General features: G+C 71.0%; 39 protein-coding genes and 2 pseudogenes. 22 read left to right on the top strand and 19 right to left on the bottom strand.

Annotated elements, in window-relative coordinates; translation table 11 throughout:
• Together NJ376_RS04610 and NJ376_RS04605 are read left to right on the top strand one after the other, a co-directional pair.
• The coding region (locus NJ376_RS04610; RefSeq protein ID WP_252952057.1) for a carbohydrate-binding domain-containing protein at window positions 1-921 on the top strand (921 nt) is incomplete at its 5' end.
• 242 nt (window positions 922-1,163) lie between these two features.
• Complete coding sequence (locus tag NJ376_RS04605) at window positions 1,164-2,102, top strand: Bug family tripartite tricarboxylate transporter substrate binding protein (RefSeq protein WP_252952056.1); 939 nt, start codon at window positions 1,164-1,166, stop codon at window positions 2,100-2,102.
• A gap of 36 nt (window positions 2,103-2,138) precedes the next feature.
• Here NJ376_RS04605 and NJ376_RS04600 read toward each other — a convergent pair whose 3' ends face one another.
• The 3 genes from NJ376_RS04600 to rutA form a co-directional block, all read right to left on the bottom strand.
• The gene (locus NJ376_RS04600) at window positions 2,139-2,720 is read right to left on the bottom strand and encodes a malonic semialdehyde reductase (protein WP_252952055.1); all 582 of its coding nucleotides are present in this window, start codon (window positions 2,718-2,720) and stop codon (window positions 2,139-2,141) included.
• 90 nt (window positions 2,721-2,810) lie between these two features.
• The gene (locus tag NJ376_RS04595) at window positions 2,811-3,482 is read right to left on the bottom strand and encodes an isochorismatase family protein (protein ID WP_252952054.1); all 672 of its coding nucleotides are present in this window, start codon (window positions 3,480-3,482) and stop codon (window positions 2,811-2,813) included.
• A 32-nt stretch (window positions 3,483-3,514) separates the two neighbouring features.
• Window positions 3,515-4,591: a pyrimidine utilization protein A gene (gene rutA, locus NJ376_RS04590; protein WP_252952053.1), complete on the bottom strand. Its 1,077-nt coding sequence runs from the start codon at window positions 4,589-4,591 to the stop codon at window positions 3,515-3,517.
• Between the two features lie 256 nt (window positions 4,592-4,847).
• On the opposite strand from rutA, the gene NJ376_RS04585 reads away from it, so the two are divergent.
• The 3 genes from NJ376_RS04585 to NJ376_RS04575 all read left to right on the top strand — a co-directional run bounded on the left by NJ376_RS04585 (window position 4,848) and on the right by NJ376_RS04575 (window position 9,376).
• A complete protein-coding gene (locus tag NJ376_RS04585; RefSeq protein WP_252952052.1) occupies window positions 4,848-6,461 on the top strand; it encodes an FMN-binding glutamate synthase family protein in 1,614 nt (537 codons plus the stop codon).
• Window positions 6,462-6,566: 105 nt separating this feature from the next.
• On the top strand, window positions 6,567-8,147 hold the full coding sequence (locus tag NJ376_RS04580) for an acyl-CoA synthetase (RefSeq protein ID WP_252952051.1): 1,581 nt from the start codon (window positions 6,567-6,569) through the stop codon (window positions 8,145-8,147).
• Window positions 8,148-8,203: 56 nt separating this feature from the next.
• Window positions 8,204-9,376, top strand: a complete 1,173-nt coding sequence (locus NJ376_RS04575) for a multidrug effflux MFS transporter (RefSeq protein ID WP_252952050.1) — start codon at window positions 8,204-8,206, stop codon at window positions 9,374-9,376.
• Window positions 9,377-9,454: 78 nt separating this feature from the next.
• Here the strand turns inward: NJ376_RS04575 and NJ376_RS04570 are convergent, their stop codons facing one another.
• Window positions 9,455-11,083, bottom strand: a complete 1,629-nt coding sequence (locus tag NJ376_RS04570) for an acyl-CoA synthetase (RefSeq protein WP_252952049.1) — start codon at window positions 11,081-11,083, stop codon at window positions 9,455-9,457.
• A gap of 10 nt (window positions 11,084-11,093) precedes the next feature.
• Window positions 11,094-11,894, bottom strand: coding sequence for an enoyl-CoA hydratase (locus NJ376_RS04565; protein WP_252952048.1), 801 nt, complete (start codon window positions 11,892-11,894; stop codon window positions 11,094-11,096).
• 108 nt (window positions 11,895-12,002) lie between these two features.
• On the opposite strand from NJ376_RS04565, the gene NJ376_RS04560 reads away from it, so the two are divergent.
• Window positions 12,003-12,215, top strand: coding sequence for a hypothetical protein (locus tag NJ376_RS04560; RefSeq protein WP_252952047.1), 213 nt, complete (start codon window positions 12,003-12,005; stop codon window positions 12,213-12,215).
• Window positions 12,216-12,670: 455 nt separating this feature from the next.
• On the opposite strand, the gene NJ376_RS04555 is transcribed toward NJ376_RS04560, so the two are convergent.
• A complete protein-coding gene (locus NJ376_RS04555; RefSeq protein ID WP_252952046.1) occupies window positions 12,671-12,916 on the bottom strand; it encodes a DUF3297 family protein in 246 nt (81 codons plus the stop codon).
• A 75-nt stretch (window positions 12,917-12,991) separates the two neighbouring features.
• Here NJ376_RS04555 and NJ376_RS04550 point away from each other — a divergent pair, with 75 nt between their 5' ends.
• Window positions 12,992-14,758, top strand: a complete 1,767-nt coding sequence (locus NJ376_RS04550; protein WP_252952045.1) for a tetratricopeptide repeat protein — start codon at window positions 12,992-12,994, stop codon at window positions 14,756-14,758.
• Between the two features lie 291 nt (window positions 14,759-15,049).
• On the opposite strand, the gene NJ376_RS04545 is transcribed toward NJ376_RS04550, so the two are convergent.
• The 3 genes from NJ376_RS04545 to NJ376_RS04535 all read right to left on the bottom strand — a co-directional run bounded on the left by NJ376_RS04545 (window position 15,050) and on the right by NJ376_RS04535 (window position 18,829).
• Window positions 15,050-16,057, bottom strand: a complete 1,008-nt coding sequence (locus NJ376_RS04545) for a Bug family tripartite tricarboxylate transporter substrate binding protein (RefSeq protein WP_252952044.1) — start codon at window positions 16,055-16,057, stop codon at window positions 15,050-15,052.
• Window positions 16,058-16,199: 142 nt separating this feature from the next.
• A complete protein-coding gene (locus NJ376_RS04540) occupies window positions 16,200-17,312 on the bottom strand; it encodes an S-(hydroxymethyl)glutathione dehydrogenase/class III alcohol dehydrogenase (protein WP_252952043.1) in 1,113 nt (370 codons plus the stop codon).
• Window positions 17,313-17,542: 230 nt separating this feature from the next.
• A complete protein-coding gene (locus NJ376_RS04535; RefSeq protein ID WP_252952042.1) occupies window positions 17,543-18,829 on the bottom strand; it encodes an LLM class flavin-dependent oxidoreductase in 1,287 nt (428 codons plus the stop codon).
• 136 nt (window positions 18,830-18,965) lie between these two features.
• Here NJ376_RS04535 and NJ376_RS04530 point away from each other — a divergent pair, with 136 nt between their 5' ends.
• The 10 genes from NJ376_RS04530 (at window position 18,966) to NJ376_RS04490 (ending at window position 27,828) form a co-directional block, all read left to right on the top strand.
• Window positions 18,966-19,997: a Gfo/Idh/MocA family protein gene (locus NJ376_RS04530; protein WP_252952041.1), complete on the top strand. Its 1,032-nt coding sequence runs from the start codon at window positions 18,966-18,968 to the stop codon at window positions 19,995-19,997.
• Between the two features lie 33 nt (window positions 19,998-20,030).
• Window positions 20,031-21,110 carry an amidohydrolase family protein gene (locus NJ376_RS04525; protein ID WP_252952040.1) on the top strand — a complete coding sequence of 360 codons (1,080 nt, stop codon included), beginning with the start codon at window positions 20,031-20,033 and terminating at the stop codon, window positions 21,108-21,110.
• Entirely contained in the window at window positions 21,107-22,219 is a 1,113-nt protein-coding gene (locus tag NJ376_RS04520; RefSeq protein WP_252952039.1) for an amidohydrolase family protein, read from the top strand. Before NJ376_RS04525 ends, NJ376_RS04520 begins: the two co-directional genes overlap by 4 nt.
• A gap of 5 nt (window positions 22,220-22,224) precedes the next feature.
• Window positions 22,225-22,638: a Rieske (2Fe-2S) protein gene (locus NJ376_RS04515; RefSeq protein WP_252952038.1), complete on the top strand. Its 414-nt coding sequence runs from the start codon at window positions 22,225-22,227 to the stop codon at window positions 22,636-22,638.
• 49 nt (window positions 22,639-22,687) lie between these two features.
• Window positions 22,688-23,008, top strand: a complete 321-nt coding sequence (secG, locus tag NJ376_RS04510; protein ID WP_252952037.1) for a preprotein translocase subunit SecG — start codon at window positions 22,688-22,690, stop codon at window positions 23,006-23,008.
• A gap of 290 nt (window positions 23,009-23,298) precedes the next feature.
• Window positions 23,299-23,709, top strand: a complete 411-nt coding sequence (locus NJ376_RS04505) for a hypothetical protein (protein WP_252952036.1) — start codon at window positions 23,299-23,301, stop codon at window positions 23,707-23,709.
• Between the two features lie 93 nt (window positions 23,710-23,802).
• Window positions 23,803-24,828 carry a hypothetical protein gene (locus tag NJ376_RS04500; RefSeq protein ID WP_252952035.1) on the top strand — a complete coding sequence of 342 codons (1,026 nt, stop codon included), beginning with the start codon at window positions 23,803-23,805 and terminating at the stop codon, window positions 24,826-24,828.
• Window positions 24,792-24,926, top strand: coding sequence for a hypothetical protein (locus tag NJ376_RS28650; protein ID WP_256476144.1), 135 nt, complete (start codon window positions 24,792-24,794; stop codon window positions 24,924-24,926). Before NJ376_RS04500 ends, NJ376_RS28650 begins: the two co-directional genes overlap by 37 nt.
• A gap of 137 nt (window positions 24,927-25,063) precedes the next feature.
• Complete coding sequence (locus NJ376_RS04495) at window positions 25,064-26,698, top strand: CTP synthase (protein ID WP_252952034.1); 1,635 nt, start codon at window positions 25,064-25,066, stop codon at window positions 26,696-26,698.
• Window positions 26,699-26,904: 206 nt separating this feature from the next.
• The gene (locus tag NJ376_RS04490) at window positions 26,905-27,828 is read left to right on the top strand and encodes a hypothetical protein (protein WP_252952033.1); all 924 of its coding nucleotides are present in this window, start codon (window positions 26,905-26,907) and stop codon (window positions 27,826-27,828) included.
• 79 nt (window positions 27,829-27,907) lie between these two features.
• On the opposite strand, the gene NJ376_RS04485 is transcribed toward NJ376_RS04490, so the two are convergent.
• The 4 genes and pseudogenes from NJ376_RS04485 to NJ376_RS04470 all read right to left on the bottom strand — a co-directional run bounded on the left by NJ376_RS04485 (window position 27,908) and on the right by NJ376_RS04470 (window position 33,399).
• Window positions 27,908-29,671, bottom strand: a complete 1,764-nt coding sequence (locus NJ376_RS04485) for an O-linked N-acetylglucosamine transferase, SPINDLY family protein (protein WP_252952032.1) — start codon at window positions 29,669-29,671, stop codon at window positions 27,908-27,910.
• Window positions 29,671-31,665, bottom strand: coding sequence for an O-linked N-acetylglucosamine transferase, SPINDLY family protein (locus tag NJ376_RS04480; protein WP_252952031.1), 1,995 nt, complete (start codon window positions 31,663-31,665; stop codon window positions 29,671-29,673). Before NJ376_RS04480 ends, NJ376_RS04485 begins: the two co-directional genes overlap by 1 nt.
• A 26-nt stretch (window positions 31,666-31,691) precedes the next feature.
• A pseudogene (locus tag NJ376_RS04475) lies at window positions 31,692-32,294 on the bottom strand (class I SAM-dependent methyltransferase); the annotation flags it as partial.
• Window positions 32,295-32,625: 331 nt separating this feature from the next.
• Window positions 32,626-33,399, bottom strand: coding sequence for a response regulator transcription factor (locus NJ376_RS04470; RefSeq protein ID WP_252952029.1), 774 nt, complete (start codon window positions 33,397-33,399; stop codon window positions 32,626-32,628).
• Window positions 33,400-33,588: 189 nt separating this feature from the next.
• Here NJ376_RS04470 and msrP point away from each other — a divergent pair, with 189 nt between their 5' ends.
• A complete protein-coding gene (gene msrP, locus NJ376_RS04465; RefSeq protein WP_252952028.1) occupies window positions 33,589-34,515 on the top strand; it encodes a protein-methionine-sulfoxide reductase catalytic subunit MsrP in 927 nt (308 codons plus the stop codon).
• A gap of 253 nt (window positions 34,516-34,768) precedes the next feature.
• Here msrP and NJ376_RS04460 read toward each other — a convergent pair whose 3' ends face one another.
• The 4 genes from NJ376_RS04460 to NJ376_RS04445 all read right to left on the bottom strand — a co-directional run bounded on the left by NJ376_RS04460 (window position 34,769) and on the right by NJ376_RS04445 (window position 38,872).
• Entirely contained in the window at window positions 34,769-35,836 is a 1,068-nt protein-coding gene (locus tag NJ376_RS04460; protein ID WP_252952027.1) for an NAD(P)H-dependent flavin oxidoreductase, read from the bottom strand.
• The gene (locus NJ376_RS04455) at window positions 35,833-37,017 is read right to left on the bottom strand and encodes an aminotransferase (RefSeq protein WP_252952026.1); all 1,185 of its coding nucleotides are present in this window, start codon (window positions 37,015-37,017) and stop codon (window positions 35,833-35,835) included. The genes NJ376_RS04460 and NJ376_RS04455 overlap by 4 nt, the downstream gene beginning before the upstream one ends.
• A 253-nt stretch (window positions 37,018-37,270) precedes the next feature.
• The gene (locus tag NJ376_RS04450; protein ID WP_252952025.1) at window positions 37,271-37,435 is read right to left on the bottom strand and encodes a hypothetical protein; all 165 of its coding nucleotides are present in this window, start codon (window positions 37,433-37,435) and stop codon (window positions 37,271-37,273) included.
• Between the two features lie 225 nt (window positions 37,436-37,660).
• Window positions 37,661-38,872, bottom strand: a complete 1,212-nt coding sequence (locus tag NJ376_RS04445) for a CaiB/BaiF CoA transferase family protein (protein ID WP_252952024.1) — start codon at window positions 38,870-38,872, stop codon at window positions 37,661-37,663.
• Window positions 38,873-39,033: 161 nt separating this feature from the next.
• Between NJ376_RS04445 and NJ376_RS04440 the strand changes: the two genes are divergently transcribed.
• Both NJ376_RS04440 and NJ376_RS04435 read left to right on the top strand, forming a co-directional pair.
• Window positions 39,034-40,200 carry a thiolase domain-containing protein gene (locus tag NJ376_RS04440; RefSeq protein WP_252952023.1) on the top strand — a complete coding sequence of 389 codons (1,167 nt, stop codon included), beginning with the start codon at window positions 39,034-39,036 and terminating at the stop codon, window positions 40,198-40,200.
• Window positions 40,201-40,204: 4 nt separating this feature from the next.
• Window positions 40,205-40,612 carry a Zn-ribbon domain-containing OB-fold protein gene (locus NJ376_RS04435; protein ID WP_252952022.1) on the top strand — a complete coding sequence of 136 codons (408 nt, stop codon included), beginning with the start codon at window positions 40,205-40,207 and terminating at the stop codon, window positions 40,610-40,612.
• Window positions 40,613-40,640: 28 nt separating this feature from the next.
• Here the strand turns inward: NJ376_RS04435 and NJ376_RS04430 are convergent, their stop codons facing one another.
• Entirely contained in the window at window positions 40,641-40,955 is a 315-nt protein-coding gene (locus NJ376_RS04430; RefSeq protein WP_252952021.1) for a hypothetical protein, read from the bottom strand.
• A gap of 214 nt (window positions 40,956-41,169) precedes the next feature.
• The gene (locus NJ376_RS04425) at window positions 41,170-41,427 is read right to left on the bottom strand and encodes a polysaccharide deacetylase family protein (protein WP_252952020.1); all 258 of its coding nucleotides are present in this window, start codon (window positions 41,425-41,427) and stop codon (window positions 41,170-41,172) included.
• A gap of 441 nt (window positions 41,428-41,868) precedes the next feature.
• Between NJ376_RS04425 and cydD the strand changes: the two genes are divergently transcribed.
• A complete protein-coding gene (gene cydD, locus NJ376_RS04420) occupies window positions 41,869-43,524 on the top strand; it encodes a thiol reductant ABC exporter subunit CydD (RefSeq protein ID WP_252952019.1) in 1,656 nt (551 codons plus the stop codon).
• 195 nt (window positions 43,525-43,719) lie between these two features.
• Window positions 43,720-44,247: pseudogene (locus NJ376_RS04415) on the top strand (thiol reductant ABC exporter subunit CydC); the annotation flags it as partial.

The following is a 44,247-nucleotide window of genomic DNA, read 5'->3' as shown; positions in this document are numbered from 1 at the left end:
ATCGACGGGGCGACCTACAACGGCACCGCCCTCTCCCTTGCTGGTGCCGACACCGAGCTGAGGTGGAATCGCGGCGAGACCGTCGCCTTCACCGATACCGGTGGCACGGGCGGCGGCGGCAATCCGGGCGGCGGCACCGGGACGACCACCACCATCGGCAGCGGCACTGACTCCCTGGTGCTGAAGATCAGCCAGGATGCCTGGAACGGCAGCGCGCAATATACGGTCAGCGTGGACGGCGTGCAGATCGGCGGGACGCTCACCGCCTCCGCGCTGCATGGCAGCGGCGCGAGTGACACCATCACCGTGCTCGGCAACTGGGCCGCGGGTGGCCACACCGTCGCGGTCAACTTCCTGAACGATGCCTATGGCGGCACCGCGACCACCGACCGCAACCTCTACATCGACAGCGCCACCTATAACGGCGCCGCGGTGGCGGGGGCGGCGAAGGACATCCTCTCCAACGGGCCGGGAAGCTTCAGCTTCGTCGACTCGGCTGGCGGGGGCACGGGTGGCGGCGGCACGGGCGGTGGCGGCGGCACCGGCAGCAGCATCACGCTGGGCAGCGGCAGCGACACCATGGTGCTGAAGATCAGCCAGGACGCCTGGAACGGCAACGCGCAGTACACCATCAGCGTGGACGGGGCGCAGATCGGCGGCGTCCAGAGCGTGAACCCGAACTCGCTCTTCGGCAGCGGCGTGACGGATACGGTGACGGTGAAGGGCAACTGGGCGCCCGGCACCCATGCGGTCTCCATCAACTTCCTGAACGACTTCTACGACGGCACCCCCGGCCACGACCGCAACCTGCATATCGAGGATACGAGCTATAACGGGGCGGACGTCGCGGCCGGGACCCTCTCCCTGCTCTGGTCCGGGCCGCAGGGCTTCAACATCTCCGACACCAGCCCGATCGCCTGAGCAACCCCCCGTGGCGGCGCCGGCGCGGCGCCACGGGCCCCCGGGCCATTATCCGGTCAGGCGAAATCGCCTGACCGGATGTCCGGCCCGGACGCGTGACGCCTCCGATCCGAGAAACTGCCCAGCCGGATCGGAGGCCCCTTCAGGCGCCGGCTGACGGCACCCTCCGCGGCCCGCCGCAGCGGCGCATTTCGTTTCGCCCCGGCTTGCCCTAAACTCCCGGCAAAATCGGGAGATCGTCCATGCTGCGTCGGCTTGCCCTGTTGCTGGCCCTGTTGCTGCCGGCCCTGCCAGCCTTCGGCCAGGCCTGGCCGGACCGGCCGGTGCGCCTCGTCGTCCCCTATGCGGCAGGCGGGGCGACGGATGTCGGCGCCCGGGTGTTGGCGGAGGCGCTGGGCCAGGTGCTGCCGCAGCCCGTGGTGGTGGAGAACCGGGTCGGCGGCGCCGGCATGATCGCCGCGGAATTCGTCGCGCGCGCCGCGCCGGACGGCCACACCATCCTGTTCAACAACACCGCCCATGCGGTGCTGCGCGTGGTGGTGCCGAATGCCGCCATCGACCCGATCCGCCAGCTTTTACCCACCGTCATCCTCTCCGAGATGCCGATGGTGATGCTGGTGGCGAACAGCTTCCCGGCCGCCGATGGCCGCGCCTTCATCGCCGCGGTGCGGGCGGCGCCGGGGCGCTACGATTTCGGCAGCACCGGCGGCGGCGGCACGCTCGGCATGGCGGCGCTGCTGTTCCGCCGCACGGCCGGCCTCGAGATGAACGAGATTCCCTATCGCGGCGGTGCCCCAGCGACGCTGGATCTGGCCGCCGGCCGCATTGCGCTGGTCTTCGACGTGGCGCTGACCGCCTTCCAGACCGCCAAGGGTGGCCAGGCCCGCGCCTTCGCCGTCACCAGCCCGGAACGCAGCCCTGCGGCGCCGGAGGTGCCGACCTGGCGGGAGATCGGCGTGGATGCGGAGATGCTGGTCTGGCAGGCGCTGTTCCTGCCGGCCGGCACGCCGGCGCCGGTCCGCGCCGCGCTGCACGCCGCCGTGGCGCGCGTGCAGCAGACCGAGGCGGTGAAGCGCAAATGGACCGAACTCGGCGTGGACCGCGTGCTCGCTTTGTCGCCCGAGGAGTCGGAGCGCTACGTGGCGCGCGAGGTGGAGCGGTGGGAAGCGCTGATGCGCTGAACCCCTCCCCCTATGGCGGGGGAGGGAGATTGCTCGTCAAGCGATGGTGCAGGCTTCTTCGAAGGGGAGCCGCGGCAGCTTCTCGAACAGCCCGGCCGGGTCGCCATGGCCGATATTGCAGAGGAAGTTGGACTTGATGCTGGTGCCGGCGAAGAAGGCCTCATCCACCTTTGCCTTGTCGAAGCCGGACATGGCGCCGACATCGAGCCCGACGGCCCGCGCCGCCAGCATCAGATAGGCGCCCTGCAGCGTGCCGTTGCGGAACGCCGTCTCCTCGGCCAGCGCCGGGGAGGAGGTGAACCAGGACCGCGCATCGGTATGCGGGAAGAGCTGCGGCAGCTTCTCGTAGAAGGCCATGTCGGTGCCGATGATGACGCAGACCGGCGCCGCCATCGTCTTGTCCAGATTGCCCGAGGAGAGGGCGGGCCTAAGCTTCTCCTTCCCCTCCGGCGTCATGACGAAGACGAAGCGCGCCGGCGAGGAATTGGCCGAAGTCGGGCCCTGGCAGAGGATGTCGTAAATCCGGCGGATCTGGGCCTCGCTCACCGGCTCCGGCTTCCACTTGTTCTGGGTGCGAGCCTTGAGGAAGAGGGCATCGAGGGCAGCGGCGTCGAGCATGAAACTCTCCAGGGGTCGGCCGGCGGGGTAGGCCGGGGTTGCGCAACTCTGTTCCGGGGCGGGGGCCGTGTCCACCCCGCCGGGGCAGGATCACCCTTCCGCCGGCATGGCGGCCAGGCCGGCCAGCACCGCCTCCATCGGCAGCACATCGGCGTATTTCAGCGCCATGTCGTAGAGGCTGGCGAAATGCGGGCTCTCATGCCGGTCCGCCACCGCCTCCTCCGGTACCACCATGCGGAAGCCGCAGGACAGGCCATCGACCACCGTCGCCCGCACGCAGCCAGAGGTGGAGCCGCTGGTCACCACCACCGTATCGACGTGGTGGAAGGTCAGCAGGCTGCGGAGATGAGTCTCGAAGAAGGCGGAGGCCATGCGCTTGTGGATGACCACATCGCCGGCGGTCCGTCCCGCCCGGGGGTCAAGCTGGGCGCGGGGCGAGCCCTCCTTGATGTTCTGCAGGCTGTCCGGCGTATCGGTCCGCGTGCCCCAGACGCCGCAATCCTCGCCCGAGGCCAGATAGGCGACATAGGTCCAGACGACAGGAAAGGCGCGGTGGCGGCACAGCGCGGCGAGGGCGTTGATGTGCGCGATCTGGCGCGGGTCGGTCTCGTAGGCCGTCACATAGGTGTCCGGCCGGGTGTAGGCGCATTGCACATCCACATTGACCAGCGCGGCCTTGCGGCCGAAGCCGAACCGGGCGCGCGGCGGCGTGGCCTGCAACGCCAGATACAGCTCGCGGGCGGTCTTGCCATCCTCGATCATGCCGGCCTCCCGCCGCGAAGGGCGCTCGCGCCTCAGGCCGCCTGCGCAAGGTGACGGCGGCAGCGCATCAGCGGCTGGATGCGGGTGCCGAACTGCTCCATGCCGATGATGAAATCGTCGAAGGTCAGCATCACGCCGGCGAGGCCCGGAATCCCCGCCAGCTCGTCCAGCTGCCTCGCCACCGTCTCGTAGGAGCCGATGAGGCGCAGCATGTTGGTGGGCACCCGGTCGCTGCGGACCATGCGGCCCACTGTGCTGTGCGCCTCCGCCTTCACATCGGCGCCCGCCTGGGCGTCGCGCCAAGCCAGCGCCTCCAGATCCGTGCCGGCGACGTAGTGGTGCCACTTGGCCATCGCGGCCGCGTCGGTCTCGTCGGCGATGATCATCATCAGCAGCATCGCCCTGCAATTGGCGCCCGCCGCCTTGTTGGCCGCCATCAGCCTTTCGGTGTGCTGCGCCACCTGGCCGACATCATTGATGCCGCCGGCCGAGATGAAGTTGTAATCGGCATATTCCGCGGCGAAGCGCATGCCGCGGTTGGACTGCCCGGCGGAGATGATGTCGATCTTCGCCATCGGCGTCGGGCTGACGCGGCAATCGCTCATCTGGAAGAACTCGCCCTTGAAGTCCGAGCGTCCGGTGGCCCAGAGCTCCTGCATCACCTGCACGTATTCGCCGCAATAATCATAGCGCTTCTCGAAATGCCGCTCGCCCGGCCAGATGCCCATCTGCTCGTACTCGGCCTTCTGCCAGCCGGAGACGATGATCACCCCGAAGCGGCCATGGCTGATGCTGTCATTCGTCACCGCCATGCGGGCGATGAGGGCAGGGGGCACGGTCAGCACCGCGACGCTGGCGAAGAGCTTGATGCGCGTCGTCACCGCCGCCAGCCCCGCCATCAGGGTGAAGCTTTCCAGGTTGTGGTCCCAGTACTGGCTGGGCCCGCCGAAGCCGCGCAGCGTGATCATGGAGAGGGCAAATTCGAAGCCGTACTTCTCCGCCTTCAGCGTCACCTCCTTGTTGAGGTCGAAGCTCGGCATGTACTGGGGAGAGGTGCTGGAGATCAGCCAGCCATTGTTGCCGATGGGCAGGAAGACGCCGATATCCATTGCGACCAGCTCCGCTATGCAGACAAGACGGCGGAGCCTAGCCGGGCAGGGCGAAAGGCGGCAGCGCGGCGCTGCCGGAATTGTGGCTCCGGCGCATCCGGTCTGCTTAGGAAATAGGTGTTAAGCGTCGTGTGTGCCCAAAATTCGGGCGGCATCCGGCCGCCGCCAAGTCTTCGCCGGAGCGTCACGATCGGCACCGGTACGTTCGGCCACGGAACCGGGTACCCTTGGCGGCCAAAGCCGCGAAGGCCACGCCATGCCACCGCTCCACCTCGCTTTCACGCCGCGCTTCGTCTGCCTCACCCTGGCCTGCATTGCGGCCGCCATCCTGCTGCTGCTCCTGCTCCTGCTGCCGGACGAGGCCGGCTGGATTGCGCCCTTCCTCATCCTCGCCCTCGGCCTGGTCGGCCTCGGCTTCCGCGACCTCTTCAACCCGCATCACGCGGTGCTGCGGAACTATCCGATCGCCGCGCATCTCCGTTACCTGCTGGAGGAGATCCGGCCGGAGATGCGGCAGTACTTCTTCGAAGATGAGAAGAACGGCACGCCCTTCAGCCGCGACAAGCGCGCCGTGATCTACCAGCGCGCCAAGATGGAGCCGGACAAGCGTCCTTTCGGCACGCAGTACGAGGTCTATGACCAGGGCTTCGAATGGCTGCACCACAGCATCGCCGCGAAGCGCCCCTCGCATGAGCCGCTCCGCGTCGATATCGCCGGCTACAGCGCCTCCCTGCTGAACATCTCGGCCATGAGCTTCGGCGCGCTCTCGCCCCAGGCAATCCGCGCCCTGAACCTCGGCGCCGCCCGGGGCGGCTTCGCGCATGACACGGGGGAGGGAGGCTACAGCCCGCATCACCGCCAGGGCGGCGACATCATCTGGGAAATCGGTTCCGGCTATTTCGGCGCGCGCAACCCGGATGGCAGCTTCTCGCCCGAGCGCTTCGCCGAGACTGCGGCCGACCCACGGATCAAGATGGTCGAGCTCAAGCTGAGCCAGGGCGCCAAGCCAGGCCATGGCGGCGTGCTGCCCGCGGCCAAGGTCTCGCCGGAAATCGCCGCGACGCGCGGCGTGCCGCTCGGCATCGACTGCGTCTCGCCGCCCAGTCACTCCGCCTTCACCACGCCGATCGGGATGATGGAGTTCATCGCGGAGATGAAGCGCCTGTCCGGCGGCAAGCCGGCGGGCTTCAAGCTCTGCATCGGCCACCCCTGGGAGTTCCTCGGCATCTGCAAGGCCATGCTGGAAACCGGCATCACCCCGGATTTCATCGTGGTGGACGGGGCGGAGGGCGGCACCGGCGCGGCACCGCTGGAGTTCATGGACCATCTCGGCATGCCGCTGCGGGAAGGCCTCTCCTTCGTCCATAACGCGCTGGTCGGCATCGGCCTGCGGGACCGCATCCGGCTCGGCGCCAGCGGCAAGATCGCCTCGGCCTTCGACATCGCCCGCGCCATGGCGCTCGGCGCCGATTGGTGCAATTCGGCGCGCGGCTTCATGTTCGCCCTCGGCTGCATCCAGTCGCTCTCCTGCCACACCGATCGCTGCCCCACCGGCGTCGCCACCCAGGACCCGACGCGGGCGCGGGCGCTGGTGGTGCCGGACAAGGCGCAGCGCGTTTTTCAATTCCACGCGGCCACGCTGGAAGCGCTGGCGGAGCTGGTGGCGGCGGCAGGGCTGGACCATCCCTCGCAGTTCCGGCTGGAGCATTTCCGCCGCCGAATCTCGCCGCAGCGCGTGGCGAGCTTCGCGGAGCTCTACCCGCCGCTGGAGAAGGGCGCGTTGCTGGCGGGCACCGATGATCCGCGCTTCGCGCGGGCCTGGGCCCTGGCGGAGGCCGGCAGCTTTGCGCCGGCGATGGCCGCCGGCTGAGGGGAGCGCCGCTGCCCTCGGGCTTCCCCGGGCCGCAGGGCGCCAGGAGCCGACACTTCGCGGGGCCGGCCGGGCGGCCTATCCTCCCGCCAGGAGGAGACGCATATGGGCCCAGCCAACGCGATGAATCTCGGCCGCCTGCTGACCCAGACGGCCCGGCGCCTGCCGGACCACGTCGCGCTGGTCTGGGGCAAGCGGCGCTGGAGCTGGGCGGAGTTCGACGCCCGCGTGGACCGCCTCCGCGCCGTGCTCGCCGCCGCCGGCATCGGCAAGGGCGACCGCGTCATGGTCCATAGCCGCAATTCGAACGCCATGTTCGAAAGCATGTGGGCCTGCTTCAAGCTCGGCGCCGTCTGGGTGCCGACCAATTTCCGCCTGACCCCCGCCGAGGTCGCCGGGCTCGCCGAAACCTCCCGGCCTCGCGCCCTGCTGCGCGATTGGGGCTTCGCCGCCCATGCCGATGCCGTCCAGGCCACCGGGCATGCCCCCTTCATCCTGGCCGTGGACGATGCCCGTCCCCATGAGCAGGACTACGAGACGGCGCTGGCCGCCGCCACGCCCCCGCCGCCGGACCATGAGGCCGAGGTCACACGCGACGACCCTCTCTGGTTCTTCTTCACCTCCGGCACCACCGGGAAGCCCAAGGCGGCGGTGCTCACCCATGGGCAGCTCGGCTTCTGCGTGGTGAACCAGCTTGCGGACCTCTATCCCGGCACCACGGAGAACAGCGCCTCCCTGGTGGTCGCCCCGCTCTCCCATGGGGCCGGCATCCATCAGCTCGGCCAGGTGGCGCGCGGCGCCCGCACCGTGCTGCTGCCCACCGAGCGGCTGGACGTGGCCGAAGCCTGGCGCCTGGTGGAGGAACACCGCGTGGACAACATGTTCACCGTGCCCACCATCCTGAAGGCGCTCGTGGAGCACCCTGCGGTGGACCAGCACGACCATGGCAGCCTGCGCCACGTCATCTATGCCGGCGCCCCGATGTACCGCGCCGACCAGCTTCTTGCGCTGAGGAAGCTCGGCCCCTGCCTGGTGCAGTATTTCGGCCTGGGCGAGGTGACCGGCAACATCACCGTGCTGCGTGCCGACCAGCACAGCCTGGCCGAGGACAATGGCGGCCTCCCCCTCAACACCTGCGGCACCGCCCGCACTGGCATGGAGATCGCCATCCTGGGCGAGGCGGGGAAGCGCCTGCCCCCGGGCGAGACCGGCGAGATCTGCGTCCGCGGCGCCGCCGTCTTCGCCGGCTATTTCGAGAACCCGGAGGCCAATGCCAAGGCCCTCCGTCAGGGTTGGTTCCACACCGGCGATCTGGGGAAGCTGGATGCCCGCGGCTACCTCACCATCACCGGCCGTGCCTCGGACATGTACATCTCCGGCGGCAGCAACGTCTATCCGCGGGAGGTGGAGGAGGTGATCCTGACGCATCCCGGGGTGCTGGAATGCGCCGTGGTCGGCCTGCCGCATCCGCGCTGGGGCGAATCCGGCATCGCCTGTGTGGTGCCGCGGGAGGGCGCGGTGCTGACCGAGGCCGACCTCCTCGCGCATCTGGATGGCCGCGTGGCCCGCTACAAGCAGCCTTTGCGCATCGTGCTCTGGGATGCGCTGCCTAAATCCGGCTATGGCAAGGTGCCCAAGGCGCTGGTGAAGGCGCGGCTGGTGGAGGACGGCATCGGTTTCGACTGAAACTTTCCCCACCGCCCCCATAGTGCGGTGCAGCATCGGGTGGTAACCCTGCCCTCATGCCTCAGGTCGCGCTGCATCTCATCCTCATCCTGGGGGCCATGTCGGCCTTCGGGCCGCTGGCCACGGACATGTACCTACCCGCCTTCCCCGTACTGGGAGCGGGGCTCGGCGCCGACGCGGGGCAGGTGCAGCGGACGCTCGCCGCCTTCTTCGCCGGCATGGCCATGGCGCAGATGGTCTATGGCCCGCTGGCCGACCGCTTCGGCCGCAAGCCGCCCACCCTGGCGGGGCTGGCCATCTTCACCATCGCCTCGCTCGGCTGCGCCACCACCCAGGATATCGGCTGGTTCACCTTCTGGCGTTTCGTGCAGGGGCTGGGCGGTTGCGCCGGCATGGTGATGGCCCGCGCCATCGTCCGCGACCTGACGGAGGGGCCCGGCTCCGTTCGCCTGATGTCGCAGCTCATGCTCGTCTCCGGCATCGCGCCCATCCTGGCGCCCTCCATCGGCGGCGGGCTGCTGGCCATTGGCCCCTGGCGGCTGATCTTCTGGGTGCTGGCCGCCTACAGCGCGGGGCTGGCGCTGGTGGTGCGCCTCTTCCTGCCGGAGAGCCTGGCCGAGGAGCGGCGGCGGCGGGACGGGCCGCTTGGCATCCTGCAGGTCTATCTGCGGCTGCTCGGCAACCGGCATTTCCTCGGCCATGCGCTGTCCGGCGCGCTGCCGGCAGCGGGGATGTTCGCCTATATCGGTGGCTCGCCCTTCGTCTTCATGGAATTGCACGGCGTGGCGCCGAGCACCTACGGGCTGTTCTTCGGCCTGAACGCCTTCGGCATCATGCTGATGGCGCAGACGAGTGCGCGGCTGGCGAAGCGCGTGGCGGCCAGCACGGCGCTGACCGCGGCGCTGTGCTGGATGAGCGCCGCGGGGGCGCTGCTGGTGCTGGTGGCGGCGACTGGGGCCGGCGGCTTCCCCGCCATTGCGGTGCTGCTATTCTGCTACGTGGCCGGCATCGGCGCCACCATGCCGCTTGGCAGCGCCCTCGCCATGGGCCCGCAGGGCAGGGTGGCGGGCAGCGCCTCGGCGCTGATCGGCACGCTGCAATTCGGCCTCGGCGCCGTTTCCGGCTGGATGGTCGGGGCGCTGCACAATGACACGGCGGTGCCGATGGCGCTCGGCGTCGCGTTGTGCGGGTTGGGCGGGCTGCTGGCGAAGACGCTGCTGGCGCGGTGACGTCGAGGGGATGTCGTTCCTCTCGAACTCCCCCACCAAAGGCCGGAAGGTCTTCGGAATCAGAAGTCTGGACCCGGCTCACTCTGTCTGCCGCAGCTGGCCCCGCAGCACGTGCTTCTGGATCTTGCCGGTGCTGGTCCGCGGCAGCTCCGTGAACACCACCTGCTTCGGCGCCTTGAAGCTCGCCAGCCTCTCCCGCGCAAAGGCGATCAGCTCCGCCTCCGTCGCCTGCGCATCCGGCTTCAGTTCCACGAAGGCGCAGGGCACCTCGCCCCATTTCTCATCCGGCTTCGCCACCACCGCGGCCAGCGCCACGGCCGGGTGCTTGTACAGCGCATCCTCCACCTCGATGGAGGAGATGTTCTCCCCGCCCGAGATGATGATGTCCTTGGACCGGTCGCGGAGCTGTACATAGCCATCCGGGTACTTCACCGCGAGGTCGCCGGTATGGAACCAGCCCCCGGCGAGGGCCGCCTCGGTCGCCTTGCGGTCCTTCAGATAGCCCTTCATCACCACATTGCCGCGCATCATCACCTCGCCCATGGTCGTGCCATCGGGCGGGACGGGCTGCATGGTCAGCGGGTCCATCACATCGAGCGCTTCCAGCGCCTGGTAGCGCACCCCCTGGCGAGCCATGAGCTTCGCCTGTTCGGCCGCCGGCAGCGCGGACCACTCCCGGTGCCACTCATTCACCACGGCCGGGCCATAAACCTCCGTCAGCCCATAGACATGCAGCACGGCGAAGCCCGCCGCCTGCATCCGCGCCAGCACGGCCTCGGGCGGCGGTGCGCCGGCGACGACGAATTGCACCTGGTGGGGCAGGGGGCGCTTCTCGGCCTCCGGCGTGTCCAGCAAGGTCGTCATCACCACCGGCGCACCGCACATATGGGTCACGCCATGCTCGGCCATCAGCGTCCAGATGGCCGCGCCGCGCACCGCCCGCAGGCAGACATGGGTGCCCGCGACTGCCGTGACGGTCCAGGGGAAGCACCAGCCATTGCAGTGGAACATCGGCAGGGTCCAGAGATAGACCGGATGCCGCGCCATGCTGGCCGAAAGGACATTGCCGGTGGCCAGAAGCTGCGCCCCGCGATGGTGGTACACCACCCCCTTCGGCCGCCCGGTGGTGCCGGAGGTGTAGTTCAGCGTGATGGCGTCCCACTCATCCGGCGGCAGCGCCCAGGCGAAGCCGGGATCGCCCTCCGCCAGCAGCGCCTCGTAGGGCAGGCCGCCCATGCTCTCGGCCCGCGCCGCGGCGGGCGCCTCCGTATCCTCCACCTCCACCACCAGCGGCGCGGCACCAGAGGTCGCCAGGGCGGCGCGCAGCACGGGCAGGTATTCCCGGTCCACGATGACCGCCTTCGCCTCCCCATGCTGCAGGATGTAGCCGATGGTGTCGGCATCCAGCCTGGTGTTGATGGTGTTCAGCACGGCGCCCGCCATCGGCACGCCGTAATGGCATTCCAGCATCTCGGGGATGTTCGGCAGCAGCGCCGCCAACGTGTCCCCGCGGCCGATGCCGCGCGCCGCCAGCGCGGCGGCCAGCCGCACGCAGCGGTCGCGCAGCTCCCGGTAGTTCCGCCGCAGCGCGCCATGCACCACGGCGAGGTGGCCCGGGAAGACCTGCGCCGCGCGTTCCAGGAAGAGCAGCGGGGTCAGCGGCTGGTGGTTGGCGGGGCAGCGCTCGAGGCCCGTGTCGTAATCCATCGGCCGCCTCCTACCGGTGCTGCCAGCTCGGCTTGCGCTTGCCGAGGAAGGCGCCGATGCCTTCCTCCGCATCTGCCGCCAGCAGGTTCTCCACCATCACCCGCCCGGCTTCCTCATAGGCGCGGTCGAGCGGCAGCCCGGCCTGGGCGTTGAAGCCCCGCTTGCCCATCCGCAGCGCGACGGCGGAGCGGGCGGCGATGCGCTGTGCCAGCGCCTCGGCCTCCGCCAGCGCCTGGCCGGCCGGCACCACGCGGTTCACCAGCCCCATCCGGTGCGCCTCGCCGGCTGGCACCATCTCACCCAGCAGCAGCATCTCCATCGCCGCCTTGCGCGGCACGGCGCGGGCCAGCGCCACGCCCGGCGTCGAGCAGAACAGTCCGATATCGACGCCCGGCGTGCAGAATTTCGCGCTTTCCGAGGCCACCACCAGGTCGCAGCTCGCGGCGAGCTGGCAGCCCGCGGCGGTGGCGATGCCCTCCACCGCGGCGACCACCGGCTGGGGGAGAGTGGTCACCGCCTGCATCATGGCGGCGCATTCCGCCATGATGGCGGCGAAGAAGCCGGCCCCGCCATCCGCATCGGACCGATGGGCCGTGACCTCCTTCAGGTCATGCCCGGCCGAGAAGGCGCGTCCCTCGGCCGCCAGCACTACGCAGCGGATGCCGGGCTCGGCGCCCACCGTCTCCAGCGCCCCGTGCAGGGCGGCGATCATGGCGCGGGAGAGGCTGTTGCGCGTATCCGGGCGGTTCAGGGTGAGGATGGCAACGGCGCCTGCATCCTGGCGCAGCACCAGGGGCGTGTTCTCCGGCATGGGCGTTCCTCCTGGGTCTGGCATATCGCCTCATGCCCGCAAGGAACAAGATCCGCGGCGGGAACCTTTGCCGCTCTGCAGGGTTGCCGGGAGGGAGGAGGATTCGCCATGGCCGAGACCAAGAACGAGGGCGAAGGCAGCCGCAGCGCGGCGAAGCAGTACAACGATTCAACCAAGGCCTTCACCCAGAGCGGCAAGGTGCCGAAGGCCGCCGAGGACGCGAAGCGGGCCGTGGAAAGTCCGGAGGCGGCCGACCTCAAGCGGGCCGAGGCAGAGGGCAAGCGCCACAGCCATGGGGAGGACCCCCAGGTCAAGCGCTGACCGGCCGAGCGCCGCGCCCGGCCAGCAGCAGCACGGAGAGCCGGTCGTCGGCGCGCATCAGGCCGCCGGGGACGGGCGCTGCCCGCGGTCACATGCTGTGGGGCGCAGGCGCACCTCATCCCGTTCCCGCCTGCTCTGTTCCGGCAAGCCGCGCCCGGGCGGCTGGCAGGCGCAGGCCTGCACGCCACCGCGGTGCGGCGGCGTCACGATGCGCCGCGTGACCCGGCGCACCCAGCGCTGCCGCAACCCCCGGCCGCACCGCTCCCGGCAGGGCTAGAGCAGATCGCGTTCGGATGGAATCATCTGAACGCGTGAAGATGCTCGCAAAACAACGGCCTGGAGCATGCTGCGGGAGTGCAAGCGAACGCAGCATGCTCTAGCGTGCCGCCTGGCGCATTTCTCAAGCCAGGGGCATTGCCTGGCGACGCGGACCACGCCGTAGGGGAGGCCCGCCCTTAACCTGCCTGATCGCGGAAATAGGGCTCGACGCTGCCCTGCAGCTTCATGGTCAGGGGGCGGCCATGGCGGTCGCGCGTCTTGCCGACGGAAACCCGCACCCAGCCCTCGCTGACGCAGTATTCCTCAACATTATTCTTCTCCACGCCCTTGAAACGAATCCCGACGCCGCGTTCCAGCAGGGCGGCATCATAGAAGGGGCTGCTGGGGTCGGCGGAAAGCCGGTCCGGGGGTGTGTCGCTCATGGCCCCCTGGTAGCGCCGATGGGGGCCGGCCGCCAAGCTGGACAGGGCAAGCGGTCTGGCCATACCCATGCCCGCATGACCGTCGACGCACCGGGCCTGCCCTCGCGCTGCCATCTCGACCAGCCCACCGGGCCGCTCGTTGCGACGGCGCCCTTCACCCTGGCGGGCTGGGCGATCGGGCCAGGGGCCCTGCAGCGGGTCCGGGTGTCGGTGAATGGCAGCCAGCTCGGCGATGCCGAGACCGGCCTCGTCCGCCCGGATGTCGCCGCGCACTTCGCTGCCTATCCCCATGCCGGTCGATCGGGCTTCCAGCTCACCGGCCTGCGCCTGCCGCCCGGCACCGGCACCACGGCGCTGCTGCGGCTGGAGGTCGAGTTCGCCGCCGGCGCGCCCCTGCTCGTGGAGCAGGCGATGCCGGTCGGCCACGGGGCCACGGCCGTGCTTCTGAGCCTGCGGCAGGATCCGCCGGCCAGCCCCGCGCCATTGCTCGCCGCCGCTGCCCGGTTCACGGACGAAGCTCTGCTCGAGGAGGCCGAGGCGCTGCTGGCCGTTGCCGTTGCCCGGTTTCCGGAGGAGCCGGTGCCGCGGGCGGCATATGCCGCGCTCGCGGTGCGTGCCGCGGGGCTGGGCCTGTGGCCGGAGGCGGAGGCGACGCGGCGCCTGGCACTGTTGCGGCGCTGCTTCTCCGACAATGCGGCCGGCACCATCGAGGCGGCACGCGCGTTGGCCAGTGCCGGGCTGGATGAGGAGGCGGAGGCCCTGCTGGCCGACCTACCCCCCAGCGCGGAAGGCCTGATGCTGCTGGCCGGCATTGCCGAGCGGCAGGCGCACAAGGCCGGTGGGAGCCGGTATCTCGCCGCCTGGGAGAAGGCGCTGGCGAGGTGGGAAGCGGTGCTGGACCTGATGCCGGAGGATGCGGCCGCGCTGACGGGGGCCGGCACCGCCGCACTGCGGACCAATCGCCCCAGCAAGGGTGCCGCCATCCTCGCCAGGGCGGTTGCGTGGTTCCCCGACAACCCGGAACTGGCCATGTGGCATGCCCATGCCGCGACGCTGATCGGCCAGCCGGAGGAGGCGCTGGCGCGCTTCGCCCGGTTGCGCGCCGCCTTTCCCGGCTTCACCGGCGGCCAATCCCTGGAAGGCGAAGCGCGCTTCCTCGCCGGCCGGGCCCCGCCCAACCCGGGCGAGGCGGCGGGGGACCGCGCCCTGCTGCTGCAATTCGAGGCGCTGGGCAGCAATTGCGAATTCGGCAATGTCCAGCGCGCCTTCGGTGCCGAGCCGCTGGGACTGTTCCGCTTCTCCTCCGGCAGCGCAGCGGAGATCGCCCAGGCGCTGGAGATGGACCTGGCCGGGATCGGGGCCCCGGAGCACACCTTCTTCGAGATCCTGCCCGAGCCGCGGCCGGAATACTGGGTGGGCGACCGGCGCTGGCATTTCCGCGCCCACACCTTCACCTATCCGGAGCAGGTGCCGGATGCGGCGGCCGAGGCAGCGCTGTTCGAGAAGCATTGCAAGCGGCTGCAATTCCTTCGCCGCAAGCTGCTGGAGGATCTGGCCGAGGGCGAGAAGATCCTGGTGCATGCCGAATACGGCCCGCCGCGCCCGGAGGCACGGCAGCGCCTGTTCCGTGCGGTGCGGCGGCATGGGCCGAATACGCTGCTCTATGTGGTGCTGGCCGACGCCGCGCATCCAAGCGGCACGCTGGAGGTGCTGGAGCCGGGGCTGATGCTGGGGCGGCTGGATGGCTTCATCGGCGTGCACCGGGACACGGTGAACTATGCCGACTGGTTGGCGCTGTGCCGTGCCGCGCATGTGGTGTGGCAGGGCTGGCGGCAGGCTTAGAGCAGCGCCACGGCATCACGCAGGCGCTTCCTCGCGTCTTCGGTGAAGCTGGCGGCGAGCATTGGTGCGAGCGATGCTGCGGCGCAACGCGCATCCCGGAACGGGCCACTCCAGGCCAACATCGCTTGAGCAGGTGATGCTGCTCGGCGAAGAACGGCCTGGACACTCTTGGCGAGCGCAGGCGAACCGAATTGCCCCCAGTTGCAAGCACCAGCGCACCGCCGGGGCTCGAGCGGCGTTTTGCCTCCAGGAGTCGAGGGCGCAGCCGGAGGTGGGGCATTCCCCTCCCGGCTACTCCACGCGCATTCCCGCGGCGCGCACCACCGGGGCCCAGCGGCTGCGATCCTCGGCGAAGTAGCGGGCGAAGGCCTCGGGGCTCTCGCTTGGCTCCACCTCGGCGCCGCCATCCAGCAGGCGGCGACGCACCTCGGGCTCGGCCAGTACCTCGTTCAGCACGGCGTGCAGGCGGGCGATGCGGTCCGGCGGCGTGCCCCCCGGGGCCAGCAGGGCAAACCAGGTGCTGGCCTCGATCTGCGGGAAACCCTGTTCCGCCGTGGTCGGCAATTCGGGCATCGCCTGGCTGCGGCGACGGCCGGCGATCGCCAGGGGCCGCAGCGCGCCGGACTGGATATGCGGCTGCAGCGGCGCCAGCGCATTGGTGAAGACCGGCACGCGCCCGGCGATCACGTCGTTCAGCGCGGGGCCGGTGCCGCGATAGGGAATATGGTCCATCTCCACCTCCAGCGCCTGGGCGATCATCGCCCCCGCGGCATGGCCGGTGCTGCCCACGCCGGGCGAGGCATAGGACATCGGCGGCTTCGCCGCCTTTGCCACGGCCTGCAGCTCCTTCAGCGTGGTGGCGGGCACGGAGGGGTGCACGGTGATGACGTTCGGCCCCTGCGCCATCATGCCGATCGGCGCGAAGGCGGTGGCGACGTCATAGGGCACCCGCGCCTGCACCAGGGAGGTGATGGTCAGGCTGCCACTGCCGCCGAGCAGGAGCGTGTAGCCATCGGCCGGGGCCTTCGCCACCACCTCCGACCCCAGCATCCCGCCGGCGCCGCCGCGATTCTCGATGACGATGGGCTGGCCGAGCCGGGCCGCCATGCCTTCCGTCACCAGGCGACCGATGATGTCGTTGGTGCCGCCCGGCGGCCAGGGGATGACGAGGCGCAGCGGCCGGTCCGGGAAACCGCCCTGGGCGCGCGCCAGGGCAGGCGCCGCCAGCGCGGCCAGCAGCAGGGCACGCCGCTTCGGGGCGCCAGCCGAATGGGTCGCGATCCCGGATCCTTCTTGCACGCGCTTCCTCCAAGCTTGCGCCGATGGCGGGCCGGCGCTGCCCTTGCGCGGCCGCGGCCTTGCCGCGGCAGCCTGTGCGAGGCCATGGAAGCATGGCGCCCCTCCGGACCCCGCGGCGCTGCGCCGGCAGCGTCGTGGGGAGCTAGTAGACCACCACGCTGCGGATGCTCTCGCCCTTCTCCATCAGCTCGAAGCCATGGTTGATCTGCTCGAGCGGCATGGTGTGGGTGATCAGGCTGTCGATGTCGATCTTCCCGTCCATGTACCAGTCGACGATCTTCGGCACGTCGGTGCGTCCGCGCGCCCCGCCGAAGGCGGTGCCCTTCCAGACGCGGCCGGTGACGAGCTGGAAGGGACGGGTGCTGATCTCCTCGCCGGCGCCGGCGACGCCGATGATGATGCTCTCGCCCCAGCCGCGATGGGCGCTCTCCAGCGCCTGGCGCATCACGCGGGTGTTGCCGATGCATTCGAAGGTGAAGTCGGCGCCGCCGCCGGTCAGGTCGATGATCGCCTGCACCACCTTGTCGGCACCGACCTCGTTCGGGTTGATGAAATGCGTCATGCCGAATTTCTTCGCCATCTCGACGCGGGCCGGGTTCAGGTCGATGCCGATGATCTTGTCGGCGCCCACCATGCGCGCGCCCTGCAGCACGTTCAGCCCGATGCCGCCCAGGCCGAACACCGCGACATTGGCGCCGGGCCAGACCTTCGCCGTGTTGATGACGGCGCCGATGCCCGTCGTCACGCCGCAGCCGATGTAGCAGATCTTGTCGAAGGGCGCGTCCTTCCGCACCTTCGCCAGCGCGATCTCCGGCAAGATGGTGAAGTTCGCGAAGGTCGAGCAGCCCATGTAGTGGAAGATGGTGCCGCTGTCGCAGGAGAAGCGGCTGGTGCCGTCCGGCATCACCCCCTTGCCCTGGGTCGCGCGAATGGCGGTGCAGAGGTTGCTGCGGCGCGAGAGGCAGGTTTTGCACTGCCGGCATTCCGGCGTGTAGAGCGGGATGACATGGTCGCCCGGCTTCAGGCTGGTGACGCCCGCACCCACCTCGCGCACGATGCCGGCGCCCTCATGCCCGAGGATGGCGGGGAACAGCCCTTCCGGGTCGCGGCCGGACAGCGTGTACTGGTCGGTGTGGCAGATGCCGGTGGCCTTCACCTCCACCAGCACTTCCCCGGCTTGCGGGCCGCCGATCTCGATGGTCTCGATGGAGAGCGGCTTGCCGGCCGCCCAGGCCACCGCGGCGCGCGTCTTCATGCCGTGGACTCCCTGAAACGAAGAGGGGCCAATCTGGCGTGAAGCGGCGGTCGGGTCCAGATGGTTGAGGGAGGGCGCTGCCCTCCCTCAAACTGCCACCCGCCGAGGGCCGAAAGGCCCCTGGACCCCTTGAGTCGGCAGGTTGAACCTGCGCGTTGCGAATTCCTGGTTTCCAAAGGCCCTTCGGCCTTTGGCGGGTGGAGCGCGAGGAGGGCAGGGCCCTCCTCGACCTACTCCGCAGCCGCCCGCGGCATGAAGGCCGGCAGCTCCGCCCGCTCCGCCGCCGCCATCGGCTGCGGCCACCAGCGATCCTCCCACTCCCCGAACAGGTCGCGGAGCTGCGGCATCACCTTCTCGGCGAAGAGCCTGGTGTTGTACTTGGTGAGCTGCTTCGACATGTTGCCGTATTGCAGCAGCAGCATGAAGTGGCCGACGTTCAGCGACTTCGCCACCTCCCGCAGCTGCTCCGCCACCTCGTCCGGGCTGCCGATCAGCACATAGCCGCGGTCGACGATCCCCTGCATGTCCTTGGCCGTGCCGGCGAAGCGTTCCTGCGTGCCCTTGCCGAGCGTCGAGGACGCCGCATCCGCCGCCTTGGCCACCTGGCTCTGCAACCCGGCGCGCTGCGTCGCCTCCGTCATGTAGCCGGGCGGCGTCGCCCAGCGGCCATCCACGTGCAGGCAGCGGCCATAGAAATACTCAGCCGGCTCCTTGTACAGCTCCATCGCCTGCTCGCGCGTCTCCGCGACGCCGATGAATTGCAGGAAGCCGGCGCGGTAGGGGTTCCGGTCCTTGCCCAGGCGGTCCATCTCCGCCCAGAACCCGTCCATGATCGCCTTGCCGGCCTTGTAGCCGTAATAGGACAGGTAGCAGTAGACGTAGTCCATCTTGGCGCACCACTGCCAGGTTTCCACCGAGCCGCCGCCCGGGATCCAGATGGGCGGGTGCGGCTGCTGCACCGGGCGCGGCCAGATGTTCACGTAGCGCTGCTGGTTGTAGCGGCCGTTGAAGGCGAAGGTCTCCTTCTCCGTCCAGGCGCGCAGCACCAGGTCGTGCGCTTCCAGGTAGCGGTCCCGCAGCATCGACGGGTTCTGGCCATAGGCGTAGCAGGTGTCCATCGGTGTCCCCACCGGGAAGCCGGCGATCAGCCGCCCGCCGCTGATGACATCGATCATCGCGAATTCCTCCGCGACGCGGGTCGGCGGGTTGTACAGCGCCAGGCTGTTGCCCATGACGCAGATCGGCGTGCCCTGCGTCCGCCGCGCCAGGGAGGAGGCGATCAGGTTGGGGGAAGGCATGAGCCCGTAGCCGTTGGAGTGGTGCTCGTTCACGCAGACCGCGTCGAACCCGACCTCGGCGGCGTATTCCAGCTCATCCATGAAGTCGTTGTACATCAGATGCGCCCGCTTCGGATCGAACAGGCTGCTGTGCACGTCGACCCAGACCGAGGGGTGCTTCTGCTGGAAATCCTCCGGCAGCTCGGTGTAGGGCATCAGGTGGAACCACATCATCTTCATCAGCGGGTTCTCCCGGCTTGCTGAGACTGCAATGGGGCGGCGCGGCACGCGCCCGTCCCCTCCCTTTCACGCCACGGCCCTTGCACGGGCCGGCTGAAGGCGAAGGATAGGGGGAGGGCAGGGGAAACGGGAAGCCATGGCGACGAAGCAATTCGGCATCGGAATCGTCGGGCTGGGCATGGCGCTGCAGCCGCATGCGCTCGCGATCCGGGATCTGGAGGAGGCGGGCCGGGTCCGCTGCCTCGGCGGCTTCAGCCCCTCGGGCGACCGCCGGGCCGGCTTCGCCGCCCGCTGGGGCTGGCCGGTCTTCGACCGGCTGGAGGCGCTGCTGAACGCTCCCGGCCTTGACCTGGTGCTGGTGCTGACGCCGCCCGGCGCGCATCTGCCGGTGGCGGAACGGGTCGCGACCGCCGGCAAGCACCTGCTGGTGGAGAAGCCGCTGGAGATCGATCTGGCTCGGGCAGAGGCGCTGGTCGCCATGGCGGATCGCGCCGGCGTGACCCTCGGCGTGGTCTTCCAGCACCGCTGGCGCCCGGCCGCGCTGCGGCTGGCCGAAGCCCTGGCGGCGGGGGAGCTGGGCGACCTCCTCTCCGCCTCCGCCACCATCCGCTGGTGGCGGGACGCCGCCTATTTCGCCCAAGCGGGGCGGGGGATGCGGGCGCGGGATGGCGGCGGGGTGCTGCTGACCCAGGCGATCCACACCCTGGACCTGCTGCTGCACCTGGCCGGGCCGGTGGCGCGCGCCTTCGCCTTCGCCCGCACCAGCCCGCTCCGCGCCATCGACACGGAGGATATCGTCGCCGCCAGCCTGGAATTCGCCTCCGGCGCCATCGGCACGCTGGACGCGACGACCGTCGCCCGCCCCGGCTTCCCGGAACGCATCGAGCTGGCGGGGACGAAGGGCAGCGCCCTGCTGGTGGCGGAACGGCTGGAGCTGCACCGGGAGGGCGCACGGCCGGAGATCCTCGACCACGGCAGCGCCGGCGGCGGCGGCGCCGACCCCATGGCCTTCGACCACGGCCCCAACCGCGCCATGCTCGCCGCCCTGCTGGACGCCATCGAGGCCGGCCGGCCGCCGCCAAATGCCGGCGCCTCCGGCCTGCCGGTCCAGCGCCTGATCACGGCCCTGCTGCGCAGCGCGGCGGAGGGGGTGGCCCTTCGCCCCTGAAAGGGGCAATATTGCACCAAGCAAGGAAGCGTCATGTCCCCCAGCCCCATCTTCCAGGGCCTCCGCCCCATCGATTGCGACCTGCACCCCATGGTGCCGAGCATGCGTGCCCTGACCCCCTACATGGACGAGTTCTGGGCCGACCAGGTGGTGGAGCGGAACATCACCACGCTGGACAGCCAGTCCTGGCCCATCAAGGCGCCCAAGACCATTCGCGCGGATTGGCGCGGGCCGAACGGCCGCGGCGCCGAAACGGTGGAGCAGCTCCGCACCCAGGTGCTGGACCGCTTCGGCGTCGAGACCGGCATCCTCAACCCGCTCTACGGCGTCCAGCTCGTGCTGAATGCCGACATGGCCGTCGCCTTCACCCGCGCGCTGAACGACTGGATCCGGGCGGAGTGGCTGGACAAGGATGACCGCCTCCGCGCCTCCATCGTCCTGCCGCTGCAATCCATCGAGGCCTCGCTGGCCGAGATCGAGCGCCTCGCCCCGGATCGCCGCTTCGTGCAGGTGCTGGCGCTGGTGATGGGCGAGGATCCGCTCGGCAAGCGGCAATACTGGCCGATCTACGAAGCCTGCGAGCGGCATGGCCTCACCTTCGGCATCCATGCCGGCAGCGCCTACCGCCACCCGCAGACCTCGGTCGGCTGGACGAGCTGGTACCTCGAGGAGTACGCCGCCAACCAGCAGGGCTTCCAGAGCCAGCTCGCCAGCCTCGTCACGGAAGGCGCGCTGGTGCAGCACCCGAAGCTGAAGGTGGTGCTGCTGGAATCCGGTGTCACCTGGCTGCCCGGCTTCCTCTGGCGGCTGCAGAAGACCTGGAAGGGCGTGCGCTTCGAGACCCCCTGGGTCACCCGCCCGCCGGCCGAGATCCTGCGCGACCAGATCCGCCTCACCGTCCAGCCGCTGGATGCGCCGGAGGCGGAGGTGGAACGCGCCCTCGGCCATCTGCGCTCGGACGACATGCTGCTCTGGGCCTCCGACTGGCCGCACTGGCAATTCGATGGCGACGAGGCCATCCCGCCAGGCCTGCCGGAGCGCCTGCTGCCGAAGATCCTGCGCGAGAACGCCCTGGCCACCTATGCCAGGCTGCATGAAGGAGCCCTGGCATGATGAACGTCATCCAGCCCATCACGGCCCCCGGCAAGCCGGCCGCCGCCACCCTCGGCCTGGTGGATGTGGACATCCACCCGCGGGCGGACAGCGTGAACGTCTTCAAGCCCTACCTGTCGGAGCGCTGGTGGGAGTACCTGACCACCTACGGCATCCGCGCCCGGCACGGCTTCACCGGCGGGCAGCCGCCCTTCCCGAAGGCCCAGCCGCTGGCCTGCCGGCGGGACGCCTGGCCGCCCACCGGCGGCACCCCGGCCTCGGATCTCGACTTCCTGCGCTTCCAGCTGCTCGACAATTACGGCATCGATGTTGGCGTGCTGAACCCGCTGCAGCCGAGCGGGCAGGGGGACCGGAACAACGGCTTCTCCGCCGCCCTGGCCCATGCCAACAATGAATGGCAGCTTGAGGCCTGGCTCAGGAAGGAGCCGCGGCTGCGCGGCAGCGTGGTGGTGCCCTATGAGGATGGCGCCGCCTCCGCCGCCGAGATCCGCAAGCGCGCCGGCGACCCGAATTTCTGCCAGGTGCTGATGATGAGCCGGACCGGCGAGCCCGCCGGCAACCCGCGCTACTGGCCGATCTACGAGGCAGCCGAAGAAGCCGGGCTGCCGGTCGCCTTCCACGCCTTCGGCTATTCCGGCTGGGCCATGACCAATGGCGGCTGGCCGAGCTTCTACACGGAGGAGGTCTCGGAGCACGCCACCTCCTGCCAGAACCAGGTCATCTCCCTGGTGGTGGAGGGGGTGTTCGAGCGCTTCCCGAAGTTGAAGATCGTGCTGATCGAATGCGGCTTCGCCTGGCTGCCGGCGGTGGGCTGGCGGCTGGACAAGCACTGGAAGCACCTGAAATCCGAGGTGCCGCAGCTCAAGCGGGCGCCGAGCGAGTATATCCGTGACCATATCTGGGTCTCCACCCAGCCCATGGAGGAGCCGGAGCGCGGCCAGCATCTGCTCGACATCTGCGAGTGGATCGGCTGGGACCATATCCTCTTCGCCTCCGACTACCCGCACTGGGATTTCGACGATCCGCGGCAGGCCCTGCCGGGCACGATCCCGGTGGAGAAGCGGGCGGGGATCTTCGGCGGCAATGCCCGGGCGCTCTACGGGTTCTGACGCGAATGGCCAAAGTGGTTGTGGCCCCGGTGGCCGAATTGCCTCCGGGGGAGCGGAAGCTGGTCGAGGCCGGCGACAAGCGCATCGTCGTCTTCAACCTGGGCGGCGAATTCTTTGCCCTGTCGGATCGCTGTCCGCACCAGGGGGGCAGCCTCTGCGCCGGCCTGGTCTCCGGCCATGTGGAGAGCCCGGAGCCGGGGGTCTATCATTACTCCCGCAAGGGGGAGATGGTGCGCTGCCCCTGGCATTACTGGGAGTTCGACATCCGCACGGGCAAGAGCTGGTTCGACCCCAAGCGGGTGCAGGTCCGGCAATTCCCCGCCCAGGTGGAAAGCGGCGCGGCATTGGTGGAAGGCCCCTATCAGGCGGAGACCTTCCCGGTGCGGGTGGAGGATAGTTACGTGGTCGTCGAGGCCTGAATCCGGCAGGGTGGCGTTCCCTCGCGTGAAAGGCTAGAAGCCGGGCCCCATGGCGACCGTCCTCCTCATCATCCACCTCTTCGTAACCCTGGCCCTGATCGGGGTGGTGCTGCTGCAGCGCAGCGAGGGCGGCGGGCTCGGCGTCGGCTCCTCCCAGGGCATGGGCGCCTTCATGACCGGGCGGGGGACAGCCAACCTCCTCACCCGCACCACCGCCATCCTCGGCACCGCCTTCTTCGTGCTGTCCCTGGCGCTCGCCCTGCTGGGCCGCACCACCGGTCAGCCCCGCTCCATCCTGGATTCGCCGCCGGCCGCCCCGGCCCCCACCGCGCCCGCCGCCCCGGCCGCGCCGAGCGTTCCGACGAACTGACCCTCCGGGCCGGCGCCGGCCCGATATGATCGGCGGCGCCGGCACGGCCCCCCCTCGCCGCCTGCAAGGCGTGCCGGACCCCCGCGCCGCGCCCCAGGCGTGGCCCTGAGCCCATCGGGGCGTAGCCCCCGCCATCCCCCCTGACCCGTCCCGCGCACCGCCGATGGCGAAGCCGTTGGCGTCGTCACCTCTGGTGTGGCAAACCGATGCGCAATAATGAGGGGTCCGGGCGCAACTGGCGGAGGCGGCAGACCAAGGCAACGGCAGATCAGGCGGGCCGGGTCCAGCGCGTGCTGGGCATCGGGGCACCGTCGCCCGGCACTCCCGCCGGGGATCCCGCCGAACTCCTCGCCCTGTGGCGCGACGCCAAGGAGGAGGTGGATGCCGGCCTCAACCGACTGGCCGGGGAGCTCCGCGCCACCGGGGATGAGAATCTCGTCCGCATCGCCGATTTCGCCCTGTACGGCATGACCAATGGCGAAGGCATGGGGCTGATGAAGGCGCTGATGCAGCTTCGCGCCGCGCCGCCGGACCACCAGGGGACCGCCGCCAGGGCCGTGCGCGACGCCGCCCTGGCCTATTGCAAGGCGGTGCTCGGCCACCCCCTGGCGAGGCTGGTGGACGAGAACCCCTTCGGCATCCCGGTCGGCATCGAAAGCCGCTTGGTCGCCGCCCTGGACCGCATTGCCGAGGCCGCCTGAGATGAGCCAGACCATCATCCTCGGTCGCAACCGGCTGCGCCAGCCCCCGCCGCCCCGGCCGCAGTGCCCGCCCCCGCACCCTTCGATGAGGAGATGCTGAAGAGCATCGCGCAGCTCGACCCCGCCGCCATCGGCGAGGCGCTGCGGCGGGAGCAGCGCCTGCTGGCCGGGGAGCAGTCGGAGCTGGACGGGGCGATCGGCGAGGAGGCGATCGCCATGGCGGAGCGTTCCGCCGCCTTCCTCAAGCTGGCCGCGCCGGAGCTGCCGCCGGCGCTCGTCCAGTACGCCATCGACCGCAACGCCGTCCGCCTGTTCGACCCCAGGCTGGACGCCGAGGGCTTCCAGGCGGCGGCGGAGGTGATCGCGCAGGTGAAGGCGAATCAGGCGCTGATCAACGACTGCTTCCTGATGCCGCCGGACCAGCGCGATGCGCTGCACGAGCAGGCCAGGGCGCTGGGCTGGGCGCCCGGCAGCCTGCGCTCCGACATCGGCGACGACCCGGTGGCGCCGATGTGGCTGGTCCGCGGCGTCCGGCCGCCCTCGCTGGAGCGGGACCCGCTGGCGCGGCCGGTGGATGCGGATGCGCGCAGCCTGGCGGCGAAGGATGCGATCCTGGCCCGCTTCCCCGACACCCCCTGGTCCGAGACCGAGCTGCCGGTGCAGCGGCAGGTGCTGACCGCCTGGCGGGAATGGCAGGATCTGGAGGGTGATGAGCGGAAGCTGGCCGAGATCGGGAACTTCCTCGGCCGGGCGACGGAGCTGAAGCGTGCTGCGACCAGTGTCATCGACGCCGCGGCGCTGATGCGGGCCCATGCCGGACTGCAGCGCCAGCTCGCCCAGGTGCCGCCGCCAGGCTTCGTGGAACGCGCCCAGGCAACGATCGACCAGCTCCGCCGGGGTACCGCCCTGCTGCCGGAGCAGACCGCCGCGGGCTTCGACCGCCAGCTTGGCAGGCTGGCTGCGGCGCTGCGCGGCGAGCTGACCCCGGGGCGAAGGCCCGGGTGCAGGAGGCGCTGGGCCGGCTCCGCACCTTGGTGGACGATGCGGTGCGGGCCCGGCTGGTGGCAAAATGCGAGCGGGCGATGGCGGGGGCGAGGAGCGACAACACCCGAGCCCTGATCGAGAACCGCGCCCTGCTGCCGGCCAAGGCCGGCTTCTGGCAGGAGGCCATGACCCAGCTCCGCAAATACGCGCCGGAGATCGCCGAGGCGCGCTGAGCAGGCCGAGTCGCGGCTGACCGTTCCGGGCACGCCATGGCGGCCCGCCCGGAATTCCGCAACCTGCGCAGGCGCATGGCCGTCCCCCCTACGGCGCGGGTAGCGGCGGGGGCGGCGGCGGGCTATGTAGGCCGCCCATGGCGCGGTTCGTATTCATCACCGGCGGCGTGGTCTCCTCCCTCGGCAAGGGCATTGCATCGGCGTCGCTCGGCGCGCTGTTGCAGGCTCGTGGCTACAAGGTGCGGCTCCGCAAGCTGGACCCCTACCTCAACGTCGATCCGGGGACGATGAGCCCCTATCAGCACGGCGAGGTCTATGTCACCGACGATGGCGCGGAGACCGATCTGGATCTCGGCCATTACGAACGCTTCACCGGCGTGCATGCGAGCAAGGCGGATAATTGGACCACCGGCCGCATCTACTCCGACGTGATCGCGGCGGAGCGGCGGGGCGATTATCTCGGCGGCACCGTTCAGGTGATCCCCCACATCACCGACAAGATCAAGGCGGTGGTGCAGGAGGAGACGGAGGGCTACGACTTCGTCCTGGTCGAGGTCGGCGGCACCGTCGGTGACATCGAATCGCTGCCCTTCCTCGAAGCCATCCGGCAATTGGCGAATGAGCTGGGCCCGACCCGCAGCCTGTTCCTGCACCTGACGCTGGTGCCCTACATCCCCTCCGCGGGGGAGCTGAAGACCAAGCCGACGCAGCACAGCGTGAAGGAGCTGCTCGGCCTCGGCATCCAGCCGCAGATCCTGCTCTGCCGCTGCGACCGGCCGATCCCGGAAAGCGAGCGGCGCAAGATCGCGCTGTTTTGCAACGTTCGGCCGGAAAGCGTGATCCCCGCGCTCGATGCCAGCAGCATCTACGGCGTGCCGCTGCAATACCATGCGGAGGGGCTGGACCGCGAAGTGCTGCGCCATTTCGGCCTCTCCATCTATGGCGAGCCGAACATGCAGCGCTGGCAGAACATCGTCCGCGCCATCGAGCACCCGGAAGGCGAGGTCAAGATCGCCATCGTCGGCAAGTACACCAACCTGCTGGACAGCTATAAGTCGCTGGCCGAGGCGCTGACCCATGGCGGCATCGCCCACAATGTCCGGGTGACGCTGGACTGGGTGGACAGCGAGGTGTTCGAGAAGAACGAGGAAGCCGTGGCGCGGCTCGAGGGCGCCAGCGGCATCCTGGTCCCCGGCGGCTTCGGGGAGCGCGGCACGCCCGGCAAGATCGAGGCGGTGCGATTCGCCCGGGAGCGCAAGGTGCCCTTCTTCGGCATCTGCTTCGGTATGCAGATGGCGGTGATCGAGGCGGCGCGGAACCTGGTCGGCCTGAAGGGCGCCTCCTCCACCGAATTCGGCCCCTGCGAGCATCCGGTCGTGGGCCTGCTGACCGAGTGGCTGCGCGGCAACGCGGTGGAACGGCGCAACGCCGCCGGCGATCTCGGCGGCACGATGCGGGTCGGCGCCTATCCGGCGCGGCTCTCCGAAGGCTCCCTGGTGCGGGAGGTCTATGGCGGCACGGCCGAGATCGAGGAACGCCACCGTCACCGCTACGAGGTCAACGTCACCTATCGCGACCGGCTGGAGGAGGTGGGGCTGCGCTTCTCCGGCATGTCCCCGGATGGGGAGCTGCCGGAGATCGTGGAATACCCCGACCATCCCTGGTTCATCGGCGTGCAGTTCCATCCGGAGCTGAAGTCGAAGCCCTTCGCGCCGCATCCGCTGTTCCGCGGCTTCATCGGCGCGGCGGTGCGGCAGGCGCGGCTGGTCTGACTCCCTCGGTGTGACTCCGGGGGGCGGCTCCTTGTGGCGTGCCGCAACCCCTCGGGCTCCCTCCACCAGAACCCGAAAGACCTTTGGAAACCGTGAGTCTGGTACGCGCGGGGTGAAGCGACGGGCCTTCGGGGTGACCAATCCTACAATTGACCCCCGGAGTGCCGCGCGCGAACCAGTTTCGACCGCGTCGGGAGACATGCCGCATGCGCCCAGCCCGCCTTGCTTCCCTCCTTGTCCTGCTGGCCGCCGCCGGCTGTGCCCAGACCGGCGCCCGGACTGACTCCTCCGCCGCCTCTCGCTTCGCCTCCGCCCTCGGCAATGCCGACCAGGCGGTGGAGGCGGCGATCGAGCGCATGGATGGGTTCGAGCGAACGGCGCTGCGCGAGGAAGTCGCCATCGCCTTCGCCGCCGGTGGCCGCGGCGTGCCCGGCCTTGCCCCGCTGCCGGCCGGCGCGGTGGAGGCGGCGGGGGAGGTGCTGGACCCCGGCTTCGCCGCGCTTTCGGCCTATGCCCATGCGCTGGGCGATGTGGCTGAAGGCGAGCGGGTGGAGGAGGCGCCGGGTCCCGGCGGAACTGAGCTCTCCCAGGCGATGGCCCAGGCGCTGGACCGGCTGGCGGCCGCCGGCGTGGTACGGGTGCCGGCGGCGCAGCGGGAGGCGGGGCTGGCCGGCGTCGCCGCCCTGGCCGATCTGCCGCAATCCCTGGCCCGGCGCGGCGGCCAGCCCGGCCTTGCCGCCGTGGCGGCGGAGGCGGACCCTTCCCTGCGGGCCGTGACGGCACTGCTGCGCACCGTGCTGGGGACGGAGACCGGCACCGGCACCCGCGGCGTCATCCGCACCCGGCGGGAGGCGTTGGACGCGCAGCATCGCCGCTTCCTGGAGGCGGTGCAGCGGGACAGCCGCATCGGCGCCGGGGAGCGCTACAGCATCTTCCGCAGCTTGGCCGAGCTGCGGGAGGAGGACCCGGCACAGGGCACGCTGGCGGCCATCGTGGCGTTGCTGGATGCGCTGGAGGCCGCGCATGCCGCTCTTGCCGCGGACCAGAGCGACGCCGCAGCCAAGGTTGGCGCCTTCGAGGCCGCCGTGACCGAGCTCGGTGCGCGCACCGCAAGCAGCCGGCGCAGCTGACCCAAGGGCTCCAAGGACCTTTCGGCCTTGGCGGGAGGGAGCTTGAGGGTTGCGGCACTGCCGCAACCGGCGCCCTTCCTCAACACCCCGGCAGCCGGATACGCCGATACGCCGCTTCCAGCCGTCGCGTGAACCCCGCGCCATCCCCGATCCGCGCGGCCCAGCGCGTACAGGCAAGCCGCGCTTCCGCCAGCAGCCCCGGCTGCGTGGCAAACTCCACCGCCCGTGCCACATAGCTCTCCAGGTCGGCGGTGATCCCCGCCTCCAGCCCCAGCGCCTTGAGCAGGCTCCCCGCCATGCGGGAGGCGAAGGCGCGGCCCGAGAGCGTCAGCAGCGGCAGCCCCATGCGCAGTGCATCGCTCGCCACCGTGCCGGCATTGTAGGGCGTGGTGTCGAGGAAGAGGTCGGCCAGGGTGAAGCGCGCCAGGTAGTGCGCCGGCTCCGCCCGCGGCGCGAAGACCAGCCGGGACGGGTTGATCCCCGCCGCGGCAGCGTGGCGCAGCAGGTTGGACTTGCTGCTCTCCGTATCCTCCACCAGCCACAGCACGGCCTGCGGCAGGCGGCGGAGGATCTCCATCCAGCCGCCGAACATCGCCTCGGTGATCTTGTAGTGGTGCGAGAAGCAGCAGAGGACGAAGGCGTCCTCCGGCAGCCCCTCCACCGCGCGGGAGAGCGCGGGCAGCGCCGGCATGCGGCTGTCATTCGCTTGGTACAGCCCGCCCAGCGGCAAGGGCCGCGGCGCGTAGAGATGCGCGAGGCCGGGCGGGATGACATGGTCGTCGCAGAGCAGCCAATCCAGCTCCGGCAGCGGGACGGAGCCGACATAGCCGAGATAGGTGGCCTGCACCGGCGCCGGCCGGTAGCGCAGCGCGCCCAGCCGGGCCCCCTTGGTCAGCCCATTGAGGTCCACGAGGATGTCGATCTCATCCGCCCGGATGCGCGCCGCCGCCGCTTCCTCGGACAGCGCTCCGATCGGTACGTGGCGGTCGAAGGCTGCGACGACACGGCGGCGGATCTCGCTGCCATCCTCGGGGGAGGAGCAATAGCCGAAGACCTCGAATTCGCGGCGGTCGTGCCGCTCGAACACCTCCGCCATCAGGAAGCTCAGCGCATGGCGGCAGAAATCCGAGGAGAGGTAGCCGATGCGGATGCGGTCATGCCGGTAGCCCCGCTCCGGGCTCAGCCGCCGCGGCGCCGGCGGCGCCTTGCGCGCCAGCCAGGCGGCGGCGCTGCGGCGCTGCAGATCCGGGTCGTCGGTCAGGGCCAGGATGCCAAGCGGCCCGCTCTGCAGCGCCAGCTCCGCCAGGCTCTGCCCAGGGATCTCGCCGCGGTAGAGCGGCCAGATGCAGGCCTTCTGCCGCAGATGCAGCCAGTGCTGCACGACATCGGGCTGCGCCGGGTCCAGCGCCAGGCTTTCGCGCAGGGAGGCCTCGGCCTCGGCGAAGCGGCGCTCCTCCTCCAGCAGCCTGCCGCGCTGGTTCAGCAGCATCACGCGATGCGGCAGGGGTTGCAGTGCGCCGTCCCACACCGCCAGGGCTTCCGCCCGGCGGCCCTGGGCTTCCAGCGTGCCGCCGAGGTTCAGCGCCGCCGGTTCCAGCCGCGGGCTGAGCCGCAGCACTTCACGATAAGCGGCCTCCGCTTCGGCATGCCGGTGCAGCCGGCCCAGCTCCACGCCCAGGTTGAACCAGGCGGCGAATTCCTGCGGCGCGCCTGGATTGGCGGCGATCCAGGCGCGGTAGAGGGCGACGGCACTCTCCGGTCTCGCCCCCTCCAGCAGCGGGAAGAGCACCTCCAGCCCTTGCCTCGCCAGGCCGGGCGCCGCCTCCGCCAGGGCCGGCGACATCAGGCCGCCGCCCCGAGCGGCAGCGTAGCGCCGCCGGGCCAAAGCCGAGCATCCGCCGGCAGCGGGGCGAAGGCGTGCCGCGCCGCCAGCGCCGTGCGGTAGCGCGCTTCGTAATCGGGCAGGCCAGTGAACTCCACCAACTCGTGACCCAGCTCGCCGGCGATCTCCAGATAGGTCTCGAGGTTGGTCAGCTCCGGCACCGGCACGGCATCGGCGGCCAGATCGGCGGCGATGCTGCGGAACAGCCCCTCCATGGCCTGCACCAGCCGCGCCGGGTCGAACAGCAGCGCGGTCTCGCGCCCCGCCAGCAGCTTCTCCCGCAGCGCCGCCAGCCGTGCCCGGTCCCGTCCGAGCAGGGTGGCGGCGGCGACGTAATCTGCGGCGGAGCCCATCACCAGCTCCGGCATTCCGGCGGCGGTGACGAGGCTGGCGCAGACGCGGGAGGCGAAGCTGCGCCCCGGCTGGGTCAGCACCGGCACGCCCATCCAGAGCGCGTCGGAGGCGGTGGTGTGGGCGCCGTAGGGCGTGGTGTCGAGGAAGAGATCGGCCAGGGGATAGCGCGCGAGATGCGAGGGGTTGTCGGCGAGCGGCGCGAAGACCAGCCGCTCCGGCGCGATGCCCTCGGCCGCCGCCATGGCCTTCAGCCGTGTATCCACCTCCTCCGCCCCCTTCAGTAGCCAGAGCACGCTGCCCGGCACTTGGCGAAGGATCTCCATCCAGCGGCGGAAGACGAAAGGGGTGATCTTCTGCGGCCCGTTGAAGCAGCAGAAGACGGTCGCGTCCTCGGGCAGCCCGGCCGCGGCGCGGCTCGGCATGCGGTCCGCTACCACGCGCTGCGGGTCGGTCGGCTGGTAGCAGGGCAGGCGCAGCACCTTCTCCGAATAATAGTGCTCGGAGCCCGGGGGGATGATGACCGGATCGGCGATGATGTAGTGGTGATAGGCGCTGCCCATCGAGCCGGCATAGCCGAGCCAATTGACGATGGCCGGCGCCGGCCGCAGGGAGAGCAGGCGCGTGCGGGCGCTGCGGGTATGGCCGTTGATGTCCACCAATATGTCGATGCCGTCCTCCCGCATCCGGCGGCAGGCGGCCTCGTCATCCAGCTCGGTGATGCTGACCCAATGCTCCGCCTGACCGCGGATGCGCTGCTTGATCCCGTCCTCCGCCGCGATGCCGCAGTAATAGACGAAGATCTCGAAGCCCGAGCGGTCATGGTGCCGCAGCATGTCCGCCATCAGGTAGCCGATGGCGTGGTTGCGCAGGTCGGAGGAAAGGTAGCCGATGCGCAGCCGCCGTTGGCCGAGGCCGAGCGGCCGCGGCGCGAGCGGAAAGGGCAGGGTCTTCGGCTGGCCGCTGTCCAGCCGGCTATGCGCCGCGGCGGCGGCCAGGTGCAGCAGCGGGTCATCGGCGTAATTCGCCGCGGTCAGCGGCGCCATGGCGGCGATCAGCGCGGCGCGGTCCAGCCCGCCCACCGACGCCACCACCGGCCAGCGGCATTGCCGCTGCCGGAGGCTCAGCCAGTGCTGCACCACGTCGCGCGGCGGCTGGCCCAGCTCGATGATGCGGCGGAGCATCTCCTCCGCCTCGCCTAGTCGCTTGGCATCCTCCAGCACCCGGGCGGATTGCTTCAGCGCCGTCGCCTTGTACTGGATGGCATCGCCGGTGATGGCGGCCAGGCCGTTCGCCACATGCGCCCAGCAGCCCAGCGCCTGGGCGGTGCTGCCCAGCCTCTCATGCAGCGTGCCGAAGGCGAGGAAGGGCGGCAGGAAATCCGGCTGCAGCCGGATCGCCTCCTGCAAGGCGGCGGCGGCGCCCCCGATATCGCCAAGCTGGCTGAGCACCAACGCGTAGTTGAAGCAGACGATGTGGCGCAGCGCCGTCTCCGGGCTTTGCGCCAGCCAGTCCCGGTAGAGCGAGGCGGCAAGGGCCGGACGCCCGGCCTGGACGAAGCCCTGGGCAGTGGCGAGCAGCTCGGCGAGGCTCACATGCGGCATGGGGTGGCCCTCCTGGCAGGCGATGGTCAGGCCACCAGGGCGGGGGCGGATTTGTGGGCGGTGGCCCAGAGGGCGAATCGCTCATCCCTCGCCACCCGCACCAGCGGGAAGCCGGCCGCCTCCAGCGCCTGCTGCAGGCTGCGCGCGGTGAAGCCGCCGCGATGGCCCATGAAGTGGTTGCCCTGGGCGATGGCGGCGCCATGGCCGTAGAGCATATCGAGCGCCGAGATGGGGCCAGCGGGAGAGAGATAGGCGGGTTCCGTCAGCCGATCCGCGGCGACCAGAACCGCCACCTGCTGCAGATCCGGCAGAGTGAGCAGCACGAAGCCCTCCGGCCTCAGCACCCGGCGGAATTCCGCCAGCGCCAGCGGCACTTCATGCGGGTAGAGGTGTTCGAGGTTATGCGCCGACCAGACCGCGTCGAAGCTGGCCTCCGGCACCGCCCGCATATCGGTAATGGAGGCGACGATGTCGGGTTCGACGGCGGGGTCGATATCCAGCCGCACCTCCTCCCAGGGGCCGGGGGGCAGCCAGCCAAGCGGCAGCTTCGCCGGGTGCGGCAGGCCGCAGCCGACATGCAGCAGCCGGCGCGGGGCGGGGGAGGGGGTCGCGCTCATCCTGAACCTCGATCGCCGGCATCGTGCCGGCCCGGTTCAGGATGGCGGGGAAGGGTTAAGAACTTCCCACACAGACGCTGCGCGGCTGTGTGGGGACCCCGGACGCGCTTGCCTCCAAGGTGCCGCACGGCATTTCCGGGGCGAAGCCGCGGAATGGCAACGGACGGGGCAGGGTCCGGCAGGCGTTTCGGGACGTTCTGACGGCTGGGCTGCGGTGGGGCATCCAGGCGCCCGTCGTCAGCCGGCGTCGCCTGGTGCTTTGCCGCGGCAGGCTGTGCCTCAGCTCAGCAGGCCAGCGCTCCCGGGCCCCCCCATGGCGTTGTGCAGCAACGTTATGGGGATCTTAGGCCGTCGCATACCGCGTCGTGCGGCGCACCCAGCCCCGGGCCGGGGCCGCCTGCACCTCACGCCGCTGCGCCCGGATCTCGGCGACCGCCTCGGCCGAGGGCTCGAACAGCACATAGCCGCGCCCCCAGACCGTGCGGATGATCTCCGCCGCGCCGGAGGCAGCGAGCTTCCGCCGCAGCTTGCAGACGAAGACATCGACGATCTTCGAATCCGGCGCCTCCGCCTCGGCATAGAGGCTGGCCATGAAGCGCTCCTTGGTCAGCAGCACGCCCTTGTGGCGCATCAGCGTCTCCAGGAAGTCGTATTCCCGGGCGGTCAGCGGCACGCGGCTGCCATCCACCCAGACCGCATGCTGCTCCTGGTCCAGGGTGACATTGCCGCAGGTGAGGGCGGCGGAGGCGAAGCCGCGGGCGCGCCGCGCCATGGCCTGCATCCGCGCCTGCAGCACCGCCAGGTGGATCGGTGGGCGCACCAAGTCATCCGCCCCGGCATGCAGCATGGCCTGCTCGGCGGCGGCATCGGCACCGCCCTGCGCCAGCACCAGCAGCGGCAGGGTCTGGCCGCTCCGCCGCAGCGCCCGCACCGCTTCCTGGGCGGCGCCGAGCGTGCCGCGCACCACCAGCAGCACCAGCTCATAGGGGCCGCTGAGGGTGATGACGGAGGCAAGATCCTCGAAACCCTCGACCGGATCGGCCAGGACGCCGAGACGGGCCAGCCCCTGCTCCAGGGCTTCGGTGTCAGCGGTGTCGGCGGCGAGAAGGATCCGCATGAGTGGCTCCGTGGGTCAGATCAACCGGGGGTGGCTCACAACTAAGTGTTCGCCTGATAGAATACAATATAAATTTACTGCCACAGGCGAGGATCCAGCCGGGCGTAACCATCTCCGGCTGTGGAACGAAGCCGCTCCTTGACGGCAGGCGCCCGGAACCCATTCTCGGGCGAGCCGAGGAGGCTCCGCATGTTCATTCGCAAGCGTCGCGGCTGGGAAATTCCCGAGTCCCAGGTCACGCCGGAACATCTCGCCTTCGGGCGGCGCGCCCTGTTGGCTGGGGCGGCAGTGCTGGCGGCACCCATCCCAGCCGGCGCACAGGAATTCAACCCCGGCGTGCGGAACATGCGCTATCGCCCGGGTCGCGACATAACCATGGAGAGAAACGCCACCACCTACAACAACTACTACGAGTTCGGCACCGACAAGGGCATCCACCGCACCGCGGAGCGCCTGCCGCTGCGTCCCTGGCGGGTGAAGCTGGATGGGCTGGTGGACCGCCCGCGCGAATACGACATCGACGAGCTCATCAAGACCATGCCGATCGAGGAGCGGGTCTATCGCCTGCGCTGCGTCGAGGCCTGGTCCATGGTGGTGCCCTGGAACGGCTTCCCGCTCAAGGCGCTGCTGGATGCCGCCGGGCCGCAATCCGGGGCGAAATACCTCCGCTTCGAGACGGCGGCGCTGCCCGGCGTGATGCCCGGCCTGCGGCAGAGCTGGTATCCCTGGCCCTATGTCGAGGGCTGCACCATCGAGGAGGCAGCGAACGACCTCTCCTTCATGGTGGTCGGCGCCTATGGCAAGCCCCTGCTGCCGCAGAACGGCGCGCCGCTGCGCATCCACCAGCCCTGGAAATACGGCTTCAAGGCCGGCAAGTCCCTGGTGCGGATCACCCTGACCGCGGAGCGGCCGAAGAGCTTCTGGGAGGCGATCCAGCCGCAGGAATACGGCTTCTGGGCCAATATCAACCCGGAGGTCGCGCATCCCCGCTGGAGCCAAGCGAGCGAACGGGTACTGGGCACCGGGGAGCGGGTGCCGACCCAACTCTTCAACGGCTATGGCGAATTCGTCGCCGATCTCTACACCGGGCTGCAGCGGGAGAGGCTGTGGGCGTGACTCCTCGTAAAACCGCTGTGCGGCTTCATGAGGCCCGGGCAGGCGCTGGGCACTGCCGCGGGGCCCGTCCGGTCGGCCGATGGGTGACCCGCGCAGCCCGCCGCGCCAGAGCCGCGGTGGGGCGACGGGCGGGCCAAGCGGAAACGGGGAGCGCTACGCTGCCCCGGTGCCGCCGTCGAGGCTGGCGGCTCCGGCGGCGAAGGCTCCCGACGCGAGAGGATCTGTCAGGGCCGCCTGGCCCGTGCCCCGCGGCCTAGGGCAGCAGCGCCGTCGCCTCCTCCCACAGCCGGCGCACCAGTGCCCCGGCCGGCTCCTCCCGGCCCATCGCCGCGCCCTGGCCGGCCCAGGCCTGCATGCGGCTGATGTCGCCGGCCTTCTCCGCCGCCGCCCGCACCGGCGCCATCAGCGCCCGCTGCACCGGGTAGGGGGCGGGAGCGAGGTCGCCGGCGAAGGCCTCCGCCACCGAATTGCGCAGCCCGCGGCCGAGCCGGCCGGAGAAGGCGCGCGTCAGCACCGTGTCCTCCGGCTTCGCCGCGGCCAGCGCCGCGGCCCAGGCCGGGTGGATCGCCGCCTCGGGGCAGCGGAGGAAGGCGGTGCCCATCTGCACCGCGCTGGCGCCGAGGGTCAGCGCCGCCGCGATGCCCCGCCCATCCATGATGCCGCCCGCGGCGATGACCGGAATCCCCACCGCATCCGCCATCTGCGGCAGCAGCGCGAATAGGCCGGTGCATTGCGCCTCCGCCTGCGCCGCTGCGAAGGCGCCGCGATGCCCGCCCGCCTCGGCCCCCTGGGCGATCACCGCAGCGGCCCCCGCCGCCTCCGCCTCCCGCGCTTCCGCCACGGTGGTGGCATTGGCGATCCAGAGGATGCCGCGCTCCTTCAGCCGCGCCGCCACCTCCGGCGGGAAGACGCCCATAATGCAGGAGGCGACGGCAGGCCCGGCGGCGATCATCGCCTCCACCTGCGCGGCGAAATCCTGGACGAAGGGGCCCTCGCCGGGCAGCGGGACCTCCATGCCGGCCAGTTCGCCGAGCCGCTGCGCCACCGCCGCCTCATGCGCCGCATCGCGCGCCGGGGGCGGGTCGGGGATCCAGAGGTTGATCTGGAAGGCGCCGTTGCTGGCAGCGCGTACCTGCCGCGCCCAGTCGCCGATCGCGGCCGGGCTGCTCATCAGCGCGCCCATGCCGCCCATGCCGCCGGCCGCGGCGACGGCGGCGGCCAGCGCCGGCGGGCAGGCGCCGGCCATGGGCGCCTGCAGGATGGGGATGCTCAGGCCGAAGCAGGCGCAGAAGGCGGCGGCGCGGTCGCGGGCGGGGCTCATGCGGCGGTCACTCCCATCAGGCGGGCGGGGAGCGCGGCGATGGCCGCTTCCCCGGCATTGGCGAAGGCGAGGCGCAGATGCCGGTCCTGCCCGGCATCGCCCGGCGGCGCGAAGAAGGGGCCGGGCAGGGCGAGCAAGCCATGCTTCGCCGCCAGGGTCTCGGCCAGGGCGAGGGCGCCGGGCCCGCCCTCCGGCACCCGCAGATAGGCGAAATAGGCGCCGAGCGCGTCCAGCCGCCAGCCCGGAAGCTGCGCCGCGGCGCGGCGGAAGGCGGCGGCCCGCCCGGCCATGAGGTCGCGGTTCGCCACCCGCCAGTCGCGCAGCGCCGGCACCGCCCAGGCGAGCGCCGCCTGGGCGGCGCGCGGGGCGCAGATCTGCTGGGTGTCCAGCGCCTTCAGCAGCTCCGCCCGGACGCGGGGGCCGGAGAGGATGGCCCCCACCCGGTGCCCCGGCACGCAATAGGCCTTGGAGAAGCTGTAGAGCTGCACCACGCCCTCCCGCCATGCCGGGTCCTGGAACAGGGTGTGGGGCGGCGTCGCCGATTCGGGCAGGAAGTCGCGATAGGTCTCGTCCAGCACCAGCCAGACGCCGTGGCGGCGGCAGAGCGCGGCGCAGTCGGCGATGAGCTCCGGCGGATAGACCGCGCCGGTCGGGTTGTTGGGTGAGACCAGCACCAGGGCGCGGGCGCCCGCTTCCAGCAGCGGCGCGAGGCGGGCGGGGTCCGGCACGAAGCCGTCCTCGGCGCGGCAGGGCAGGGGGAGGGCGCGGATGCCGGCCATGGAGAGCGCCATGGCGTGGTTGAAGTACCAGGGGGTGGGCAGCACCACCGCCTCCCCGGCCCCCGCCAGCACCGCCATGGTCATGGCGAAGGCGAGGTTGCAGCCGGCGGTGATGGCGACATCGGCGGCGGTGATCTCGGCGCCGTAGAAGCCGGCGGCGTCCGCGGCCAGGGCCTCGCGCAGCGCCGGGTCGCCGTCGATCGGGCCGTAGCCGGCGGCGGCGGCGGTGCCGGCCAGGCTGGCAAGCTTCTCCAGCAGCGCCGGATGCGGCGGGTAGCCGGGCACCGCCTGGGTGAGGTCGATCATCGGCCCGGCGCCGCCGGCATAGCGGGCGGCCCAGCCGCGGGCGGAGGGAATCGGCGGGGCGGAGGTGGCGCGGATCAGCGGCGAAAGGGGCGGCATGACGGCGCAGCCTCCCACCGGGCGCGGCGGGCGTCCACTGGGCCGCAACGCCGCGGGGCGGCCGCCGGTATGGCGTGGCTTCCCCGAGCCGCTGCCATGGGCGATCCCCTCCGTTCCGGGCTGCATGGCCGCAGCCGCTTGCCGGCTCCTGCCAGGGCTACCGCCGGGGGGCGCGAAGCGCTGTCCAGCCTGTCCGGCGGTGGCGATGCTGCGCCGCAACTCGATCCGCCCGGCGGAGCCAAGCGCCGGCGTGTCAGCCCGGCTGGGAGCTGGCGCGTGCGCCATCCCGGCGACCGCCCCGCATGTAATGCCGTTCCGGCCGGTAGCCGTCGCGGCGCAACCCGGTGCCGAGCCACAGGGTGAGGCGGCGCAGGCCGCTGGCGGCATGGCGAAGGGCGCGGGCGGTTCGGAATGGCATGACCGGCTTCACACTGACGTGCCGCCGAGGATAGGAAGCGTCGGTATACGCTCAACTACCGATTGATTGATCGCGAGCAGATTTCGCGGAATGCGGCTTCCGCGTCACGGTCGGCGGGCCGGCGGCGCCATCCTGGATGGGGCCGGGCTAGGCGGGAGGCTGCGGCCGCCTCGTCCCAGCCACAGCGCCTCGCCCGGTCGGGGAGAGCGCCGGCGTCGCCTCCCGCTATGCCGTCCGAATCACCCGCTTCTCCGCCATGGCGGCGATCTCCGCCTCCCCGAAGCCCAGCTCGCCGAGCACCTCCGCCGTATGCTCCCCGAGTCGCGGCGCATGGCTGCGGATATTCGCCGGCGTCTTCTCGAAGCGGGTCGGCGGCCGGGCGATGCGCACCCGCCCCTCGGTCGGGTGCTCATGCAGGCCGAACATCTGCACGGCCTCCAGATGCGGGTGCTTCGGCAGATCGCCGATCTTGGTGAAGGCGGTCGCCGGCACGTCCTGCTCCTCGCAGAGCTGCAGCCACTCCGCCGTGGTCCGCTCCAGCGCCACGCGGCGCAGCGCCTCGTAGACCTTGTCGATATTGGCGTTGCGCTGCACCGGGTCGCGCAGATGCAGCTCCTCGATGAGGTCGGCATGGCCGGCGGCGGTGAAGAAGGCCACCCAATTGGCCGAGGAATAGGGCAGCAGGGTGATCCAGCCATCCTTGGTCCTGGCCGGCTTGCGGTGGCGCAGCCGCTTGTAGCCCGGCTCGCCGATCGGCGGGTCGAAGGCCATCCCGCCCAGATGCTCGACGCTGACGAAGGCGGTCAGCGTCTCCAGCATTGGCACCTCCACCGTCTGCGCCTCGCCGGTCCGCTCCCGGTGCAGCAGCGCGCCGAGCACGGCGGAAAGCAGCGCCATGCCAGTGATCTTGTCCGCCACCAGAGAGGGCACGAATCGCGGCTCCCCCTCCGCCTCGCCCACGACGTCGGCAAGGCCCGAGGCGGCCTGGATGATCTCGTCGAAGGCCGGCCGGGCGCGGTGCGGGCCGTCCTGGCCGAAGCCGGTGGCAACGGCGAAGACCATCTTCGGATTGAGCTTCCGGCATTCCTCCGGCCCGAAGCCGAGGCGCCGCATGCCGGCCGGGCGGACATTCGTCACCAGCACATCGACGGTCGGGATCAGTCGCCGCAGCACCTCCTTGCCCTCCTCGGATTTCAGGTCCACCGCCAGGGACCGCTTGTTGCGGTTCAGCCCCATGAAGACCGCGGCCATGCCGCGGGTGCGGAACAGGCCGGAGGCGCGGACGATGTCGCCGGTCGGCGGCTCGATCTTGATCACCTCCGCCCCCCAGTCGCCGAGGGTCTGGGTGCAGAAGGGACCCAGCACGACCGCCGTCATGTCGAGGACCCGGATGCCCTTCAGGGGGCCCGTCGCCTCGGGACCGGTCGCTGCGCTCATGGATTTTCCTCCGCATCTGCTGCGCCGCAGGATGCGGCGAAGCGCCGGGACGGGCAATTCCCCTCCCGCCCGGCCGATCGCCGATTTGCCCAAGCCGCCGCTTCGGGCGAAACTGCGCCACCGGCCAGCGGGCCGTTCGGGAGAGGAGCGCGAGACGGCGCATGAGCATCAAGGGCAAGGCCTATATCGCGGGGGCCTATGAGCACCCGACGCGACTGGCGAAGGACAAGTCGGTCGCACAACTCCATGCCGAGGCGGCGCTCGGAGCCCTGGCGGATGCCGGCCTCACCAAGGACGATGTGGACGGCTATTTCTGCGCCGGCGACGCCCCCGGCCTCGGCCCCATCGCCATGGTCGACTATATGGGGCTGACGCTGAAGCATTATGACAGCACCGATGTCGGCGGCTGTTCCTACATCGCCCATGTCGCCCACGCCGCCGAGGCGATCGCCATGGGCAAGTGCAAGGTCGCGCTGATCACCCTGGCGGGCCGGCCCCGCTCGGAGGGCCATTCCGGCGCGACTCCGCGCATGCGCGGCGCCGATGCGCCGGACACGCAGTGGGAATTCCCGCTCGGCGTCGCCACGGTGAACGCCTATGCGATGGTCGCCGCCCGGCACATGTACCAGTTCGGCACCACGGCGGAGCAGCTTGCCTGGGTAAAGGTCGCGGCCTCGCACCATGCCCAGTACAACGAGCATGCCATGCTGCGGGACGTGGTGACGGTGGAGCAGGTGCTGGCCAGCCCGCTCATCGCGACGCCGCTGCACCGCCTCGATTGCTGCGTGGTCTCGGATGGCGGCGGCGCCCTCGTCGTCGTCGCCCCCGAGATCGCCCGCAGCCTGAAGCGGCCGCTGGTGAAGGTGCTGGGCGCCGGTGAGAGCATCAAGGGCCAGATGGGCGGCAATGTGGACCTGACCTACTCGGCCGGCGTCCGCAGCGGCCCCGCCGCCTTTGCCGAGGCGGGGGTGAAGCCCTCCGACATCAAATACGCCTCGATCTACGACAGCTTCACGATCACGGTCGTGGTGCAGCTGGAGGACATCGGCTTCTGCGAGAAGGGCCAGGGCGGGAAGTTCGTCGCCGATGGCAACCTGATCAGCGGCGTCGGCAAGCTGCCCTGGAACACCGATGGCGGCGGACTCTGCAACAACCACCCGGCGAACCGCGGCGGCATCACCAAGGTGATCGAGGCGGTGCGGCAGCTCCGCGGCGAAGCGCATCCGAAGGTCCAGGTGCCGAATTGCAACCTGGCGCTGGCGCATGGCACGGGCGGCCTGCTCGGCAGCCGGCATGGCGCCGCGACCCTCATCATGGAACGGGAGTGAGACGATGGCCGCCAAGGAACGCGCGATCCCCGCGCCCGGCGTGAACCCCGAGACGGCGCCCTTCTGGGAGGCCGCGAAGCAGGGCAAATTCCTCATCAAGAAGTGCACCGCCTGCAACAAGGTGCATTGGTATCCCCGCGCCTGCTGCCCCTTCTGCATGAGCGCCACCACGGAATGGGTGGAGAGCAGGGGCACCGGCAAGATCTACAGCGTCAGCGTCATGAAGCGCGCGCCGGAAGTCTACGCCATCGCCTATGTCACGCTGGATGACGGGCCGACGATGATGACCAACATCGTCGAGTGCGACTTCGACAAGGTGGCGATCGGCGACAAGGTGCAGATCACTTGGCGCCCGACCCAGGGCGACGGGAAGGAGGACGCCCCGCCCTATCCGGTGTTCAAACCCGCCTGAGGGCGGAGAGCGGCGTCGGGGTGGGCGGCTACATCTTCAGCCGCACCACCCAGGCCCGCATGATGGCGGCGCAGAGCGCCAGCTCCTGCGTCGCCGCCTGGCCGGTCTCGGTCGGCCGGGCCGGCCGCCAGCAGGAGCCGAGGTTGCGGCCCATGACGGTCAGCACCTCCACCTCATGCCCGGGCGGTGCCAGCAGCTTCGCCGCGTGCTTGTCCGTGGTGTAGGGGGCGGGGCTGCCCTGCCGCCGCAGGGCCCGATGGATCGCCATGTCGGCCGCGGCGCTGCCGCGCGCCTCCAGCTCAAGCTGGTCGGCGATCCGGCTGAGCATGTTCACGTCGATCACGGCGCCCTCCATGCCGGGCCAGGCCCGGGAGGAGGAAGCGGGCGGCTGGCTGCATGTCGGGCTTAGGGCAGTTGCGTTAAGCGAATGCTATGCGCGGGGCCTGGAAACACCCCGGAAGACCCGGACGCGGCCTTGTGGCGCCTGGGTTCGCCGGGGTCCCGAGGCCACGCACAGCCTTCCGTGACGAGCCCGCGGCAGGACACCGGGCGGCGAGCTAGTTCCCGCGCAGCCGGGACGGATCGTAGCCCTGGGCCCGATGCGCGGCGACGAGCTGCGGCGCATGGGCATACATGGCACTGTTCAGCAGCACCGTGGCGGGCAGGGAGAGCTGGTCCATCAGCTCGATCAACCGCCAGCCGCCGACGCGGTTGCCGTAATCCCGCCAGGCATAGTTCAGCACGTCCGGCTGCGGCCCGCTGGGCGCCGGCTCGGCGCCCAGCCCTTCGCCGAAGGCGAAGTGCTCCAGGTTCACGCCGGGATGGACCGCGAGCTTCGCCCCGCCCGGCCAGGCATAGCGGGGCCGGTCCGGCCAGGGCGCGTAGGCGTAGGCGCGTAGGCGTAGCGGCCATGGGTGGGCAGCATGCGGGGCTCCTTTGCAAGCACCGGCGAGGTGCCGGCCTTTGCCCGCTGCCAGCATGAAGCGTGCCGTCGCGGCAAGGGCGGCGCCCGCTGCCGGCAGGCCAGCCGGGACCGCGCGACGCGGCGCGGCAGTAGCGCTTCGCGGTCCCGGAGACCCGGCCGGGGCCCCAGCCGGCGTGGGTTCCTGCGACCAGGCTTCCGGCGCCCGGCATCCTGTCCCCGGCCTGACGCTTTCCTGAAGCCTGCGCCACGAGGCACGGCAACCCCGCCTTCACCCCGCATGGCCAAGGCGGGGCGGGTGACGCCGCCCCGGCCCCGGGCCTATACCACCGCCATGGAAGGACCCCGGGGCGGCGCGGCAGCCAGGCTGCTGCGCCAGGAAAGCAGGGCGCTGAGGGCGCGGGTGCTGCCGCCCGTGCTGCTCGGCCTGGCGGCGAGCCTTGCGGGGCTCTGCGGCGCCTGGCTGGTGGCGCGGGTCGTTGCGGCGCTGCTTGGCCATGGCGACGCCGGCTGGGCGGAGCTGGCTGCGGCCGGCGCCCTCGCCCTGCTCGTCGCCGCGCTCGGCCTGGTGCAGGAAGGCACTCAGCTCGCTGCCGGGGAGGCGGCCCGGGCCCGGCTGCGCGGCGCCGCCTTCGCCCGCCTCCTGGCCCTCGGCCCTGCCGATCCGCGCGGCGTCGGGGAGCGCGCCTCCCTGGTCATCGACCGGGTGGAGGCGCTGGACGGCTATTTCGCCCGCTGGCTGCCCGCTGCCGCCCTGGCCATGCTGGTGCCGGTGCTGGTCTTCCTCGCCGTGCTCTGGGCGGATTGGCACGCGGCGCTGGTCCTCGGCCTGGCCGGGCTGCTCTACCCGGTGGCCATGGCGCTCACCGGCATCGGCGCCGCCGCCGCCAGCCGAAGGCAGTTCGAGGCGCTGGAGCGCCTTTCCGGCCGGTTCCTGGACCGGCTGCGCGGCCTTGCCACCCTGGTCCTGTTCAACCGGCAGGAGGCGGAGGCCGAGGCGCTGGCGGAATCGGCCCATGAGCTGCGCCAGCGCACCATGCGGGTGCTGCGCATCGCCTTCCTCTCCGGCACCGCCATGGAGCTGCTGGCGGCCGGCGCCATTGCCTGCATCGCCTGGCGGCGCGGGGGCGGGGGCGGCGACCCCACTGCCGGCATCTTCGCTTTGCTGGCCGTGCCCGCCTTCTTCGCCCCGCTGCGCGCCTTCGCCGCCGCCTATCATGAACGCCTGGCCGCCAGTGGCGCGGCGACGGCGCTGGCCCCGCTGCTGCTGGCCCCGTCCGGGGAGGGGCTGGTGCTGGAGACGATGCCGCCCCGTGTCGTCGTCACCTTCACCGATGTCCGGCTGAGCTACGACCCGGCCCGGCCGCCGGCACTCGATGGCCTCTCCTTCCGGGTGAATGCCGGCGAGACGCTGGTGCTGGCCGGGCCCTCCGGCGCGGGGAAGTCCAGCGTGCTGCGGCTGCTGATGGGCTTCGTGCGGCCGGAGGCGGGGCGGATCGCGATCAACGGCCAGGACGCGCTGTCCCTGAAGCCGGAGGAGCTGCGCCGCCTCTCCTCCTATGTCGGGCAGAAGCCGCATCTCTTCCGCGGCTCCATCCGGGAGAACATCCGCTACGCCCGGCCGGAGGCGACGCCGGCGCAGGTGGAGGCGGCGGCCGAGGCAGCGCGCGTCACAGGCTTCGCCGCCGCGCTGCCGCAGGGGCTGGACACCGAGGTGGGGGAGGGAGGCTGGGGCCTCTCGGGCGGCCAGGCGCAGCGCGTGGCGCTGGCGCGCGCCTTCCTGCGCGACACGCCGCTGGTCCTGCTGGACGAGCCCACCGCCCATCTGGATCCGGGGACGGAAGCGGAGGTGATGGAAAGCCTGCAGCGGCTCTGCCTGGGGCGCACGGCGATCATCGCCAGCCATAGCGGGATGCGCGGCCGGCTGGGACGGGTGCTGGAGATCGAGGGGGGCCGGGTGGCGGGGCCTGGAAGGCAGGCGCAGGCATGAGGGTGCGCCGCTGGGGCAGGGGGCTCTGCCCCCATCGCACGCATGCGTTCGGTCCCCGCCGGGGCCAGGACCTGGCCCCGGACCCCGGTCTGAGTCGGCAGGTTCAGCCGTCGGATCCAAAACTCACACCGGGGTCCGGGGGGTGGTCCACCCCCCGGCGGGGGTTCGGGGGCGGAGCCCCCGAGGGCTACCCTCATGCTTTCTGATCTTCTGCGCATCCTCCGCCTCTGGCGCCACCGCGCCCCCTGGCTGCTGGCCGGCATCGCCGCCGCCGTGCTCACCACCTTGCTGGGCCTCGCCCTACTCGGCCTCGCCGGCGGCCGCGTCACCGCCCTCGCCGGCGGCACCGCGCTGATTCTCGCTTTGGTCGCCCTCCGCCCCGCCGCCCGCTGGGGTGAGCGCATGGTCACCCACGCCGCCACCTTCCGGGCGCTGGCCGATCTCCGCGTCTGGTTCTTCCGCCGCCTGGCGGAGCGCATGCCGGCCGGCATCGGCCTCAACCGCTCGGGCGACCTGCTCGGCCGGCTGGTGGCGGATGTGGAAGCGCTGGACCGGCTCTATCTGGCGGCCATCGTCCCGGGCGCCGCCGTGCTCGCCGTGGTGGTGGTGGCGCTGGCCCTGCTCGGCGGCACGCCACTGCTGGCCGCGGCGGTGGCCCTGCCCCTGGCTGTCGCCCTGGCCCTGCCCCTGCTGCTCGCCCCCGGCGCCGCCCGCGCCGCCACC

Origin of the sequence: Siccirubricoccus soli, assembly GCF_024178315.1 — a bacterium.
Lineage (GTDB): Bacteria > Pseudomonadota > Alphaproteobacteria > Acetobacterales > Acetobacteraceae > Siccirubricoccus > Siccirubricoccus soli.
The sequence above is the reverse complement of the archived record's forward strand: the minus strand, read 5'-3'. Positions and strand labels throughout refer to the sequence as shown.

Bases quoted from the DNA above. Each gene is read 5' to 3' on its own strand.
- NJ376_RS04605 (WP_252952056.1), top strand. From the start codon at position 1,164: ATGCTGCGTCGGCTTGCCCTGTTGCTGGCCCTGTTGCTGCCGGCCCTG.
- NJ376_RS04600 (WP_252952055.1), bottom strand. From the start codon at position 2,720: ATGCTCGACGCCGCTGCCCTCGATGCCCTCTTCCTCAAGGCTCGCACC.
- NJ376_RS04595 (WP_252952054.1), bottom strand. From the start codon at position 3,482: ATGATCGAGGATGGCAAGACCGCCCGCGAGCTGTATCTGGCGTTGCAG.
- rutA (WP_252952053.1), bottom strand. From the start codon at position 4,591: ATGGATATCGGCGTCTTCCTGCCCATCGGCAACAATGGCTGGCTGATC.
- NJ376_RS04585 (WP_252952052.1), top strand. From the start codon at position 4,848: ATGCCACCGCTCCACCTCGCTTTCACGCCGCGCTTCGTCTGCCTCACC.
- NJ376_RS04580 (WP_252952051.1), top strand. From the start codon at position 6,567: ATGGGCCCAGCCAACGCGATGAATCTCGGCCGCCTGCTGACCCAGACG.
- NJ376_RS04575 (WP_252952050.1), top strand. From the start codon at position 8,204: ATGCCTCAGGTCGCGCTGCATCTCATCCTCATCCTGGGGGCCATGTCG.
- NJ376_RS04570 (WP_252952049.1), bottom strand. From the start codon at position 11,083: ATGGATTACGACACGGGCCTCGAGCGCTGCCCCGCCAACCACCAGCCG.
- NJ376_RS04565 (WP_252952048.1), bottom strand. From the start codon at position 11,894: ATGCCGGAGAACACGCCCCTGGTGCTGCGCCAGGATGCAGGCGCCGTT.
- NJ376_RS04560 (WP_252952047.1), top strand. From the start codon at position 12,003: ATGGCCGAGACCAAGAACGAGGGCGAAGGCAGCCGCAGCGCGGCGAAG.
- NJ376_RS04555 (WP_252952046.1), bottom strand. From the start codon at position 12,916: ATGAGCGACACACCCCCGGACCGGCTTTCCGCCGACCCCAGCAGCCCC.
- NJ376_RS04550 (WP_252952045.1), top strand. From the start codon at position 12,992: ATGACCGTCGACGCACCGGGCCTGCCCTCGCGCTGCCATCTCGACCAG.
- NJ376_RS04540 (WP_252952043.1), bottom strand. From the start codon at position 17,312: ATGAAGACGCGCGCCGCGGTGGCCTGGGCGGCCGGCAAGCCGCTCTCC.
- NJ376_RS04535 (WP_252952042.1), bottom strand. From the start codon at position 18,829: ATGAAGATGATGTGGTTCCACCTGATGCCCTACACCGAGCTGCCGGAG.
- NJ376_RS04530 (WP_252952041.1), top strand. From the start codon at position 18,966: ATGGCGACGAAGCAATTCGGCATCGGAATCGTCGGGCTGGGCATGGCG.
- NJ376_RS04525 (WP_252952040.1), top strand. From the start codon at position 20,031: ATGTCCCCCAGCCCCATCTTCCAGGGCCTCCGCCCCATCGATTGCGAC.
- NJ376_RS04520 (WP_252952039.1), top strand. From the start codon at position 21,107: ATGATGAACGTCATCCAGCCCATCACGGCCCCCGGCAAGCCGGCCGCC.
- NJ376_RS04515 (WP_252952038.1), top strand. From the start codon at position 22,225: ATGGCCAAAGTGGTTGTGGCCCCGGTGGCCGAATTGCCTCCGGGGGAG.
- secG (WP_252952037.1), top strand. From the start codon at position 22,688: ATGGCGACCGTCCTCCTCATCATCCACCTCTTCGTAACCCTGGCCCTG.
- NJ376_RS04500 (WP_252952035.1), top strand. From the start codon at position 23,803: ATGCTGAAGAGCATCGCGCAGCTCGACCCCGCCGCCATCGGCGAGGCG.
- NJ376_RS28650 (WP_256476144.1), top strand. From the start codon at position 24,792: ATGGCGGGGGCGAGGAGCGACAACACCCGAGCCCTGATCGAGAACCGC.
- NJ376_RS04495 (WP_252952034.1), top strand. From the start codon at position 25,064: ATGGCGCGGTTCGTATTCATCACCGGCGGCGTGGTCTCCTCCCTCGGC.
- NJ376_RS04490 (WP_252952033.1), top strand. From the start codon at position 26,905: ATGCGCCCAGCCCGCCTTGCTTCCCTCCTTGTCCTGCTGGCCGCCGCC.
- NJ376_RS04485 (WP_252952032.1), bottom strand. From the start codon at position 29,671: ATGTCGCCGGCCCTGGCGGAGGCGGCGCCCGGCCTGGCGAGGCAAGGG.
- NJ376_RS04480 (WP_252952031.1), bottom strand. From the start codon at position 31,665: ATGCCGCATGTGAGCCTCGCCGAGCTGCTCGCCACTGCCCAGGGCTTC.
- NJ376_RS04470 (WP_252952029.1), bottom strand. From the start codon at position 33,399: ATGCGGATCCTTCTCGCCGCCGACACCGCTGACACCGAAGCCCTGGAG.
- msrP (WP_252952028.1), top strand. From the start codon at position 33,589: ATGTTCATTCGCAAGCGTCGCGGCTGGGAAATTCCCGAGTCCCAGGTC.
- NJ376_RS04460 (WP_252952027.1), bottom strand. From the start codon at position 35,836: ATGAGCCCCGCCCGCGACCGCGCCGCCGCCTTCTGCGCCTGCTTCGGC.
- NJ376_RS04455 (WP_252952026.1), bottom strand. From the start codon at position 37,017: ATGCCGCCCCTTTCGCCGCTGATCCGCGCCACCTCCGCCCCGCCGATT.
- NJ376_RS04450 (WP_252952025.1), bottom strand. From the start codon at position 37,435: ATGCCATTCCGAACCGCCCGCGCCCTTCGCCATGCCGCCAGCGGCCTG.
- NJ376_RS04445 (WP_252952024.1), bottom strand. From the start codon at position 38,872: ATGAGCGCAGCGACCGGTCCCGAGGCGACGGGCCCCCTGAAGGGCATC.
- NJ376_RS04440 (WP_252952023.1), top strand. From the start codon at position 39,034: ATGAGCATCAAGGGCAAGGCCTATATCGCGGGGGCCTATGAGCACCCG.
- NJ376_RS04435 (WP_252952022.1), top strand. From the start codon at position 40,205: ATGGCCGCCAAGGAACGCGCGATCCCCGCGCCCGGCGTGAACCCCGAG.
- cydD (WP_252952019.1), top strand. From the start codon at position 41,869: ATGGAAGGACCCCGGGGCGGCGCGGCAGCCAGGCTGCTGCGCCAGGAA.